Genomic DNA, 56523 nt, shown 5'->3' with positions numbered 1-56523 from the left:
ACCGGGCTCCGGGTCTGCTGTCGGTTAGAGCGGGATGGCTTCAGGTTGAATCGCTGCGGCGCCATCGACCTCTCCCGCAAGCAAGCGGGAGAGGGAGCGCGCCCAACGCGCAAATCGACAAAGCAAAACGCCCCGGAGAGATAGCTCTCTCCGGGGCGGCTTATCGTTTCAGGCGACGATCGCCGGCGCTCAGTTCAATTTCCGCTTCGTCACCGGCGCCTCGAACTGGGTGATCTCGGCGGTTCGCGGCGCCTTGCCGTTGAAGGTCAGCACGTTGCCTTCGGACGAGATCGCAACCGTGTCGCCGTCCTTGACGTCGCCGGCGAGGATCATCTCGGCGAGCGGGTCCTGGAGGTGGCGCTGGATCACCCGCTTCAGCGGCCTTGCGCCGTAGGCGGGATCCCAGCCCTTGGCGGCGAGCCAGTCGCGGCCCGCAGCATCGAGCGTCAGCACGATCTTGCGATCGGTCAGCAGCTTCTGGAGCCGCGTGAACTGGATCTCGACGATCCGGCCCATCTCGCTCTTCTGCAAGCGGTGGAACAGGATGATCTCGTCGACGCGGTTGAGGAATTCGGGGCGGAAGTGCGCCCTCACCATTCCCATCACCTGCTCGCGCACGGCCGAGGTGTCCTCGCCCTCCGGCTGGTTCACCAAAAACTCCGAACCGAGATTCGAGGTCATGATGATCAGCGTGTTGCGGAAGTCGACGGTGCGGCCCTGACCGTCGGTCAGGCGGCCGTCGTCGAGCACCTGCAACAGGACGTTGAAGACGTCGGGATGCGCCTTCTCGATCTCGTCGAACAGCACCACCTGATAAGGCCGGCGCCGCACCGCTTCGGTGAGCGCACCGCCCTCGTCATAGCCGACATAACCCGGAGGCGCGCCGATCAGCCGCGAGACCGAGTGCTTCTCCATGTATTCGGACATGTCGAGGCGGACCATCGCGGTCTCGTCGTTGAACAGGTACTCCGCCAGCGCCTTGGTCAGCTCGGTCTTGCCGACGCCGGTGGGCCCTAGGAACATGAACGAGCCGGTCGGCCGGTTCGGGTCTTGCAGGCCCGCGCGCGAGCGGCGCACGGCGGTTGCGACCGCGCGCACGGCCTCGGCCTGCCCGACGACACGCTTGCCGAGCTGCTCCTCCATCTTGAGGAGCTTCTCCTTCTCGCCTTCCAGCATCTTGTCGACGGGCACGCCGGTCCAGCGCGAGACCACCTGCGCGATGTGGTTGGCGGTGACCGCCTCCTCCATCATCTCGCCGGAGTTCTCCTTGGCCTCGATGTCCGCGAGCTTCTTCTCAAGCTCCGGGATCCGGCCGTAGGCCAGCTCGCCGGCCTTCTGGAATTCGCCGCGCCGCTGCGCGTTGGCGAGCTCGACACGCAAGCCGTCGAGCTCGGCCTTCAGCTTCTGCGCATCGGAGAGCTTGTTCTTCTCCGCGCTCCAGCGCGCCGTCAGCCCAGCAGACTTCTCCTCGAGGTCGGCAAGATCCTTCTCCAGGGTCTGGAGCCGGGTCTTGGAGCCGGGATCGCTTTCCTTCTTCAGCGCCTCCTGCTCGATCTTGAGCCGGATGATCTCGCGGTCGAGCGAATCCAGCTCTTCCGGCTTGGAATCGACCTGCATCTTCAGCCGCGCCGCGGCCTCGTCCATGAGGTCGATCGCCTTGTCAGGCAGGAAGCGGTCGGTGATGTAGCGGTTGGACAGCGTCGTGGCGGCGACGAGCGCGGAATCGGTGATCCGCACGCCATGGTGCTGCTCATACTTGTCCTTCAGGCCGCGCAGGATCGAGATGGTGTCCTCGACCGAGGGCTCGCTGACGAAGATCGGCTGGAAGCGCCGCGCCAGCGCGGCGTCCTTCTCGACGTGCTTCTGGTACTCGTCGAGCGTGGTCGCGCCGATGCAGTGCAGCTCGCCGCGGGCGAGCGCCGGCTTGAGCAGGTTGGAGGCGTCCATCGCGCCGTCGCCCTTGCCGGCGCCGATCAGCGTGTGCATCTCGTCGATGAACAGGATGAAGCTGCCCTCGCTCCCGGTCACTTCCTGGAGCACGGCCTTCAGCCGCTCCTCGAACTCGCCGCGGTATTTTGCGCCGGCGATCAGTGCGCCGAGGTCGAGCGAGAGCAGCTTCTTGTCCTTGAGGCTCTCCGGCACGTCGCCGTTGACGATGCGCAGCGCCAACCCTTCCGCGATCGCGGTCTTGCCGACACCGGGCTCGCCGATCAGGACGGGGTTGTTCTTGGTCCGGCGCGAGAGCACCTGGATGGTGCGACGGATCTCCTCGTCGCGGCCGATGACCGGATCGAGCTTGCCGTCGCGCGCGGCCTGGGTCAGGTCGCGGGCATATTTCTTCAACGCGTCATACGCGTTCTCGGCGGTCGCGGAATCCGCCGTCCGCCCCTTGCGCAGCGCCTCGATCGCCGCATTGAGGTTTTGCGGGGTGACGCCGCCCTTGTTCAGGATCGTGCCGGCCTCGCTGGTCTTCTCCAGCGTGAGGCCGAGCAGCAGCCGCTCCACGGTGACGAAACTGTCGCCGGCCTTCTCGCCAGCCTTTTCGGCGGCATCGAAGGTGCGGGCGAGCTCGGGCGCCAAGTAGATCTGGCCGGCGCCACCGCCGGAAACCTTCGGCACCTTGCCGAGGGCGTCCTCGGTCGCCTTCAGAATTGCACGGGAATTGCCGCCAGCGCGGTCGATCAGGCCGGCAGCGAGCCCCTCATTGTCGTCCAAGAGGACTTTCAGGAGGTGCAGGGTGGAAAACTGCTGGTGCCCCTCGCGCATCGCGAGCGACTGCGCAGACTGGATGAAGCCCCTGGAGCGTTCGGTATACTTCTCGATGTTCATCTTTTCTGTCCCTCGGCCTGCCCTTGGGGCCCTCTCAGGCACCCCAATACGGCATCTTCATTGGGTTTCCGCTCACCGCATTGAGGTTTCTCAAGCGGGAACGGCCGTCTTTTTGCCGACGTTGCCGCCGGCCTGCGGCAGATGTGGGAAGCAGATTGCGGATGCGAAAGAGGCGAGTTCACAAATTCGTGCGCTCCTGGGCGGGCTTGGCGCTGGCGGGCCGAATCCCTTAAGTAGCGGCATGACAGCCAGCCACACTGCCGAGATCACCGGCCTCTATCGCTACCCGATCAAGGGCCTGACGCCGGAACACCTGTCGCGCGTCGCTTTGCGGGTCGGCCAGACCCTGCCAGCCGACCGCCGCTACGCCATCGAGAACGGCCCGAGCGGGTTCGCCCCCGATGCGCCCGAGTGGAAGCCGAAGATCCAGTTTCTGATGCTCGCGCGCAATGAGCGGTTGGCTGAGCTCGACAGTCGGTTCGACGATGCCACCAATCTGTTGACCATCCGCAAGGACGGCCAAATCGTCGCCAGCGGCGATCTCGAGACCGCCGCCGGGCGCGCCGCCATCGAGGCCTATTTCAGCGAGAACTTTCAGCCGGAGTTGAAGGGCCCGCCCAAGATTCTGTCCGGCCGCGACCACAGCTTCTCCGATGTCGCCCGCAAGGTGGTCTCCATCATCAATCTCGGCAGCGTCCGCGCGATCGAGACCATGCTCGGCGGCGTCCCCGTGCATCCCCTGCGCTTCCGCGCCAATCTCTACGTCAAGGGCTGGCCGGCCTGGTCGGAGCTCGAGCTGGTCGGCCAGACGCTTGCGGTCGGGCAGGCCCGGCTGAAGGTGATCAAGCGCATCGTCCGCTGCCCGGCCACCAATGTCGATCCTGAAACCGCCAAGCGCGATCTCGAAATCCCGCCCACGCTGTCGCGCCATCTCGGCCACATGGATTGCGGCATCTACGCCGAGGTGATCGCCGACGGTGACGTCGGCATCGGTGATGTGGTGGCGGTGGAAGAGCCGAAGCTGGTGTGACGGCACTTCGGCTCCGCGCACTCCGTCATTGCGAGGAGCCCGCGACAAAATTGCGAAGCAATTTTGCGCTGGCGACGAAGCAATCCAGGCTATTCCCGCGGAGGGATTCTGGATTGCTTCGCTTCGCCCGCAATGACCACAGCGACGGGCCTCAATTCGGCATCACATACGCATAGATCCGGCCGCGCGAGACCGGCGCTTCGCGGACGCGGTTGCCGCTGTTGCCGGAGATCATGATCGGATTGCCCTGCGCGTCGATGCCGGTGATGATTCCGACATGGCCGCCCCGGCGGCCGCGCGACATCACCGCGATGGCGCCGACCTGCGGACCGGAGACGCGCGTGCCATAATGCGCGAACGAGTTCGCCATGTCGGAGCCGGTGCCACGATGGCCGGTCTGCTCGAGCACCATGTTCATGAAGCGCGCGCACCACAGGCTGCCGCGTCCGGTCGGATTGCCGCCGAGATAGCGGCGCGCCTCGGACACGAGGCCTGAGCCGCCACTGAGGCCGCCGCTCATGCCAGCACCGCCGGCATTGGCATTCGGATCATAGCTGGCCTGGGTGTCGGCGAAGCCGCTCGCCTGCAATTGCGCCGCGCTGCGCTCGAAGCGCGAGCTGCGGGCATGATGGCGGTGGTGATGATGTCTGGCGTGGTGCACGTGAGCGTGCCGCTCTGCGCTATGACGATGATGCGGCCGTGCCGAGGCCGGAGAAACGAACGCGGCGACCGCCGCAAAAAAGAACGCCAGCGCAACAACACAACGCGACAGGCGGAACGCAAACAACTCAACCATTCTCATCCTTCGTTACACCCCTACTTTCCGATCGGCCGGTGAAGTGGCCGACATAGGTCAGGCCGTTAAGCCGCCCGATGTGGCGAGAAAAAGACACCGCGGCGGCGAATAGCTGCGATGATTTTGTGTCGGTGCTGGTTCGATGCTGCCGCATTGCGGACAACAGCGTTAACTGCGATCCTGCAAAGGCGGCTTGACAGAGGGAAACGGTTAATGCCCCACGCCACGACCAAGGACGACATCCGCATCTATTTCGAAGAGGCGGGTCAGGGAACGCCGATACTTTTTCTGCACGAGTTTGCGGCCGACTACACCAATTGGGAGCCGCAGATGCGCTACTTCTCGCGCGGCCATCGCTGCATCACCTATTCGGCGCGCGGCTATACGCCGTCGGACGTGCCTGACGGCGAGGTCTACACCTACACGCATTTCTACACCGATGCGCTCGCGGTGCTCGATCATCTCGGGATCGGTCGCGCCCATCTCGTGGGTCTGTCGATGGGCGCCTATTCCTCGCTTCAGATCGGATTGAACGCCCGGCAGCGCGCCTTGTCGATGACGCTCGCCGGCGTCGGCTCCGGCTCGGAGCTCGACAATCTCGACAATTGGCGCAAGCAGTGCCGCGCCAATGCCGAGCAGTTCGAGACATCAGGCTCTGTCGAAGTCGCAAAGATCACACGCGAGGCGCCGAGCCGGATTCCCTTCCTGGTGAAGGACCCGCGCGGCCACGCCGATTTCTATGCTGCGCTGGCACGGCACGACGCCAAGGGATCTGCCAATACGATGCGCGGCTTTCAGGGCGGCCGCCCCTCGATCTACACAATGACGGACGCGATCGCGAAGGTAGCAACGCCCGCGCTGATCATCTGCGGCGACGAGGACGATCCCTGCGTCGGGCCCAGCCTGTTCCTGAAGAAGCATCTGCCCGCGGCGGGCCTCGCGATGTTTCCGAAGTCGGGCCACGTGCTCAATCTCGAGGAACCCGCGCTGTTCAACGAGACGGTGGAGCGGTTCGTCACGTTGGTGGAAGCCGGACGCTGGCCGGTGCGCGATCCGCGGTCGCTGGTGGGGAACTGACACTTGCTGTCATTCCGAGGCGCTCGAAGAGCGAACCCGGAATCTCGAGATTCCGGGTTCGGCACTTCGTGCCGCCCCGGAATGACGCCTACGACGTCACTTCCCGCCGCCCCGGCTCAGCAAGAACACCGCCTGCTCGCCGAACATGTTCCACACCCACCAAGGCAGGTTCAGCGGCACTGGGCGGCCATAGAGATCGAGCGCGACCGAGCGCTCCATCTTGACGTTGATCTCGTCGCAGAGCTGCACGAAATCCTTGATGGTGCAGAAATGGATGTTGGCGGTGTCGTACCAGGTCGCCGGCAGGTTCTCCGTGCGCGGCATGTGGCCGCCGACCAGGAGCTGGAGCCGCATCTTCCAGAACCCGAAATTCGGGAACGACACGATGGCCCGGCGACCGATGCGCAGCAGGTTCTCCAGCACGACCTTCGGCTGCCGCGTCGCCTGCAGCGTCTGCGACAGGATCACGTAATCGAAGGCGTCATCGGGATAGTTGACGAGATCGGTGTCGGCATCGCCCTGCACCACCGCAAGCCCCTTGGCGACGCAGCGGTTGACGCCCTCGCGCGACAGCTCGATGCCGCGCCCGTCGATGCCGCGGGTCTCCAGCAGTTGAAGCAGGTCGCCCTCGCCGCAGCCGACGTCGAGCACCTTCGAACCCGGCTTGACCATCTCGGCGACCAGCAGATGGTCGGCGCGAAGCTGACCGGACTGCGCGGACGCGAGCCCCCCCAGCGGCAGCACTTCCTGGACAGACATCGCTAGCGGTCCTTGAGGGTGAGCCCGCGGGCCTTGCCTGCCGATTGCAGGAAGGCGCGGGAGATGTCGAAGAATTCGGGCACGTCGAGCAGGAAGGCGTCGTGGCCGCGATCGGTCTCGATCTCGGCGAACGACACCCGCGCGCTCGAGGCGTTCAGCGCGTGCACCAGCGCGCGCGATTCCGAGGTCGGGAAAAGCCAGTCGCTGGTGAAGGAGACCACGCAGAAGCGGGTCTGGATACCCGCAAACGCCTTCGCCAGCGCGCCGCCATGGTCGGCGGCGATGTCGAAATAGTCCATCGCGCGCGTCAGATAGAGATAGGAGTTGGCGTCGAAGCGTTCGACGAAGGACGAGCCCTGGTAACGCAGATAGCTTTCGACCTGGAAATCCGCGTCGAACGAGAAGGTCGGCAGCTCGCGGTCCTGCATACGCCGGCCGAACTTGCGATGCAGCGCCGCGTCCGAGAGATAGGTGATGTGCGCCGCCATCCGCGCCACCGCGAGCCCGCGATGCGGATGGATGCCATGATCGGCGTAAGCGCCGCCGTGCCAATCGGGGTCGGCCATCACGGCCTGGCGCCCGAGTTCGTGGAAGGCGATGTTCTGCGCCGAGTGCCGCGTCGCGCAGGCAATCGCCAGCGCGGAGAACACTCGGTCAGGATACGCCGCGGTCCATTGCAGCACCTGCATGCCGCCCATCGAGCCGCCAACGACGGCAAAGAGCGTGTCGATGCCGAGCCGGTCGATCAGCATCGCCTGCGCGCGCACCATGTCGGGGATGGTGATAACAGGAAAATCCAGGCCCCAGACCTTGCCGGTGGCGGGATTGATCGACGCCGGGCCGGTCGAGCCCATGCAGCCGCCGATCACGTTGGAGCAGATGATGAAGTAATGCTTGGGATCGATGGGCCGGCCGGGGCCGACAAGCGTCTCCCACCAGCCGGGCTTGCCGGTGACGGGATGCACATTGGCAACATGCTGATCGCCGGTCAGCGCATGGCAGATCAGAACGGCGTTGGAGCGATCGGCGTTGAGCTCGCCATAGGTCTGGTAGGCGATCTGGAACGGGGTGAGGTCGACGCCGCAATCGAGCCGCAGCGGCTGCTCGGTGCCGAACTGCGCGACCTGCGAGCTCGGATGATCCACCTCGTGCGACCGTTCGTCGGCGCTGATCGCAGGACTGGGTACAGACTTGACGCCAACCATCATCGACCTCATTTGCGACTGCCGTCAGACCGCCGCTGGAATCAGGCCATGAAAAACCCGGCCTGAACGATAGGTTCGGCCGGGATCGGAAGCGTCCCCGGCCTGTTTAGCGAGTTTTTTAACGTGGCTGCAAGCCGGCCGGCTCAAATGACCACGGAACAGGCAAAAGCTACCGTCTTGGGCGGTTTTCGTCAAGTCGCGGCCCGGGTCGACCTAATTCGTCTCTGTCTCATCGGCCAAAAAGGCCGTCATTTCTCTTTGCTTTCGCCGCCCCGACTGCCTAATCAGGATTGATCGCAGCGGTGACGGCCTTCCGAATTGTCTTGCCGATCCGCACTGGAACGTCCCTCAACAGCCCAAGCTCTTCAACAGTCCAAGCTCTTAAACAGTCCAAGTCAGATATGACCCAACGTCCGCCCGCGCCACCATCGCTCCAGGAATTGCGCAAGGAGATCGACGCGATCGACGAGAGCATGCATCGCCTCCTGATGCAGCGCGGCGACATCATCGACCGCCTGATCCAGGTGAAGCAGACCCAGGAGGTCGGCTCGGCGTTCCGCCCGGCGCGCGAGGCCGACATGATGCGCCACCTCGTGCAGCGTCATCGCGGCATCCTGCCGCTCGACACGGTCGAGAGCATCTGGCGTGTCATCATCGCGACGTTCACTTACGTGCAGGCGCCGTTCTCCGTCCATGCCGACATCTCCGCGAGCGAGCCGGCGATGCGCGATTCCGCGCGCTTCCATTTCGGCTTCACGGTGCCCTACGTCGCGCATTTCAGCGCGCAGGCTGCTGTCGAAGCGGTCGCAAAGTCCAAGGGTGATCTGGCGCTGGTCTCGGCAACGTCGAGCCGCACGCCCTGGTGGCTGGAGCTGGAAGCCGATGGCGCGCCGAAAATCATCGCGCGGCTGCCGTTCGTCGAACGCGCTGACCATCCGGCCGCATTGCCGGTGTTTACGATCTCGCGGGTCGCCGACAGCGCTTTGGTGACGGAGGTCGAGACCTTCAGCGTGCGCGTCTCCGGGTGGAACGCCGAGGTCGCGCGCGCCCTGTCGCCGCTCGCCGAGATCGTGGCGGTGCCCGATACCACCTTCGATGGCGCGGCGCTGCTGGTCTCGGTCACCAGCGCGACCAGCATCGACAAAGTCAGGGCTGCCCTGATCGAGGCGGGGGCCTCGGTGCGCTCCACGGCCCTCGTCGGCAGCCACGCAACGCGCTATACGGTGCCCCCGACCGGGGCGAAATCGTAAATCGCGCGCCCCGCCATTTCGGAGTTGAAGATGTCCCGCCCCGTGCCGAATCCCGGCATTCTCGATATTGCGCCCTACACCCCCGGCAAGAGCCCGGTGCCGGAGCCGGGCCGCAAGGTGTTCAAGCTCTCGGCCAACGAGACGCCGTTCGGGCCCTCGCCCAAGGCGATCGAGGCGTTCAAGCGCGTGGCGGATCATCTGGAGGACTATCCGGAAGGCACTTCGCGCGTGCTGCGCGAGGCGATCGGCCGCTCTTTCGGGCTCGATCCCAACCGCATCATCTGCGGTGCCGGTTCGGACGAGATCCTCAATCTGCTCGCCCACACCTATCTCAGCCACGGCGACGAGGCGATCTCCACCACGCACGGCTTCCTGGTCTACCCGATCGCGACGATGGCGGTCGGTGCCAAGAACGTCGTCGCGCAGGAGACCAACCTCACTGCTGATGTCGACGCCATCCTGAAGGCCGTGACGCCACGGACCAAACTGGTCTGGCTTGCCAACCCCAACAACCCGACCGGCACCTATCTGCCGTTCGACGAGGTCAAGCGGCTGCGCGCCGGCCTGCCCTCGCATGTGCTGCTGGTGCTCGATGCCGCCTATTCCGACTATGTCTCGCGCAACGACTACGAGATGGGAATCGAGCTCGTCGCCACCACCGAGAACACCGTGGTGACGCACACCTTCTCCAAGATCCACGGCCTGGCCGCGCTGCGCATCGGCTGGATGTTCGGCCCCGAGCACGTCATTGACGCCGTCAACCGCATCCGTGGCCCCTTCAACGTGTCGACGCCGGCGATGTACGCCGCGGTCGCCGCGATCGAGGATACCGCGCACCAGGCGATGTCGAAGCAGTTCACCGAGACCTGGCGTAACCGGCTTACCGAGGAGGTCGGCAAGCTCGGCCTGAAGGTGACGCCGAGCGTCGCCAATTTCGTGCTGATCCACTTCCCGACCGAGAAGGGCAAGACCGCTGACGACGCCGACGCCTTCCTGACCAAGCGGGGCCTCGTGCTGCGCGCGCTGAAGAATTACGGCCTTCCGCATGCGCTGCGCATGACCATCGGCACCGAGGAGGCCAACCGTCTCGTGATCGAGGCCTTGCGCGACTTCATGGGCGGCAAATGAATGCCGATCCGCACTTCCAGCGCGTCGCGCTGATCGGCTTCGGCCTGATCGGCGGCTCGATCGCGCGCGCTGCGAAGCTCCAGGGCCTGGCTGGCGAGATCGTCACCACCGCGCGCTCGGAGAAGACGCGCGCGCGGGTTGCCGAGCTCGGCATCGTCGATCAGGTCGTGGCGAGCAATGCGGAGGCGGTGAAGGATGCCGATCTCGTCATCCTCTGCATTCCCGTCGGCGCCTGCGGAGCCGTGGCGCAGGAGATCGCCGCACATCTGAAGCCGGGTGCGATCATCTCCGACGTCGGCTCCGTCAAAGGCGCCGTGGTCAGGGACATGGCCCCGCATCTGCCGAAGGGCATTCATTTCGTGCCGGCGCATCCGGTCGCAGGCACCGAGCATTCGGGCCCGGATTCGGGATTTGCCGAGCTCTTCATCAACCGCTGGTGCATCCTGACGCCGCCGGAAGGCACCGACACGGCCGCCACGGAGCATCTGCGCGCGTTCTGGGCGGCGATAGGCGCCAAGGTCGAGATCATGACGCCGGATCATCATGATCTCGTGCTCGCGATCACCAGCCACCTGCCGCATCTGATCGCCTACACCATCGTCGGCACCGCCGACGAGCTGGCCCAGGTGACGGAATCCGAGGTGATCAAGTTCTCAGCCGGCGGTTTTCGCGATTTCACCCGTATCGCCGCGTCCGACCCGACGATGTGGCGCGACGTCTTTCTCGCCAACAAGGAAGCCGTGCTGGAGATGCTCGGCACCTTCACCGAGGATCTCGCCAAGCTCACCCGCGCGATCCGGCGCGGCGACGGCGAGGCGCTGTTCGATCACTTCACCCGCACCCGCGCCATCCGCCGCGGCATCGTCGAAATCGGCCAGGATTCCGCCGCGCCGGATTTCGGCCGGCCGCACGCGGCGCTGAAGAAGCCGTAGCTTAGCCCGTCATTTCCGGGGCGCCCGAAGGGCGAGCCCGGAATCCATCGGGCCGCAGCGCAGGCTGTAAAATGGATTCCGGGCTCGATGCTGCGCATCGCCCCGGAATGACGAGAGGATCAATACAGCGGCGGGATTTCGCCGACCTTGACCGGGCCTAGCAGCACGGCGCCGTCGACGAACTTCAGCGGGAAGCTTCTCGCCTTCCTGCCTTCCAGCGTGCTCTCGGTGCCGATCGAATTGATGCCCGCGGCCACGCCGGCATTGGCGTTCTGCTTGATGACCTTGCCGAGCCCGGGTACGGCGCGGTCGAGCGCGCCGAACAAATTGTTGAGGTCCTGCGACTTCACGCCGGGCGCGACGCGGTCGAGCGTTGCCTGCGGCACGCCCTCCTCCAGCATCTTCTCGATGCCGAGCGCCGGGATCACGCGCTCGAGGCCGGTCACCGTCATCTGCAATTCGCCGTCGAGCCGACCGTTGGCCGAAAGGCCGAGCGTGCCGGCCGCGACCGCGATCATCTCGCCCTGCTGGATCCGCGACTGCACGATCTCGATATGGCCGCCGGCAGCCTGGATCTCGCGGAAGCGCTGCGGCCAGGGCTTCGGCGTGAGGTCGGAGAGGCCGGTGACCTTCGCGCGCGTGTCCGCCTCGAACGGCTCGGCGAGCAGGGGATGAACGCCCTGGATGCTGCCCTGCGCGACGTGGACCACGGTCTCGATCACGGGATGATCGGCTGGCGATCCATCGGCGAGGCGGCCGTGCAGCTCGACCTGCTTGGCGCGCGCAAGCGGCACCTGCACGCTGCCGTCGACACGGTTGAGGCCGGGGTCGTCGAACACGATGGAGGCGCGGTCCGGCACGGCCGGCAGGCCGGCCACGCTGGCGCGGCCCTTGCTCCAGTTCACCACGAAGGTGTTCTGCGTGAGGCCGTCGATCAGCGTCGCGGGCGCGGAGAATTCCGCGATGACGCGCTTGGGATCGTAGACCTGGGCGACGACCAGGATGTTGTCGAGCTTCGCCGTGAACGGCGTCCTGCTCGCGTTCTGCGAGACCAGGGCGACGCTGGCGCCGGAACACTGGACCTCGAAGCGGAACGGGAAGCCCGCGATCGAGCGCTTGGCGCAATCATAGATGCGGCCGGACTTGGCCTCCTGCGCCCGCCAGGCGTCTGCGGCGATTTCGGCCTGCGACGCCGCGTAGAACCAGAAACCGCTCCACGCGACCGCGAGGATCAGGACGAGAACGGGTGCGATGAAAAGGCCCCAACGGGAGCGACGGCCTGCGGCAACGGTCATATTGGACATGCGGCGACCCTTTGATCCCGGATTTTGGCAAATGTAAGCGGGGACGGCCTGCGACGAAAGGCGGAGAATTCGCTTCGCTTCGGGGCATGGTTCTGGTAGCCGTGCCCGAAATGTCGGAAATCACCGTCCCTTCCGTCACCACCGCCAAGGGCGACCTCTGGGTGTTCGGCTACGGCTCGCTGATGTGGCGGCCGGGCTTCGAGTTCGAGGAACGCGTCCCGGCCCGGCTGGTCGGCGAGCATCGTGCGCTCTGCGTCTACTCGTTCGTGCATCGCGGCACGCCGGAAAAGCCTGGCCTGGTGCTCGGGCTCGACCGCGGCGGCGCCTGCCGCGGCATCGCCTTCCGCGTCGCCGAGAAGAACCGTGCCGATGTCGTCGCCTATTTGCGCGCACGCGAGCAGGTCACGTCGGTCTATCGCGAGGTGATGCGCTCGGTGTGGCTGGAGAACGATGCGCGCCAGCGCGTCTCCGCACTCGCTTACGTCGTCGACCGCGGCCATGCGCAATATGCCGGCCGGCTGTCGCTCGCCGAGCAGCACCGCCATGTCGTCCAGGGCCACGGCCAGTCCGGCGCCAACCGCGACTACGTGACCGCGACGGTGAAGGCGATCGAGGCCGAAGGCTTTCGCGACGCGCAGCTGCATCAGCTTGCGGCGATGTTGCACGATCACCACACAGGCGATCCTCGTGCACCGACGAGGCCCGATCGCTGCAAGCGCAACACTTTGTTTTAGTTGGAGAACGTCGCCGATTAGACTTTCGGATTGCGTCTTTCGATCCGGAACGACCAGGGTACGAAGCTGCTGACGCGAATTGCAAAGGACCCCGCCCGAGGGTAGGCTTTGTCATATTTGTGTAAGAATGGGGGGACTGGGGATGCTCGGCAACCTCGACAAAATCGGCGGCACGCTCGCGCTGGGGCTCGTGTTCTATTTCACCTCGACAAATGAAAGCTCCGCCTATCTCGACCCCGGCACAGGCAGTATGATCCTGACGTCGATCCTCGGCATTCTCGCGGCAACGATCTACACGCTCAAAGGCTATCTACACCGGATCAAGGCCTTGTTCCGGAGAGGGCCTCGCGGCGCCGCCGCCCATTCCCAGCTGAACCAGGACTGAGCCTCAGCACGGCACCAGGCAATGCTTCGGGCCTCCTGTCCACCCAACGCAGCCGCGCAGCAATGACGCCAGAGCCCGGCTCATACCGGGATTCCGGGAATCGGATCCTTTACCGGGACGGGCAGGTGTTTCGAACGCTCGACGCCCAGGCTGCCGCTCATTGGCATCAACTCCGCCAGACGGCGTTCTTTCAGGCGCTGATGGAGCGTGGGTCCATCGTCGCCACCGAGACCGAGAGCCGTCCGGCGCTCAGGGCGGAAGCGCTTTCCGGCCAATGGATCGAGCTACTGCGGCACGAGCCAATTCCCTTCATCTCCTATCCGTACGAGTGGACGTTCGCCATGCTGAAGGATGCAGCGCTGCTGCATCTCGGCATTCTCGAACAGGCGCTCGAGAACGGCTGGACGCTGAAGGACGGCTCCGCGTACAACATTCAATGGCGCGGGAACCGGCCCGTCTTCATCGACGTCTCGTCCTTCGAGCCGTACCGCCCCGGCGATTCCTGGATCGGGTATCGCCAATTCTGCATGATGTTCCTGATCCCCCTGCTGCTGAAGGCGCATCGCGACATCGACACCGCGCCTCTGTGCCGAAGCGATCTGGAGGGCATCGACCCGGAAGCGGCGCTGAAATTCATCTCGGTGCGCGACCTGTTCCGGCGCGGCGTCTTCTCCCACATCTATCTCCATGCCCGGTTGCAGGCCCGCGCCCGCAGCGCCGAGTCCGGGACGACGCCGGCCGCGCCCAGATGGGCGATCAAGCAAACGGCGGAGATGACGCTTCGCATGGTCCAGTCCATTGCGCGGCTGATCGAGAAGCTCGAACGGCGGGGCGATCCCACGACATGGTCCTCGTACGAGGTCACGCACTCCTACGACGATGCATCATTCACCGAGAAGACGGAATTCGTCGATCGGCACGTTCGCGCCAGACGCTGGCCGCTCGTCTATGATCTCGGCTGCAACACAGGCACGTTCTCGCGCCTGTGCAGCGAGTATGCCGACAGGATCGTCGCGATCGACCAGGACGAACTTGCCGTCGACACGCTCTATCGCCGCACCAAGCCGCTGCAACCGGGCAACATCACGCCCCTCGTCATGCGCTTGAGCAACACCTCGCCTGACCAGGGCTGGCGCGGCCGCGAGAGAAAGTCGTTCGAACGCCGCGCCGGGCCCGATCTGATCCTGTGCCTGGCGCTCATTCATCACATGGTCATCTCCGCGAACATTCCAATGCGGGACTTCCTGGAGTGGATATTCGAGTTCGGCGCCACCGTCATCCTGGAGTTCGTGGGACCTGAAGACGAGATGACGCTGCAGCTGCTCAGGAACAGGCGCAGCGTCCATCCAGGCTACACCCAGCACGATTTCGAATCGATCGCAGGATCGATGTTCGACATCCTGGATTCGGCGCCCCTCAAGAGTGGCCGCAGACGGATCTACCTGCTTCAGCCGAAACCATCGGCAAGAGCGGAGGCCGCCGCATGATCGCGCTGCCCGAGCGGGACCGCGGCGCGGCGGTCCAGCCGACGTCCTTTCTGCTGCATCTGGCGCTTGCGGCGGTCGCGATCGCGCAACCGTTCTACTCCGTCACCGGCACGACCCTGAATTTCTTCGTGGCTTGGCGAACGAGCGGACCGGAGTTCGCAGCATGGATCTTGCTCATCTATGTGGTGCCGCCGCTCCTGACCTATCTGGTGGTCTGGCTTGGCTTCCGGCTGCACCGGCGCCTGGGTCTTGCTTTGGCGTTCATCGTCTTCTCGAGCTATATTTGGCTCGCCGTCACCGGCTTGTTCCGACAATTGGCACGGCAGGCGCCCTATATTCCGATCTCGGACGGTATCGTCGGCGTAGCGCTCCCGACGCTCGCGTTCGGTCTGGCCTGGCTTCTTCTGTCGAAGCCCGGCCTGCGCGGCGCGGTTCGACTACTCGGGATGATGACGATCGCCTTTCCGGCCTTGATGCTGTTCCGCGGCTACGAACTCGGCGTGATCCAGCTATCGAAAGTGCCGCCGCCACCGACGATCGACATGGCGGGGCGGCCCAATATCGTGTTCATCGTCTTTGACGAACTTCCGCTCACCACGATCCTCGATGGCGAGGGAACGATCGACAAGGAGAAATTCCCGAACTTCCATCACTTCGCGCAGAACAGCACGTGGTTTGCCGATGCGCGCTCGGTGTCGGGCGAAACCGAGACCGCGGTGCCTGCGATCCTGGCCGGACGGCTGCGGAAAAACGTGCCGCCGACATACGCAATTCATCCGCAGAACATCTTCTACACTCTGGGCGCCAGCTACAACGTGCTGGATCTCCAGATCATCACCGATCTCAACCCCTTCGCCCAAAGCGGCGACAACCCCGACTCCTCGTTCACGGAGCGGACGCGCCGGATCGCGCGCGACATCGCGATCATCTACGGCCATACCGCCGCTCTGCCATCGTTCGTAGCCGAACTCCCGCCGATCGACCGGCAGCACAATCGCTTTGGCGAAGACGTCGCCACTTCGCCGCACGGCATCCCTCATCACCAGCGTTTCATGGCCGCGTTGAGCGGCGCGCAACAACCGTTCCTCGCCGTCTATCACAACATCTACCCGCACAACGCCTGGCACCGCTATCCATCGGGCAAGCCCTATCAGCTGTCGCTATGGGGCGACTACATCTCGCTCGATCGCAAGATCACGCGGCTCGGCGTCGACGACGCGCGGGTCATGCACGACTACCAGGCGCACCTACTGCAATCCATGCATGCGGATAAGCTGCTCGGCGAGGCCATTGCCCGCCTGAAGGCGACCGGCGCGTACGACAATTCGATGATTGCGGTGGTGGCGGATCACGGCGTTTCACTATGGCCGGGCGAGTGGCCGCGCCGTCCCAACGTCTCGCACAGGCCCGACATCTCGGCGATCCCGCTTCTGGTGAAGTTGCCGGGACAGACCGATGCGCGCGTCGCGCTCGACGAAGTCAAGACGATCGATGTCTATCCGACCATCCTCGACCACCTTGGCCTCCCCCAGCCGGCCGACCTTCAGGGCACGTCGCTTCTCAACGCGATCCGGACGGCGGTTCCGGCCGCTACCGTCACGGCTACCACGCATCGCGCCGATCCGACGCTGAAGCGGCGCATCCAGTGGTTCGGGACAGGAACGTCGAGCGCGGACCTCTACGGCTTCGGGGAATTCCGGAACTACATCGGCCACCCCGTCAGCGCTTTCAAATCGACCCTGATGCCCGACGCCGCCGCTCAGATCCTCGGACCCAACGGCGTGCGGCGTACGGCCGTCCCGGACTCCGCGCGCATCGACGTGCGCCTCTCCGGAGGAAAACAGGACGGCGAGACGCGTAACATTCTGGTTGCCCTGGACGACCGCTTCTGCGGCGCGGCGCGGACGACCGATCTCGAAGTGAACGACGAAGCCAACACATTCACGCTGCTCCTTGCCGAGGAATGTCTCGGCTCGGTTCGAAAGCACGAGCTCAGAGTGTTCGTGGTCGACGCATTCGGGCAGCTCGCCGAAATCCCGGTCGACAAGATTTCCGCCGATCGCGTGGTTACCGAAATCTCCACCATGATCGGCGGATTGAAGGCCCCCGAAGTCAGCCGGCAGCAGCGCATGACGCTGTCTGAATTGCGCGAAAGCGGCATCGACGTTCCCGAGATGTTGACCAACGGTGGCGAATTGGCTGGCCCCTGGGGCGAATTCGCCGTCACGCAGAACAGATTGGAATGGGTCCTCGACTTCTATTCCGTTTCCGAGAACGCCTGTACGACGCTTCTGCTCGGTGTCAACCGGGTGCCCGGCGTCGCCCGGATCGCGATCTCGTCCGATTCCAAGGACGAAATGGCTGCTCCGGCACCGCCGGACAAGATCAAGCAATCCTGTTCGGACGCAAGCCAGGGGTTCGTTCGGATCATCATCTCCGACCGCTCCGGAGCGAACAAGCCGCCTGCGCGGCAGGTGTCTTCCGGCGAAGTGATCGAGGCCGTCGCACAGGTCGTCAGCGCGCTGAAGCAGTCAGGCATCAGGGCCAACGGGCGAACTGAACTGAAGACGTTGCGCGATGCAGGTGTCGCCGTACCCGGCGTGCTGGTGGAGAAGAACCGGCTGTCGTTGCCCTGGGGCGAGGTCGGAATTCAGAAGGAAGGCAGACGGTGGGTCATCGACCTGTATTCCGTGCCGAACGCGGTCTGCACCGCCGTGCTCCTGGGCATCAACGACGTGCCGGCCGTCGCGAAGGCCGCGACGACGGAGGCCAGCAAGGACGAGACGAATATTCCGATCAGCGCGGATTTTGCCGCCCAGAACTGCCGGCACCCGCGGGCGGACGTCGTCAGAATCATCACGACCGAATAGAAGGACGTTGCCAGGCTGAATCGGGGCACCAGCGGCAGGCGAGGCGCGACCTCAGCTGGCGGCGCCCGCATGGCTCGGCGCGGAGCCGATCAACTGCTCCTGCTCTTTCCGGCCGGCTTCGACGAGGCGGCCGGTCGCGTCCTCGATCGCGGCTTGCACGCGGGAGAGAAACTCGTCCTTCGGCAGGCCCGGCGGCAACGGTTCGAGAAACTCCACCACCAGGGTGCCGGGATAGCGCATGAAGGTGCGGCGGGGCCAGAACAGGCCGGAGTTGAGCGCGATCGGCAGGCACGGCACGCCGCACGACGAATAGATCTGCGCGAAGCCGGTCTTGTAGTCGGGCGGCGCGCCCGGCGCGCGGCGCGTGCCTTCCGGAAAGATCACGAGCTGGCGGCCGCTGCGCACCGCATCGCGCGCCCGCCGCGTCATGTCCAGCAGCGCCTTCACGCCGGCATTGCGGTCGATCGCGATCATCCCGGTCTTGACCAGGAACTGACCGAACACCGGGATCTGCATGAGCTGGCGCTTGAGGATGAAGATCGGCCGGTTGAAGAAACCCGGCAGCACGAACGTCTCCCAGAACGACTGATGCTTTGCCACGATCAGCAGCGGTCCTCTCGGGATCTTCTCCACACCGCGGAATTCCACCTTGATGTTGCAGACCACGCGCATCAGGAACAGCGTTGCCTTGGCCCACCATTCTGCCACCGTCAGCATGGCGCGGGGCGGCAACGCGAAGGTCGGCAGCGCCACGATCGCAAGGCCCACCAGCACGGCGTAGAACAGCACGTTGAACACGAGCGAGCGCAGAAAAATCAGAGACATCGATAGTCCGATCAATTAGCCTGTGCGGTGGCGGGCCGCTTCGGCCGCTGACCTGCAGGCTGCTCCGACATCTCGGGCCAAAGGTCAATCCCGAAATCCTCCAGCCGCACCCTGACCTCGGCGGCGATGTACTTGACATATTCCGACAGGAGCAGCCGCAGCGTCGATCCCGAGGTCCACCACGGTTCCTCGCGCCATTTATCGCCGACCACCGCGAACGGGATCAGCGTCGTCTGTGGCATCGCATGCGAAAATTCCACCAGCGCACGCGGCATGTGATAGTTGGAGGTCACCACGATCAGGGATTTGAACCGGCGCCCCTCGGCCCAACGTCGCGCCTCCGCCGCGTTGCCGCGGGTCGAGAGCGCGGTGCGGTCGAGGTCGACGCAACAAGTCATGAAGGACTGGTTCTCCGGCAAAGTCCGGGAGATGTCGCTCGCCGTCGAGGTCGGATGCACGCCAGAGATCAGGAGCCGCCTGCCGTAGCCGGCAGCGAGCAGCTCCATCGCGTCCGATACCCGCGAGGAGCCGCCGGTAAGCACCACGATGCCGTCGGCCTTGCGGTCGGGCACCGTCTCGGCGCCTCGCAAATGCGACAGGAACGCAACGAAGCCTGCGGCCGCGCCGACAAAGGCAAGTGCGATCGCCGACACGATTGCCGCGCGCAGCCAGCCGCGCGGCAGTTTCGGCGATCGATCGTCGGTCGGCGAGGTCATGCGATGTCGGTAATCCCTTCCCTGAAGCGATTTTAAGACGTTTTAAGGCGAAGTGGAGTCCTGCGAATGGCTGCGAGCTCGGTCACCCTCTCCCTTGTATGGGGAGAAAGAAAGAAAAGAACTCAATCAACATCATTCAAGGTCGCAAACAGCGTCTGGCGCGAGGCAACCGCGGTGATGCCACCGATCAGCACGGCCTGGACAGCGAGCACGATGTAGGCGGATGGCCGCAGCGAGAAGGTGCCGAGCAGCGCGGCAAACTGGTCGCCGACGGGGGTACCGGAAAACCAGCCTGCGATGGACTCGGAGAAGCCGAACACCAGCATGGCGGCGCCCCCGCCGATCACGCCGCCTTCCAGGCCGAGCCTGAGGAAATGACGCAGGAAGTGATTGGCGATGTAGCGGTCGCCGGCGCCGACGAAATGCAGGACCTCAACGATCGGACGGTTCGCCGCCATGGCGCCGCGGGTCGCGAACGAAACCGAGATGATCGTGGCGATGATGACGAGTGCGAGAATGCCGAGGCCGGCCAGCACGATGGCGTTGGTCATCGAGCGCATGCGCTCGATCCAGGCGCGGTGATCGTCGACGCTGGCGCCCGGCGCGACCTGCGTCACGCGCGCGCGCAAGGCGCCGAGATCGAGCGGCGTGCCCGGCTGCACGCGCGCGATGATCATGCGCGGCACCGGCAGATCGTCCATCGACAGGCCGGTGCCGAGCCAGGGCTCGAGCAGCTTGCCGCTCTCCTCCCTGGTGAACGGCCTGACCTCGACGATGCCGGCTTGCGCACGCATCGCCTCCGTCACGGCCACGGTGTCGCGCTCGAGATCACGGCCGGCCTGAGGACGAACCTGGATGGTGATTTCGCTCGCGACGTCCGACTGCCATTCGGCGGCGGAGGCACTCACCAGCAGCACCGTGCCGGTGGCCATCGAGGCGAGGAAGCTCATGATGGCGACGACGGCGACCAGCGCTCTGCCATGGATCGAGGCGCGCGGCACGATCGGCGACATGTTGCGTGCCTTGGCCGGAAGCTGCGGACGCTCCTGTCCGAGGTCGACCAGCACGCCGCGCTCGTCGGTCCTATTCATAGACGTGCAGCCGTCCCTGGTGCAGCACCAGCCGCCGTGCTTCGTACTGGTCCATCAGGCCGATGTCGTGGGTGGCGATGATGACGGCGGTGCCTGATTTGTTGAGCTCGATGAAGAGCCGCAGCAGGCGGCGGCCGAGCGTCGGGTCGACACTGCCGGTCGGTTCGTCCGCGAGCAGCAGCTGCGGACGCGAGATCACGGCGCGCGCGATCGCCGCGCGCTGCTTCTCGCCGCCCGACAGGATCGGCGGCAGCGCGTCCATGCGGTCGCCGAGTCCGACCCAGCGCAGCAGATCGATCACCTCCTTGCGGTAGCTCGACTCGCTGCGGCCCATGACGCGGAACGGCAGCGCGACATTCTCATAGGTCGTCATGTGGTCGAGCAACCGGAAATCCTGGAGCACGATGCCGATGCGCTTGCGCAGGTCCGCGATCTCGTCCTTGCCGAGCTGCGAGATGTCGTGGCCGAACAGAGTGACGAGGCCCCGTGTCGGCCGATGCGACAGAAACAACAGGCGCAGCAGGGAAGTCTTGCCGGCGCCGGACGGTCCGGTGAGAAACTGGAAGGAATGCGCCGGGATCTGGAAACTGAGATCGCGCAGGATCTCCGGCCCCAAACCGTAACGCAATCCGACATTTTCGAACCGAACCAAGCTCAGCTCCGTTCGAGAGGGGAAGCGGGTCGCACTGCGGCGCTCCGCCATGTGCGATCAACGGGTTTTGCCGCCGTTATGGTTTCCGGTTCGTTAACGGTCGGCCTGTAGCATGTTTCGCAAAATCCCTGCCGCCCGCTTCGCCGCGACCGGCTGATCGTCAAGATTCGTCCTCGTTCGTGCATCAAGGCTCGTCCATGCATATCGTCTGCCCCCATTGTATGACATCCTACGCCATCAAGCTCGCGAGCCTTGGCGCCAACGGACGGGCGGTCCGCTGCTCCCGCTGCAAGGAGACCTGGATCGCCCATGCGGAGGATGCCGTCGAGGAGGCGTCCGTTCCGGCCATGGCCGCTGCCAGCCGCGGCGACAACCAGTCCGACCTCGCCGAGCAATGGAACTCCTATGCCAATGACGACGGCGCCGCGGATGCGCCTGTCGTCGAGAGCCCCTCAATCGCCAGCGACTGGCCGGATGAGCAGGCCCGCGAAACCGAGGACGAATGGTCAGCGGCGGCCCGGCAGGCCGAAGAGGAGGTCGCCGGCGCACAGCACCAGTCCTGGTTCCGCGGCCTGTTCCCCCGCCGCGGCGCGCGGGTGAGCCGCCCGGTCCCCACCACGGCTCCGCGCAGATCCTATTTTGGCCTGCCGATCGCCTGCGCCGCGATGGGCGCGCTGGTGCTGGCACTTACGATCTGGCGCAGCGACGTGGTGCGGCTTCTGCCCCAGACGGCGGCGTTCTACAAGATGGTCGGGCTCGACGTGAACCTGCGGGGCCTCGCCTTCAAGGACGTCAAGCTCTCCAGCGAGACCGTGGATGGTAAGCAGGTGCTGGTGATCGAGGGCGTGATCGTCGGCGAGGGCAAGAAGCCGCTCGACATCCCGCGGCTGCGCTTTGCCGTGCGCGACGCCCAGGGAGCTGAAATCTACGCCTGGAATACGGTTCTGGAACAGGCCGTGCTGCGGCCCGGCGAGCGCGCCTTCTTCCGCTCGCGTCTTGCCTCGCCGCCGCCGGAGGGCCGCAATATCGACGTTCGCTTCTTCAACCGGCGCGACATTGCCGGCGGCAGCGTATAACCGATCAGGCTATCACTGGAGCATGATCTTTTCGGAAAACCGCTTCGCACTTTGCCGGATCATGCTCAAGGTCCCGCAGGGAAGGTTGATCCCAAGGTTGGTCCCAAGGTTGGTCTCATGCCGAAAATCCTGATCGCCGATGACGAGGATTCGATGCGCCAGCTGGTGGCGCGCGCCATCGCCATGGACGGCCACGAGACCGTCACCGCCCAGGACGGCGCCGAGGCGCTGGAGATCCTGACCCGCGAGGACGGCGCTTTCGACCTGTTGCTCACCGACATCCAGATGCCGATCATGGACGGCATCGCGCTGGCGCTCTCCGCCGCGCGCGATTTCCCCGATCTGACCATTCTGCTGATGACCGGCTTTGCCGACCAGCGCGAGCGCGCCTCGAACCTGAATGCGCTGGTGCATGACGTCGTGACCAAGCCTTTCTCGGTCGCCGACATCCGCACGGCCGTGGCGGATGCGCTGGCGGCAAAGAGGGGGTAGGCCAGCAATAGCCACACATGCGCTGTCATGCTCCGCGAAAGCGGGGCGTCGAGTACGCCGCGGCTTCTCGATTCAATCGCTACCGTCTTGGAGTACTGGATCGCCCGGTCCCGTCTCCGTAAGGCTACGCCGGGCCCCCAGCGGAGCTCGGCCGGCGAAGCTTTAGCGAAGACGGCAAGCCGGGCGATGACACTGAGTGTGTCGTCAAAATGAGTGTGACGTCAAAATTCCTTCAGCAGCCGCTCGATATAGTCGAGCTCGATCTGCGGGCGCGAGGGATCGCCGAGACGACGGCGGAGCTCTTCGAGAATGCGGCGGACACGCTGGGTGTCGATCTCGCCGGGAATCTTGACCGTATAATCGTCGCCATATTCGCGCCCATGCAGCGGACGGCCCAGCGGGTCGGTCTGGTTGCCACCGCTCTGCTGACGGCCGGCGCGCTGGCCGGGGCCGTCGCCCTGGCCGTCACCATCGCCCTGCTGCATCGCCTCGGCCATCTTCTGCGCACCCTTGCGCATCGCGTCGAGCGCCTTGCCTTGCGAGTCCACGGCGCCGTCGGCATTGCCCTCGCCGAGCTTTGATCCCGCATCGCCCATGGCACCGTCGGCAGCATCCAGACTGCCGTCGTCATCGCCTTGGTCGCCGTCCTGATCGCCGTTCTGGCCGGGCTGGCCCTGGTCCCCTTGCTGGCCCTTCTGTCCCTGTTGGCCTTTCTGGCCCTTTTCTCCCTTCTGCGTGAGGCCGCGCTTGGCAAGCTCGTCCTGCAGCTTCTTCAGGCGGTCGCGCAGCCCCTCCTGGTCCTGCTGCAGCTCCGACATGGACTGATCGCCCTGCTGCTTGCCGCGCGAGCGATCACGCCGGGAATCCTGGCCCTGCTTGAAAGTCTTGTCGCGCAATTGCTGCTGCTTGCGGATCATGTCGCCAAGCTCGTTGAGCGCCTGCTCCATGTCGCTCTCGCCGGACTGCCCCGGCTGCGCCATCTGGAGACCTTCCAGCATCTGCTGGAGCTGATCGAGCAATTGTTTGGCGGCATCCTTGTCGCCGGAGCGCGACAGGCGCTCCATCCGGTCGATCATGTTCTGCAGGTCCTGCTGGCGCAGGACTTTGGTATTCGGGTCGAGCGGCCGCGCCAGCTGCTGCGGGTCATTGTTGTTGCGGAACTGCTCGGCGAGCTGGCGCATGAAATCGTTCAGCGCCTGACGCAGATCCTGCGTGAGCTTCTTGATCTCTTCGTCGCTCGCGCCGCGCTCCAGCGCCTGCTTCAGCGCGTCCTGAGCCGCTCGCAACGCCTTCTCGACGTCGGAGATCTTGCCGTCCTCGATCGTCACCGCAAGCGCCCACAGGCTTGCCACGACCTCGCGCAGGGCATCATCGGTACGTGCGGCCTCGAGCTGTCGGGCAACGCTGTGGAGGCCGAGATATTGTCCGGGCTCCGGCGTAAACATCTCGGGCGCGATCATCAGCGCGTCGAGCGCGGCATACACGTCGGAATTCTTGTTGGCGTCGAGCGCGAGAATGCGGCGCTGCTCGATCAGTGCACGTGCCAGCGGCTTGGTGAAGAGCCGTTCGGGAAGGCGCATGTTGAACGGTTCGCTTGTGGCCTCATTGCCGGCCTCGTCCTTGGCCGTGAGGGTCAGCGTGACCTCGGCGCCGGCATAGGGATCCTCGCTGAGATCCTTCACCGACTGTCCGACGCCGTTGCGGGTCCGCGCATTCGGCAGCGCAAGCGGGAATTGCGGCGGCTGGAACAGCGGACGCGGGGCCGTCCTGGTGTCGCCATCGCCGGCAGCAGCCTTATCGCCGGGAGCAGCCTTCGCCGCATCCTTGGCGTCGTCCTTGGCATCATCCCGGGCACCGATCGATCGCGGGGCAAACTTCGCTGCGGCACCGGTGACGCCGTAATCGTCCTCGATCTTGTAGGAGAGCTGCAGCGCGCCGCGCGCCTGGCGCTCCGGGTCCTTGGCGAGTGCGATCGTCGGCGCACGGTCCGGCGTTGCCGCAAAGGCCCATTGCGGCTGGCCGGAAGGCGCGCGGACATGCGCCGTGCCGTCGCCGGAGATGGCAAAATGCCTCTCGTTGGTCCCCTTGGGGCTGGCTTCGGTGGGCGCAACCTCCTTGAGGCCGCCGGAGACGGCGACATCCAGGTTGCCGCCTGAGGAGCGCACGATCAGGGTCGAGCCGGCGGGGACGGCGAGCGGGCCGCTGGCGGGCAGGGCCGCAGCTTCCTTGTTGGCGGCCGACAGAATGACCGGAGGCCTGCCGGTGTACAGCGGCGGCGTGACCCAGGCATCGACGCGAACATTGCTCGGCGCCAAGACCCCGTTCCAGTCGAAGGCGGCGCCAAGCCGCATCGCACGCTCGTCACCGGCGGCGAAGAAGGTCGCAACCAGCATCACCATGACCAGCGCGCGCAACGCCCAGGGGTCGTGAAGCGCGAGCCGCGGGTGCGGCAGACCGGCGCGGATGCGCTTGATGGACGCCAGCGTACGCTCGCGCTGCGCCTGCCAAAGCGCCTGCGCGACCGGATCTTGGGAGGTCAGCGTGTCCGTGAGCGTGGTGGCCGGGCGGTGACGGATGCCGGAGCCACGGTCGAGCCGGACGAGTGCTTCCGCGCGGCTCGGCCAGCGGAAGCCAATCAACGGGAACAGGGCGGCGAGCGCGATCGCGGCGAAGAGGGCGAGACCGATGGCCCGGGCCATGAACGGCAGTGCCAGCCAGAGACCGGCCCAGGACACCACCAGGAACAGGCCGGCGACGGTCAGAAGGCGCGCCACATTGGGCCAGGCACGCTCCCACGCGATGGCATAAGTGGCCCGATCGAGGGCCTGCGCCAACTTCAGCCGCGACAGCGCATCACTGCTGCGGATCGGGTCTGACGGGTCGGGGGTGACGCCGTTCAATCAACTCTCCAGGTTGCCCGGTAGAGAAGAGCCTATCACAACGGCAGCACTGAGGCATCCGTTCCTGTACGGGAGAACCCCCTTTTCCCGCATAACACGAGGACGTGACTGGCCCGGTGCAACCCCGTAATTTCCGCGCGCCATCCCTGAGGGAAACGAAGGAAACGCCATGGACAAGAAGATGCACGACAAAGGCCTGGAAGTCCGCAAAGCGGTGCTGGGCGAAGCCTATGTCAACAACGCCCTGAAGAACGTCGATGATTTCAACCGCCCGTTCCAGGAGATGCTCAACGAATATTGCTGGGGCACTGTGTGGGGACGCGAGGAGCTGCCGCGCAAGACCCGCAGCATGCTCAACATCGCCATGATCGCGATCCTCAACCGCCAGCACGAGTTTCGCGCGCATCTCAAGGGCGCGCTGACCAATGGCGTGACGCGCGAGGAGATCCGCGAGATCCTGATGCAGGTCGCGATCTACGGCGGCATGCCGGCCGCGGTCGACAGTTTCCGCATCGCGCGCGAGGTGTTCGCGGAGATCGACGGGAAGGCGTAGCCAATTCCCGCTGTCGTCCCGGACAAGCGGAGCGCCGATCCGGGACGACAGCGGGGATGGAACGCGTATCGTCCACAACGACAAAGAAGCAAAAAAGGAAACACCATGGACATCGGATTCATCGGGCTCGGAAACATGGGCTTCCCGATGGCGCGACGGTTGATCGAGGTTGGACACAAGCTCGTCGTGTTCGATACGCGCAAGGAGGTCACAGGCGAGTTGGTGGCGCGCGGCGCGACTGCGGCGGCATCGCCGAAGGACGTCGCCGATCAGGTCGAGACCGTGATGGCGAGTCTGCCCTCGCTGCAGGCTTCACTCGACGTCGCCACGGGAGCGAACGGCGTGATCGAGGGCAGGCGCGCAAAACGCTTCATCGATCTCTCCACGGTCGGCTCGACGATGGCAGCGAAGATTCACGGCCTACTCGCCAAGCGCAACATCGTGCAGATCGACTGCCCCGTCTCCGGCGGCGTCGGCGGCGCCGAGAAGGGCACGCTGGCAGTGATGGTGTCAGGACCGAAAGCCGAGTTCGAGCTGCTGAAGCCCGCACTCGACGTCATCGGAAAAGTGTTCTTCATCGGCGAGAAGCCCGGTGCAGCGCAGACCATGAAGCTCGCCAACAATTTCCTGTCGGCTACAGCGATCGTGGCGACCTCGGAAGCGGTGGTGATGGGCGTGAAAGCCGGGCTCGATCCCGCCGTCATGATCGACGTCATCAATGCCGGCTCGGGCATGAACACGGCGAGCCGCGACAAGTTTCCGCGCTCGGTGCTGCCGCGCACGTTCGACTTCGGCTTCGCCACGGGGCTGATGGTAAAGGACGTGCGGCTGGCGCTGGAGGAGATGAAGCAGCTCGGCCTGTCGATGGAGGTTGCCGATGCGGTCGGGCGGCTATGGGAGACCGTGATCAGCGCGGAAGGTGCCGAGTCCGATTTCACCGCGGCGATCAAGCCGATCGAGAGAAAGGCGGGAGTTGTGGTTGGCGGGACCAAGGGCGGGGAGTGACAGGGAAGTAGTCGCCCCACACTCTCGTCGTCGTGAGGCGCGCTTGTGCCGCCCCTCACAGCCACGGTGCGGGCTTATCCATCGCGATGAGCTGCTCGACCTCTACGCGCGGGCGCACCACAGCGTATTGGTCGTCCTTCACCAGCACCTCGGGCACCAGCGGCCGGGTGTTGTAGGTGCCGGCCTGCACCGCGCCATAGGCGCCTGCGGTCATGATGGCGAGGAGATCTCCGGGCTTTGGCGCCGGCAGCGAGCGGTCGAGGGCGAGATAGTCGCCGGTCTCGCAGACCGGGCCGACGACGTCGGCCATGATCGTGGCGGCGCCCTTGGCCGGCTGCCTCACCGGCAGGATGTCGTGATAGGCCTCATACAGCGTCGGGCGGATCAGGTCGTTCATGGCGGCGTCGATGATGACGAAGTTCTTGCCGTCGCCGTGCTTCACATAGATGACCTTGGCAACCAGGATGCCGGCATTGCCGACGATCATGCGGCCCGGCTCGAACATCAGCGTGCAGCCGAGATTGTGGCTGACGCGCTTGACCATGGCGGCATAGGCGTCGGGTGCCGGCGGCGCCTCGCGGTCCATGTCATAGGGGATGCCGAGACCGCCGCCGAAATCGACGTGATTAATGTTGTGGCCGTCTGCCCGCAGCGTCTGCACGAATTCGGCGAGGATGCGGAACGCGGTCTCCATGTTGGAGAGGTCGGTGATCTGGCTGCCGATATGCACGTCGGTGCCGGTCACCTCGATGCCGGGGAGCCTGGCGGCGCGCGCATAGACCTCGCGCGCATGCGCGATCGGGATGCCGAACTTGTTCTCGGACTTGCCGGTCGAAATCTTGGCATGCGTGCCGGCATCGACGTCCGGATTGACGCGGAGCGAGATCCGCGCGGTCTTGCCCATCTCGGTCGCAAGGCGCGACAACGAGTCGAGCTCGGGCTCGGATTCCACGTTGAGGCAGAGGATGTCGGCGGCAAGCGCGGCGCGCAGCTCCTCTTCCGTCTTGCCGACGCCGGAGAACACGATCTTGCTGGCCGGGAAACCGGCAGCCAGCGCGCGCTTCAATTCACCGCCGGAGACGACGTCGGCGCCGGCGCCGAGCTTGGCCAGCGTGCGAAGCACCGACTGGTTGGAGTTCGCCTTCATGGCGTAGCAGACCAGCGCCTTCTCGCCGGCGAAAGCATCGGCGAAGACGCGGTAGTGCCGCTCCAGCGTCGCGGTCGAATAGCAATAGAACGGCGTGCCGACGGTGGCGGCCAGCTCGGACAGGTTCACCGCCTCGGCGTGCAGAACGCCGTTGCGATAGTCGAAATGGTTCATGGCGCAGGCTCGGTTGTCCCGGCTTATTTCCTGCCGGGAGGTTCGTCCAGGAGCGGGTCGAGAATAAACGGTTTCTTCCTGCCCTTGGCCGCCGCGGGCGCGGCATCCGCACCGTAGGTGGGATTGAACACGCTCGGCGTCCTCTGAGCTTCGGCCTCGGAATCAAGAGGTGCGGCACCGCCGGCCGTGGAGGCGGTCGGCGGCAAGTCGAGCGGGCCCTTTCGGCCGCAGCCGGCAAGCGCGAGCGCCGTCAGGCTCAAGACAATGATGGCCCACCCCGAGCCGGCCGGGCGAAACTTTGACGTCACGACGAAATCCCCACTACGCGGCGCGCACCATACAGAGATTGGCGCGCTCTGGCGAGAGCCGGATGACCATGAAACATAAGCGAAATTTTGCCCTCAGCCCGATTTTCGCTCTTTTTCCAGCCGCTTCGCCCAGGCCTTGGCCTGGGACGCGACGTTCTTCGGCGCGGTGCCGCCGAAGCTGGTGCGGCTCTTCACCGACGATTCGACCGAGAGCACGCCGAACACGTCCTTGGTGATTTTGGGCTCGATCGCCTGCATCTCCTTGAGCGGCAGCTCGTGCAGCGCGACGCCCCCCTCGGCGGCCTTGGCGACGATGCGGCCGGTGACGTGATGGGCCTCGCGGAACGGCATCTTCAGCGTCCGCACCAGCCAGTCGGCGAGGTCGGTCGCGGTGGCGTAGCCCTCGCCCGCCGCCGCTTTCATCTTGGCTTCATCCGGAACGAGGTCGCGGACCATGCCGGTCATGGCGCGGATCGCCAGCGACAGCGCGGCGAAGCCCTCCATGGCACCCTGCTTGTCCTCCTGCATGTCCTTTTGATAGGCGAGCGGCAGGCCCTTCATGACGATCAGGAGGCCGTTGAGCGCGCCGATGACGCGGCCGGTCTTGGCGCGCACGAGCTCGGCGGCATCGGGGTTGCGCTTCTGCGGCATGATCGAAGAGCCGGTGGTGAACTTGTCGCTGAGGCGGATCAGGCCGACCAGCGGCGAGGTCCAGATCACGATCTCCTCGGCAAAGCGCGACATGTGCACGGCGCAGATCGAGGCCGCCGACAGTGTCTCCAGCACGAAGTCGCGATCGGAGACCGCGTCGAGCGAGTTCGCCATGGGGCGGTCGAAGAGGAGCGCCTTGGCGGTGGCGTGGCGGTCGATCGGGAACGAGGTCCCGGCGAGCGCGGCCGCGCCGAGCGGGGATTCGTTCAGCCGCTTGCGCGCATCTTGGAAACGGCCGCGGTCGCGCGCGGCCATCTCGACATAGGCGAGCAAATGGTGGCCGAAGGTGACGGGCTGCGCGGTCTGCAGATGCGTGAAGCCGGGCATCACGGTGCCGGCATGCTCCAGGGCACGCTCGACCAGCACCTGCTGGAACGCAGCGAGCGCGGCATCGGTCTCGTCGATGACGTCGCGGACGAACAGGCGGAAATCAGTCGCGACCTGGTCGTTGCGCGAGCGCGCCGTATGCAGGCGGCCGGCGGCGGGGCCGATCAGCTCCGACAGGCGGCTCTCAACATTCATATGGATGTCCTCGAGCGCGCGCTTGAATTCGAAGCCACCCTTGCCGATCTCTGACAAAATCGTGTCTAGACCCTTGCCGATATTTTTCGCATCAGAGGCCGTGATGATGCCCTGCGTGGCCAGCATCGCAGCGTGGGCCTTGGACGCGGCAATGTCCTGGGCGAAGAGGTGACGATCGACGTCGATGGAGACGTTGATCTCTTCCATGATCTCGTCGGGACGTTCCGAGAACCGGCCGCCCCACATCTTGTTGCTCATGATCCCCTGCTCACGCTTGCCTGTCGCTAGCCACGTTTGCTGGCCACGACCAGCCGTATTAAGAGGCCCCTGATAGCCATATCTGCGACCGGATGACAAACGATATGCTCGACAAGAAGCCCTCCGCCACGCGCCGCATCCCCCTCGTCATCGCCACCGTGGCGATCGGAGGACTGGCCGGCTTCGCCGCGCTGTATGGGCTCGGTCTGGGCCGGTCGCCTAGCGGCGATCCCGCCTGCCGCTCGGCGGTCGCGACCGCGCAGAAGATCGCGCCACTCGCCCATGGCGAGGTGGCGGCGCTGACCATGGCGAGTGCCCCGCTGAAGCTGCCCGACCTCGCCTTCGAGGACGCCGACGGCAGGCCGAAAAAGCTGTCCGACTTCCGCGGCAAGATATTGCTGGTGAACCTCTGGGCGACCTGGTGCGTGCCCTGCCGCAAGGAGATGCCGGCGCTGGACGAGCTCCAGGGCAAGCTGTCGGGCCCGAATTTCGAGGTGGTGGCGATCAATATCGACACACGCGACCCGGACAAGCCCAAGACCTTCCTGAAAGAGGCCAACCTGACCCGGCTCGGCTATTTCAGCGACCAGAAAGCCAAGGTTTTCCAGGACCTTAAGGCTATAGGCCGGGCACTTGGGATGCCGACCTCGGTGCTGGTCGATCCGCAGGGCTGTGAGATCGCGACGATTGCGGGGCCGGCGGAATGGGCGAGCGAGGACGCGCTCAAGCTGATCCGGGCCGCGACGGGCAAGGCCGCCGCATCGCTTTAGGAATTCAGGCGGTGACGTTGAGATTGCCGCCGACGCCGGGGCCGACATTGGCCAGCGAGGGTTGGCCCGCGCCCATCAGCGTGAGGACGGTCGACTTTTCCATGTCCATGTTCTGCTTGGTCAGCGTCGCCGCGATATTCGATTGCAGCGCGCCTTGCTGAGCGGCCAGCATGGTGCTGACCATCGCCATCATGTCCATTACGCGAACCCTCTTACCGGCCGTAACCTAGGCGCGAGAGGTTAACGCGACATGAATTGACACGAAGCGGATCAGCGCGTCGGAACCGGCTTGGCGCCGCGGTAGTCGTAGAAGCCGCGCTGGGTCTTGCGGCCGAGCCAGCCGGCCTCGACGTATTTCACCAGCAGCGGGCACGGGCGGTATTTGGAATCCGCCAGCCCCTCGTGCAGCACCTGCATGATGGAGAGGCAGGTATCGAGGCCGATGAAATCGGCGAGCTCGAGCGGGCCCATGGGATGGTGGGCCCCGAGCTTCATCGCGGCGTCGATCGCCTCGACATTGCCGACGCCTTCGTACAGCGTGTAGATCGCCTCGTTGATCATCGGCAGCAGGATGCGGTTGACGATGAAGGCCGGGAAATCCTCGGAGACCGCGACCTGCTTGCCGAGCTTGCCGACGAATTCCTTGGCAGTCTCGAAGGTGGAGTCGTCGGTGGCGATGCCGCGGATCAGCTCGACCAGCTCCATCAGCGGCACCGGATTCATGAAGTGAATGCCGATGAAACGCTCCGGGCGGTCGGTGGCGGCGGCAAGCCGCGTGATCGAGATCGAGGACGTATCGGAGGCGACGATCGCCTCCGGCTTCAACACCGCGCAGAGCTCGTGGAAGATCTTGCGCTTGACCTCTTCCTTCTCGACCGCGGTCTCGATGACGAGGTCGCAATCGGCGAGGTCGTCGAGTTTTTCGGCGGGCGTGATGCGCGCCATCGCCTTGACCTTGTCGTCCTCGGTGACGGCCTTCTTGGAGACCTGGCGCGCCAGATTGCCGTTGATGGTGGCCATGCCCGACTTGAGGCGGTCGGGCGAGACGTCGTTGAGCACCACGTCGAAGCCGGCGAGCGCCGCGACATGCGCGATGCCATTGCCCATCTGACCCGCGCCGATCACGCCGACCTTCTTGATCACTGCCGCCATCATGTCATCCACCGGAACGGCGCGCGACGAGCGCACCCTGCCTATCCCCTTGAGCCGGGAGGTCCGATTTAATCAGAACCTTGGCTCGAAACCTAGATTGGATCGCCTCGAAGGCGCGCCCACGCCAAAGAAAACGCCTCAGAAATGCAACACCGGCCGGAGTGTATACCTCCGGCCGGTGTTTTCGATGCCTTTTACTTGCCGAGCTTGCCGAGTTCGGCCGTCAGCTCCGGAACCGCCTGGTAGAGATCGGCGACCAGGCCGTAATCGGCAACCTGGAAGATCGGTGCGTCCTCGTCCTTGTTGATCGCAACGATCACCTTGGAGTCTTTCATGCCGGCCAGATGCTGGATGGCGCCGGAAATGCCGACCGCGACATAGAGCTCGGGCGCCACGACCTTGCCGGTCTGCCCGACCTGCCAGTCGTTCGGCGCATAGCCCGCATCGACCGCCGCGCGCGAGGCACCGACGCCGGCGCCGAGCTTGTCGGCGAGCGGCTCGATGTATTTGGCGAAGTTCTCGCGGCTCTGCATGGCACGGCCGCCGGAGACGATGATCTTGGCCGAGGTCAGCTCGGGACGATCGCTCTTGGCAACCTCCTCGCCGACGAACGACGACAAGCCTGGATCGGCGGCCGCCGCCACGTTCTCGACCGCGGCGCTGCCACCCTCGCCCGCTGCGGCGAAGGTCGAGGTCCGCACCGTGATGACCTTCTTGGCGTCCTTCGACTTCACCGTCTGGATGGCGTTGCCGGCATAGATCGGGCGCTCGAAGGTATCGGGCGCGACCACCTTGATGATCTCCGAGACCTGCATGACGTCGAGCAGAGCGGCGATGCGGGGCATCACGTTCTTGAAGCGCGAGGTCGCCGGCGCGACGATCGCGTCATAGCCGGACGCCAGCGACACGACCAGTGCAGCCAGCGGCTCGGCAAGATCGTGCGCGTAGAGGTCGCCGTCGGCGAGCAGCACCTTCTTGACGCCGGCGAGCTTGGCAGCGGCATCCGCCGCGCCCTTGGCGTTCTGGCCGGCGACCAGCACCTCGACATCCGCACCGAGCGCGGCAGCCGCGGTCAGGGCCTTGTTGGTCGCATCCTTGAGCGACGCATTGTCGTGTTCGGCAATCAGAAGCGTCGTCATCAGAGCACCCCGGCTTCGTTCTTGAGTTTGGACACGAGCTCGGCGACGTCCTTGACCTTGACGCCGGCCTTGCGGCCCGCCGGCTCCGTCGTCTTGAGAACCTCGAGACGCGCGGTGACGTCGACGCCGTAGTCGGCGACGGTCTTCTCTGCGATCGGCTTCTTCTTGGCCTTCATGATGTTGGGCAGCGAGGCGTAGCGCGGCTCGTTGAGGCGGAGATCGGTGGTGACGATCGCCGGTCCTTTCAGCTTCACGGTCTGCAGGCCGCCATCGACTTCGCGGGTGACCTTGAAATCGGAGCCTTCGACCTCGAGCTTCGAGGCGAACGTCGCCTGCGACCAGCCGAGCAGCGCGGCCAGCATCTGGCCGGTCTGGTTCGAGTCGTCGTCGATCGCCTGCTTGCCGAGAATGATGAGGCCCGGCTGCTCTTCGTCGGCGACCTTCTTCAGGATCTTGGCGACCGCGAGCGGCTCGACTGCGCCTTCCGCTTTCACCAGGATGCCGCGGTCGGCGCCCATCGCAAGTCCGGTGCGGATCGTCTCCGATGCCTGCGCAGGTCCAATGGAGACCACCACGACCTCGGTGGCCTTGCCGCCTTCCTTCAGGCGCAGCGCTTCCTCGACCGCGATTTCGTCGAACGGGTTCATGGACATCTTGACGTTGGCGAGTTCAACGCCCGATCCATCGCTCTTGACGCGGACCTTGACGTTGTAATCGACCACCCGCTTTACCGGCACTAAGACCTTCATCGATCCTCTTTCACTCAATTTGGGAGGGGGGTTATCAACTGGCGCGGAACCTAAAGGCCTGATCTGCCCCGGTCAACGCGCGAACAGGTCTAATTTTGGCCTTCTGAAATGCGGGAGCTCGATGGGTCAGCGGTTCTGGCCGGGAACCCAAAGCACGTCGCCGGCGCCATTGCCGTTAGCGGCCCGGCTGGCCACGAACAGAAAGTCGGACAGGCGATTCATATATTGGATGCCAGCCGTGCTGACCGGCTCGCCGGGCCGGGCCGCCAGTTCCACGATCACGCGTTCCGCCCTGCGGCATATCGTGCGTGCCACATGCAGGCAGGCAGCGGACGGCGTGCCGCCGGGAAGCACGAAGGAGGTCAGCGGCGCGAGCTTGTCGTTGAGCGTGTCGATGTCGCGCTCGAGCCGCTCGACCTGGCTCGTCACCACCCGCAGCCGCTCGGCTTTCCCCTCCCGTTCGGGCACGGCGAGATCGGCGCCGAGATCGAACAGATCATTCTGGATGCGACCGAGCATTGCATCGAGTTCGGGCATGCCGGAGGTGTGGAGCCTGACCACGCCGATCGCGGCATTGGTCTCGTCAACGGTGCCATAGGCCTCGATGCGCAGATCGTATTTCGGACGTCGTTCGCCGGTTCCGAGCGCCGTCGTACCGTCGTCACCGGTCTTCGTGTAGATGCGATTGAGTACGACCATGGAGAGGCCTCTTAATTTTGGAGCATGATCCTGTCGGAAAACCGCTTCGCACTTTGCGCTAACGCGGCCCTTCGGGTCCGGATCATGTCCTAGCGCCCCATCGCCCAGACCGCGAGCATCGCGATGATGATCGCCACGAACTGCAGCAGCACGCGCCAGCGCATCAGCTTCTGCGAGGTGTTGGGCGAGCCGCCGCGCATCATGTTGATGAGCCCGAGCAGCAGCACCAGCGCCACGGCGCCGGCGGCCGCCGGCAGGATGAAAGTACTCAGGAGAGATGCCATGGGACGTAGATAACACCGCGTGCGGCGGTCCGCCATCTCCCCAGTTCGTCATTCCGGGGCGATGCGGCGGGACCGAGCGAAGCGAAGCCGGCGCGTCGAGCCCGGAATCCATCGCGCCACTTGCGCTGCGGCTAGATGGATTCCGGGCTCGCGCTTCGCGCGCCCCGGAATGACGGCGAGGCGCTTCGCGATCTGGCTTTTGAGCCAATAATGTCAGAAGCTGCCCAAATGATTTCCGATTTGTGTCCCTCGCCGACCGTCTTCCCCTCCGCCCGCAAGCGGGAGGAGGGAGCAGTACAGGGCAAGCCGTGAAAGCGATCCGCTACATCTACGACGTCGTGATGGATGCGTTCTACACGTTCCTTGCCGATGACGGCTGGGCGATCGCAAGCCACATCGCGCTGTCGACGCTGATGGCGCTGTTCCCGTTCCTGATCGTGCTGACCTCGCTCGCCGGCGTCTTCGGCTCCAAAGAACTCGCCGACCAGGCGGCCGGCCTGATGCTCCAGGTCTGGCCCAAGCAGGTCGCCGATTCGATCTCGGGCGAGGTGCATGACGTGCTGACCACGACCCGCACCGGCATTCTGACCATCGGCGCGGCGCTGTCGGTCTATTTCGCCTCCAACGGCGTCGAGGCGCTGCGGGTCGCGCTCAACCGCGCCTACGCCGTGGTGGAGATGCGGCGCTGGTACTGGCTACGGTTGGAATCGATTGCCTATACGCTGATTGCCGCCTTCACTGCCCTCGCGATGGCGTTCCTGATCGTGCTCGGTCCGCTGATCATCGAGGCCGCGCGGCGCCACATTCCCCTGTTCGTCGAATCGAACGAAAGCATTCTCACCTGGCTGCGCTACGGTATCACCATCAGCGCGCTGGTGGTGGCGCTGTTCATCCTGCACGCCTGGCTGCCTGCGGGACGGCGAAGCTTCCTCCAGATCATGCCGGGCATCATCTTCACGGTGGTGGCGTCGCTGGTCTCCGGCGTCGTCTTCGGACAGTATCTGGCGCGCTTCGCCAACAACTACGTGACCATGTATGCGGGGCTCGCTTCGGTGATCATCGCGCTGGTGTTCCTGTATTTCATCGCCGCGATCTTCGTTTACGGCGGTGAGCTCAACGCCGCGATCATCAAGTCGCGGCTTCCTCATGGCGTGTCGCTTCAAGCAGCGCAGTCGCTAAAGCCCGCGGAGACACAGGCTTGACCAGGAAGGCGTCGGCGCCGGCCGCGCGCGAAGCTGCCTCGTCCTCCCCGCGGCCGGACACGCCGATGATCGGGATCCGAGCCAGCGGCGTCGACAGCGCGCGGATCCGCCTGATGGCCTCGATACCGTCGATGCCCGGCAGCACCATGTCCATCAGCACCGCGTCGAACGCGCCCTGCTCCAGCCGGCCGACCGCGTCCTCGCCGCGCCCGATGAACTCGGCTTGATGGCCGAGCTCGGTCAGGATCGTGTTGAGCACGACGCGGCCGAACGGATTGTCCTCGACGCTGAGCACGTGAAGGCCCGCGACCGCCTCGGGCCCGCCGCCGCCCTGCGCCTTGCGGCTTTTGCCGGATCCCGTGGCATCCAGCGACACCGTCAACGTGAAGGTGGCGCCGCCGCCTCGGCGCGGAGCGACGGCGATATCGCCGCCCATCGCACGCGCCAATTGCTTGACCGAGGAGAGCCCCAAGCCGGCGCCGCCGAAGCGTGAGGCGATGGTGACATTGGCCTGGGTGAACGGGCGGAACAGCCGCTTGATCTCGGCCATGGTGAGGCCGATGCCGCTGTCGGACACCGCAAAGGCGACGCCGACCCTGCCCCTACCCTTGCCCTTTGCCTTGACCTTGGCGGGACGCCACGGCTCGACTGCGAGCGCCACGCCGCCCTGATCGGTGAATTTCACGGCATTGTCGATCAGGTTCTCGAGCGCAGCGCGCAGGCGGACGGGATCACCGACCACGAGTCCAGGGAGTTTTTCGGATATCCCGACCTCGGCCTGGAGACCTTTGGCGGCGGCGCGGCCGGCCAGCGAATCGCCGGCGCTGCGGGCGAGCGTCCGTAGATCGAACAGGTCCTGCCGCAGCGCGCTTCCGCCCTTCGCCGTTCCCTTGCCGGTTCTGGCGGCATCCACAAACAGCGTGGCAAGACTCGCAAGATGCTCGGCGCCGGCCTTGATGGTATCGGCCCACCGCCGCTCCCGTTCGCCGAGATCGGACGTGGCGAGCAGATCGCTGATCGCCAGAATGCCGGTCAGGGGGGTGCGGACCTCATGGGCAAAGGCGGCCAGCGCCGCCTGGACCACGTCCGGCGCGACCGCCCTGGTGCTGCGCTTGCGCACCTTTCCGGCCGCCCCGGACCGCTTCCGAGGCAGCCGCCTGGACGTCCGTGTGGTGCGCACTGGACGCGTTTTCGCCGCCATGAATCCCCTTCGAAGTACTCTCTTCGAACCCCGCGCGGGCCGAGCATGGCACGGAGGAACACCCGGAGTCACGGCGACGTTTTGCTAACCCCCAGAGAAACTTAACCTAATCCCACCAGCTGGCGGATGCGGACAGGCGTGACGCCGGCCGCACGCAAGGCGCGCAGACCGGTCGACCGGCTCGATTTCGACAGCTTCCGACCCGCCTCATCGCGAATCAGCCGGTGATGGCGGTAGGCGGGCTCGGGCAGGCCGAGCAGGACCTGGAGCAAGCGGTGCACCGAGGTGGCGTAAAACAGGTCCTGGCCCCGCACGATCTCGCTGACGCCTTGGAGCGCGTCGTCGACCACCACCGACAGATGGTAGCTGGTCGGCGTCTCCTTGCGGGCCAGGATCACGTCGCCCCACGCCTCCGGCCGCGCCGGGACGATGCCGCGCTCGCCGTCCGGCCCCTCGCCGAGCTCATTCCAGCTCAGACGGGCGGCACGGCGGCAGGCGGCCTGCATGTCGAGCCGCAGCGCATAAGGCGCGCCTGATGCAATCAAATGCGACCGTTCGTCAGCCGACAATGATTTGGCGTCGCCGGGATAAAGCGGCGCACCGTCGGGATCGCGCGGCCACAGCCCGTCCACCTCGCGCGCGGCGACGAGCCTTGCGATCTCGGCGCGGCTTTCGAAGGCGGGATAGACGAGACCGAGCGCAGAGAGCTTTTCCAGCGCGGCGCGATAGTCGGCGAGATGTTCGGACTGCCGGCGCACCGGCGTTTCCCAGGCAATTCCGAGCCAGGCGAGATCCTCGTAGATCGCCGTCTCATATTCCGGCCGGCAGCGCGCCACGTCGATGTCCTCGATCCGCAGCAACAGCCGGCCGCCGGCCTCACGCGCGCGCTCGAAGTTGAGCAGCGCAGAATAGGCGTGGCCGAGATGCAGGAGGCCGTTGGGGCTGGGGGCAAATCGGAAAACGGGTGGCATCAGGCGACATATCTCGTCATGGCCGGGCTTGTCCCGGCCACCCACGTTCTTCGGTGCCTCCTGCCGATCATGTCAAGGTGCCGGACAAACACCACGACCACCGCTCATGCTAGACAATACATCACGGTTAGAAGGACGTGGATGACCGGGACAAGCCCGGCCATGACGTCGGAGAGCTTGTCGGACCATCATGACCATCCACCTCGAAACGCAGTCCGATCTCGAAGAGGCCGTCTATGCGCTGATCAAGCGCGATCCGCGCCTCAAGCCCGTGCTCGAGATCGCGGGCATGCCGGCCTTGCGACGTCGCGAGCCGGGCTTTACGGGCCTTGCGCACATCGTCTGCGGGCAGCAGCTCTCGACCGCGAGTGCCGCGGCGATCTGGGGTCGGCTGTCGGCCGCGTTCGATCCGTTCGACCATGACACTGTGCGCCGCGCCCGCACCGACCGGCTGGGGCGGCTCGGCCTCTCCGCCGCGAAGATCAAGACGCTGAAGCATCTGGCACGCGAAATCGCCGCCGAGCGGCTGAACCTCGATGTGCTCGCGGAGGAAGATGCCGATGCCGCCCATCACACGCTGATCGCGCTGCCCGGCATCGGCCCCTGGACCGCCGACGTCTACCTGCTGTTCTGCCTCGGCCACGGCGACGCCTGGCCGGCCGGCGACCTCGCCGTGCAGGAGGGCATCCGTATCGGACTCGGTCTGAAGGAGCGGCCGACCGAGAAGCAGATGGCCCCGCTCGCCGAACCCTGGCGTCCGCTGCGCGGCGCGGCCGCGCATCTGTGGTGGAGCTACTATCGCGCCGTGAAGAAGCGCGAGGGCGTGCTCTCGGCCTGACGCGTGTATTCCGCCTGAGCAGGGCCACATGCTTTCGCTGCTCGGGTAAAGCGCTTTTGGCTGCCGGCGAACCGGTATAGCGTTCAATCTCAAGGGAAACGCCGCGCAGATGGCCACGAGGTCGTGCATGCTGGACAGGACGAAGGATATTTCCGTCGCCGCGCAAGACTGGCTCGACGCGTTCGAGCGCATACTGGGCAAGTCCGATCCCGCCGCGCTGGACCGCCTCTTCCTCGCCGACAGCTTTTGGCGCGATGTGCTGGCGTTGAGCTGGAACCTGCAAACAATTGCAGGCGGCGACGCAATCGCGCGTGAGCTGACGGCGCTCGCACCCAGGGCGACACCGACGAACTTCAAGATCGCGCCCAACCGCGCGCCGCCGCGCTGGGTGACGCGCGCCGGCACCAACACCATCGAGGCGATCTTCAATTTCGAGACCGCGCACGGCCGCGGCAGCGGTATCCTGCGGCTCGTACCTGACAGCGCCGACGGCGACCGGTTGAAGGCATGGACGCTGCTGACCGCCCTCGATGAGCTCAAGGGCTTCGAGGAGCAGCTCGGCACCTCGCGGCCCCGCGGCCAGGCCTATTCGCGCGATTTCCGCGGGCCGAACTGGCTCGACCTGCGCAACGCCTCGCGCGACTATGCCGACCGCGATCCAGCCGTGCTGGTGGTCGGCGGCGGCCAGGCCGGGCTCGCGATCGCGGCGCGGCTGAAGCAGTTGAAGGTCGACACGCTAGTCGTCGATCGCGAGGCCCGGATCGGCGACAATTGGCGCAAGCGTTACCATGCGCTGACGCTGCACAATCAGGTGCAGGTCAATCACCTGCCCTACATGCCGTTCCCGCCGAGCTGGCCGACCTATATCCCCAAGGACAAACTCGCCAACTGGTTCGAAGCCTATGTCGATGCCATGGAGCTGAACTTCTGGACCGGCACCGAGTTCGAAGGCGGCGCCTATGACGAGGCCAGCGGCCACTGGACCGTGACGCTGCGCCGCCCCGACGGCAGCAAGCGCACCATGCATCCGCGTCACGTGGTGATGGCGACCGGCGTCAGCGGCATCGCCAATGTGCCTGACATTCCGACTCTCGACAATTTCAACGGCGCGCTGCTGCATTCCAGCCGCTACGAGGACGGCGAGAACTGGACAGGCAAGCGCGCCATCGTCATCGGCACCGGCAACAGCGGCCACGACATCGCGCAGGATCTCTATTCCAGCGGCGCCGAGGTGACGCTGGTGCAGCGGTCGCCGACGCTGGTCACCAATATCGAGCCGTCGGCGCAACTCGCCTATGCGACCTATAATGAAGGCACGCTCGAGGACAATGATCTGATCGCGGCCTCGATGCCGACGCCGCTGGCGAAGAAGACGCATGTCATGCTGACCGAGCAATCCAGGGAGCTCGACAAGGAGCTGCTCGACGGCCTCCGCCGTGTCGGCTTCAAGCTCGACTTCGGCGAGGCCGGCACCGGCTGGCAGTTCAAATACCTCACCCGCGGCGGCGGCTACTATTTCAACGTCGGCTGCTCCAACCTGATCGTCGAGGGCAAGATCAGGCTCAGGCAGTTCTCCGAGATCGAGAGCTTCGTCACCGAAGGCGCGCGGATGAAAGACGGCTCGACCATTGCAGCCGACCTCATCGTGCTCTCGACCGGCTACAAGCCGCAGGAATATCTGGTGCGTCAGCTGTTCGGCGATGCCATCGCCGACCGGGTCGGTCCGATCTGGGGCTTTGGCGAGGGCTTCGAGCTCCGCAACATGTATGCGCGCACGAAGCAGCCCGGCCTCTGGTTCATCGCCGGCAGCCTCGCACAATGCCGGATCAACTCGAAATATCTCGCGCTCCAGATCAAGGCGGTCGAGGAAGGGATTTTGGGGCGAACCTAGCCACAGCCGTCATTCCGGGACGCGAGTCTGTGCGAGCCCGGAATCCATTCATCCGCGAAAATGCCGTACGATGGATTCCGGGTTCACGCTTCGCGCGCCCAGGAATGACAAGAGGAGAAATCAATGCCAGCCATTCTCGGCACCGGCGAACACCGCTACCGCGTCGTCGAAAACTTCGCGAAACTTCCCGACGGCTGGCAGCTCACCGACGTCGCCTCGGTCGCGGTCGACAGCAAGGATCGCGTCTACGTCTTCAACCGCGGCGCCCATCCGATGGTGGTGCTGGACCGCGACGGCAATTTCCTGCGCAGCTGGGGCGAGGGACTGTTCTCCCGTGCGCATGGCCTGCACATCGATGCCGACGACAATCTCTATTGCACCGACGACGGCGACCACACCGTGCGCAAATGCACCACCGACGGCAAGGTGCTGCTCACGATCGGCATCCCGGCAAAGCCGGCGCCGTTCATGAGCGGCGAGCCGTTCCACCGCTGCACCCATACCGCGCTGTCGCCGAAGGGGGAGATCTACGTCTCGGACGGCTATGGCAATGCGCGCGTGCACAAATTCACCCCCGACGGCAAGCTGATCAAAAGCTGGGGCGAGCCCGGCACCGACCCCGGCCAGTTCAACATCGTGCACAATATCGCCACCGATGCCGACGGCTGGGTCTATGTCGCCGACCGCGAGAACCATCGCGTGCAGGTGTTCAACGGCGAGGGCAAGTATGAGACGCAGTGGAACAATCTGCATCGGCCCTGCGCACTGTGCTGCTGCGGCGGGGCCAGGAGCCCGACCTTCGTCATCGGCGAGCTCGGCCCCGGCCTCGCCATCAACCGCAATGTGCCCAATCTCGGCCCGCGACTGTCGATCGTGGACGCCAAGGGAAATCGCATCGCACGGCTTGGCGGCGAGGAGGGCCCGGGCGTTGCCAGCGGCAAATTCCTCGCGCCGCATGGCATCGCGCTGGACTCGAAGGGCGACATCTATGTCGGCGAGGTCGGCGTCACCAACTGGGAGACCAGTTTTCCGGACGAGGAGATGCCGGCCGCGGTGCGCACGACGCGGTGCCTGCAGAAGCTGGAGCGGGTACGGGAGTAGCTGCCGCGGAAGGGCGATCACGACGCTGGGGCGAGCGGTTCCGTACGCCCCCGGGATCGCGGCTTTTTGAGCATTTTTGCCACCCCGCCGCCGCATTGCTTGCGCTTGAATAAGTCGCTCAACGGGCTTCACAATCCCGTCACGCTGCATGTAGTATGTGAGTACATGCTGCTTCGCAGCGTATATTGGAGGCCGGGAGCGTTACTTGAACGCACATGTCTCGCAAGGCAGTTGGCCGGTGTTGGTGCTGAATGCGGACTTCCGGCCGCTGAGTTACTACCCACTGTCGTTGTGGTCGTGGCAGGACGCGATCAAGGCGGTGTTCCTCGACCGCGTCAACATCGTCGCTCATTACGATCAGGCGGTCCACAGTCCCACCCTGCAGATGCAGCTGCCGAGCGTCGTCTCGCTCAAATCCTTCGTCAAGCCGACCACCCACCCCGCCTTCACCCGGTTCAACGTCTTCCTGCGCGATCGATTCGCCTGCCAATATTGCGGCTCGCCCGAAGACCTCACTTTCGATCACATCATCCCGCGCAGCAAGGGCGGCCAGACCACCTGGGAGAACGTGGTCGCGGCGTGCTCGCCGTGTAACCTGCGCAAGGGCAATCTCACCCCGGCGCAAGCAAGGATGTTTCCGCGCCAGAACGCGTTCGCGCCCACCGTGCACCAGCTCCACCGCAACGGCCGCCTCTTCCCGCCGAACTACCTGCACGATAGCTGGCTCGACTATCTGTACTGGGATACGGAGCTGGATCCGTAGGACGAGCTGCGGGGACAAGGCGTAAGAGCCGATGGCGTCGCGCACTTTGGTCGCGACGTTTGGGACGGTTTAGCTTGCGCGGACGCACGCTCGAATCTAGTTGCCTTATTCCAATCGATGTATAGAACGGCGTTCGGGTGTTCGCTGTATGCAACAGCGACAGGTCAAGCGATGGTCGGGCCGCCACGCGGAAAGCGCGCCTCCCGTGAGCCATCAACCACCAGCCGAAGACCTGCCTCGAGCCCAACTCATTGCCGAACAGGCATTCGCGACGTTGCAGCGCTTCTTGCATGTCGAGGCCGTCAGCGGCGTCATGCTCCTGATTGCGGCAGCCGCCGCGCTGGTGTGGGCCAATTCCCCCTTCGCACACGGATATCATGCTCTCTGGGATCAGTCGCTCTCGATAGGGCTGGGGAACTTCGTCATCTCCCGGTCGCTGCACCACTGGATCAACGATGCACTGATGGCGATCTTCTTCCTTGTCGTAGGCATGGAGATCAAGCGTGAAATTCACGAAGGTACGCTGAGCAGGTTTGATCAGGCGATCTTGCCGGTCGTCGCAGCTTTCGGCGGAGTCATTGTCCCCGCAATCATTTTCATCAGCTTCAATATAGATCCGGCGCGCAGACTCGGCTGGGCTGTACCGACCGCGACAGACATCGCCTTTGCCGTGGGCGTGCTCGCGCTGCTTGGGCGATCAATCCCTGTCAATGTGCGAGTTTTCCTGCTGGCTCTGGCCATCATCGACGACGTCATCGCGGTGCTGATCATTGCCTTCTTCTACTCCGAGGGTCTCCAATACGCCGGGTTCATCGTTGTGTTGCTGGGCATCCTGATGGTTCTGGGGTTGCAGCGGATCGGGGTTGGCTCTGCCCCCGCCTATCTCTTGCCGGGTGCGATCGTCTGGAGCGGGCTTCTCATAACGGGCGCCCATCCGACTCTCGCAGGTGTGATACTCGGCCTGATGACGCCCGTACGGTCCATCCCGATGCGGGAGCATCCGCTGAAAGTGGTGTCTCGCGTGGCTGAGGAACTGCGTAGCAGCGATGCCGTCAGAACCAAGGATGCACATCGCCTGGAGTCGCCTCTGCGGCAGCTTCGAATCGCTCATCGTGAGATTTTGCCGCCCGTCGTGCGCGTTCAAACGGCACTGCATCCTTGGGTGGCTTACGGCGTCATGCCTCTGTTCGCATTGGCGAATGCCGGCATCACGCTCACTGACGCCAAGCTTCCCGTCGGAGCCTGGTTCGCAACGCTGGGCGTGGTACTCGCCTTGTGCATTGGCAAACCGCTCGGCGTGATCGGTGCGAGCTGGATTGCAGTACGTCTGGGCTGGTGTCGGCTGGCACCCGGCGTTTCCTGGGCTGGCGTCTGTCTGGTTGGTCTGTTGGCCGGCATCGGCTTCACCATGTCCATCTTCATCGCCACGCTCGCTTTTTCCGATGCAGATCTCCTAAACGCGACGAAACTCGGTGTTCTCATGGGCTCAGTCGTTTCCGCCGTGCTCGGTCTCGCTTGGGGGCTTGGATATGCTCGCCGGTTGCGCAGAGAGAACGGCGGCGGTCGCCTCAGATAGGCCGACATCCCGCCGATGGAGAGAGCAAACACGCGAATCTCCCGACAAGCATGCGCTTGCAGGCTTCTCGCTAACAGGTCAACGCAACACCAGCCGATCACTCCATGCTCAACACCTCGTCAATGCAGCGTAGAGAGACCGAGCCGCCTGCGATCTGCAGTCCGCCGCGACCATTTGTAGAGCTCCATCACGGCCAGGATGCCGAGACCGCCAACAGCCAGTTGGAGTGCGTCGAGCCACGTCATCGCCTGAAGCGAAAGCATTTCACGCAGGGGCGGGATCGCCAGCACGGCCAGTTGCAGAACTTGTGTTCCAATCACCGCAGCGACAAGAAACGGGTTGCTGGCGATCGGAATTTGAAAAGCCGAGCGCAATTCCGAGCGGCAATTGAAAGCGTGTGCGTTCTCACACCAAACCAAGAGCCACAAGATGGCGCCTTGGGCGGCCACATGTGATACGCCATTGCGCAGCATCAGCACGTATGCCGTGAAAGCAGTGAGCCCGATGGCGGCCCCGCTAAGCACAACTTGTTCTATCATCCGGGCGTCGAAAATCGCTGCGTTCGCGTCGCGTGGCCTGCGCTGCAAGACGTCTGGCTCCGCCTTCTCGAAAGCGAGCGCAACATCCTGCAATCCGTTCGTGATCAAGTTGAGCCAAAGGAGCTGTACTGCGGTGAGCGGGGGTGGCAAACCAAAACTTGTCGAGAGCAGCATCAGCAGAATCTCCGCGGCGCCGGTCGAAATGAGGAGCGCAATGACCTTGCGAACGTTGTCGTAGGCGATCCGTCCTTCCTCGATGCCCGCAACAATGGAGGCGAAGTTGTCGTCTGTGAGAATGAGATCGGCTGCGTCTCGCGCCACGTCAGTGCCGCCCTTTCCCATCGCGATGCCGATATCTGCCGCGTGAAGGGCTGGCGCATCGTTGATGCCATCGCCGGTAACGGCTACGACATGGTTCTGCCGGCGCAAACTTTCGACGATCGTCAGCTTTTGAAGCGGCTCCGTTCTTGCGAATACACGCGCGGCCGCAATCGTATCATCGAGCGCCTTATCCCGAAGCCGAGCAAGATCGGCCCCGGTCACGACCTCTTCCGGCTCATGCGCCAAGCCGAGTTGCCGCGCGATGGCGAGCGCCGTTAAGGGGTGATCACCTGTAACCATGACAATTCGGATGCCGGCGCACTGCGCGGCGCCGATGGCCTCTCTGGCCTCCGGGCGCAGCGGGTCGATGAGGCCCGCAAAGCCGAGCAGCCGCAATCCGGTCAGGCCGTGTTCCGCTCGCAGTACAACGCGCCCTGCTGCGACAGCGATCACGCGATACCCGTCGGCTGACATGCGTTCTGCCGCGGCCAATGCCTCGTTGTCGGCATTCCCACAAAACGAGGCGACGGTCTCAGGGGCTCCCTTTACATATACCACCAGGGCGCTCCCGTCCTCGTGGAAGGAGGCGGCAAACCGTTTCTCCGGTTCGTAAGGGAGGCGATCGACGGGCCGGGAGTGCGCGAAGCCGTCCGATCCGAGACTCGTCACCGCCGCAAAAAATGCAAGGTCGACGGCATCGCCGATGAGCACTTCGCCGCTTCCTGCCGGCATTTCGCTGGCATGTGCGCCGGCACTCAGCATCGCTCGAGCCGCTTCGTCGGCCAGCGAGACGTCGCCCCGGCCCGCGACCCAGACCCGCTCGATGGTGAGCCGATTGAGCGTCAGTGTGCCGGTCTTGTCCGTGGCAATGAGGGTGCAGGCGCCTAACCCCTCTACCGCGGGCAAATGGCGAACCACCACGTTGCGCAATCCCATGCGATGCATGGCGATTGACAGAGCGACTGTCATCGCGACCGGAAGGCCTTCGGGGATTGCCGAGACGATCAACGCGATCGACAGCAATAATATGTCAGTCGCGGGCACGCCCCGAAGTGCTTCCATTGTGGCAATGAGGGCCACCACCGCGACCATCACAAATCCAAGCTGGCGGGTGAACCGCGCCATCCTCCGGATCAGCGGGGGCTGCGGTTCAGGCCTGTCGAGCGATGCCGCCAATTGGCCAACGACCGTACCACTCCCGGTGCTTACAACGACGCCGAGCCCGCGTCCGGTCTGCACCGTGGTCCCCGCATGCAGCATCGTCACGCGATCTGAAATGACTGCATCAGAGGCAACGCGGGCCATCGGCTGCTTGACCACGGCAAGCGATTCCCCGGTAAGCAGGCTTTCATCGATACTCAAATTCCGGCTTTCGATGAGGCGAAGGTCGGCCGCGATCCTTTCACCACTTTCGACTTGCACGATGTCGCCTGGAACCAGAGCCTCGCTAGGCAATCGCTGTAACGCCCCGCCCCGCCACACGCTGACGCTTGCCTTAATGAGAGCCTTGAGCGCCCGGGCTCGCGTCTCGGCCCTCCATTCCTGGAATGTGCCAATCCCGGCGTTGAGCACCAGGACCGCGGCGATGAATGCTGCATCCGTGACGTGACCGATGCTTAGCGCTACCGCACCCGCAGCGAACAGAAGGTAGATGAACGGACTTCGGAACTGCGCAATGAAAACCGCCAATAGTGTATTGTATGCCGGTTCCGGCAAACGATTTGGCCCATGGCGGCGGAGCCGGTCGGCGGCTTCAGCTTCGCTCAGCCCCTCCCGCTCAACGCTTAGTTCTCTCAGAACCTCGTCCGCCGGCAGATGATGAAAGGAACCCACTTCTGGCCTCGTTCAGGCACGAATCGCGTTCGGAGCTGCACCTGCTACGGCATCTGGACCATGCGGCTTGGTTCGGGAAGAATGTGACTGTGTCGAGGAAGCCGGGATCGTTCTACCGAATCGCTAGTGGTAAAGAAACACCACGCATTGCGGGCTCTCCATCAAGAAGCCCGTGGTCGAGCCGAACAGAGCCTCCCGAAACCCACGATGCCCATAGGCGCCCATGACCAGCGATTCTATTCTCCTGTCCGCGATTTCAATATTGATGACCTCTGCAGGATGCGTCCGGGAACTGATCGGATTCGCATCTACCTCGTATCCATGACTTCGAAGATACCCCGCCGCTGCAGCCACCCGACGGGCAGCCAGCTCCTGACTTGCATCGATCGAAGTTACGCAGATGCGCTTCCCGTACCCGATTCCAAGAAGTACAAACATCTGGACTGCCCGCATGGCCGGGAAGCTGCCGTCATAAGCGATCAGAATATCGCTGCCCCCTGGAAGCTCGTCCGGACAGACAATTACCGGTCGCGGAGTTATCAGCAACAATCTGGCAATCACTTCAGACAGCCGCGTGTTGGCGGTGCCGCAGAACGCCGTGTCATGGCCGGTGATCACCAGGTCTCTCGTCTCCGTCGCGAGGAGGAGCGTAGCCGCCGGATCGCCTTCGAACGAGAGCCATTCAAAGGGCAGCTGGTGATCTCGGCACTCCAATTCGAACGCGTCATGCAACCGTTGGCGGGCGTCAACGGCCTGCCTGGTGAACCGCTCCTCCAGTCGGGCCTTATAGGCCGACGTGCCAATGCCTCCGAGCGTCGGCGCTTCGATCGAAGTCAGGTCGACGCCGGCGAGTCCAGCCAACTCGGCACCAGTTTGCTTCGCCAAGCTGAAAGCGTGACGACGCGCGGCTTCGGAGGATGGGGTTTCACCCAACAGGAGCAGGGCTCGTTTGAGCATTGAAGCTTGCGACATGAATATAGTGTGTCGGCTATATGATCTGACGCGTTGACGGAGATCAAAGAGAGAGCTTCTGGTTCTCTCGTTGCATGGGCTGCTGCAGTGTCGTGACGGAGCACAGAGAGGCCCCTCTCAGCGAGCTGAGGTGAAACGTGTCGCGTTTTCGGCGCAAGCCCGCTATTGGTCGCAGTCGGGCGTTCCCGCCGACAACGCCATGCTTCGGCGTGATGAAACACGCGCTGCTCCGACGCCGACTCGTGTGCGTTTCCCGCTATCGGCGATCGTGGGGCGCAGCCTGCGCAGGCCCACAACAGCGTCTCTATCCCCGCTGCAAGGCGAGCGTCACGCCGCCGAGCGTGAGCGCCATCGCCGTCCATTCGCGATAGCCCAGCGGCTCGCCCAGAATGATGGCGGCGGAGACCACGCCGATCACGGGAACGATCAGCATGCCGGTCGAGGCCGAGGTCGGTGGCAGACGGCGCAGCGTCTCGAACCAGGTGACGTAGCAGATGCCCATCGGCACCAGCGTCATATAGACAAAGCAGCCGAGCCCCAGCGGGGTAATCGCGGTGATATCAGGACGCTCGAACAAGACGCCGAGAATCAGCATCGCGGCGCAGCCGAGCCCGACCTGCCAGGCGACGACGACCAGCGGCGGCATCGGCAGCGGCTTGCGGTTGAGCACGTTGCCGAGCGCGAACAGGATGGCGCAGAGCAGCGCCAGCACAATGCCCAGCAGCTTGTCGGCGCTGAATGCAAAGCCGTTGCCGCTCAGGAGCAGCGTGACGCCGGCAACGCCAAGGACCAGCCCGAAAATATCCCTTGCGGCCGGCCGCGTGTGCAACACCGGCCAGGCAAACAGCATCGCCCAGATTGGCATTGTATAGGCGAGCAGAGCGCCCTCGCTCACGGTCACATACTTCATCGCGACCGTGCCGAGACCCATCCAGGCAAAGACATTGGTGAAGGTCGCAAACAGCAGCCGCGGGACCGCCTCGCGCGGCACGGCGAATGATTCCTTCCGGCTCAGCACCAGCGCACCGAGAATGAGCGAGGCGCAGATCCCGGCAAGGCCACGTGCGAACAGGGGCGGCCATTGCTGGAGCAGCAGCTTCATCAGCGGCCAGTTCAACGCCCAGCCGAACGCCGTCACACCGAGGCAGAGAGAGCCGATCGTCCTGTCGCGCCGCGCCGAATCCATGGATAGCGCTTAGCAGGCGGACGCCGGCCGCTCCACCTCGGCTGGTGCATGCGGGCCATCGCGCAGGACGGAACCGGACCGCCTGGCGCTCGTTCAAATGGGAGCACACGCGTCGACGCGTGCCGCAGCGCAACCAGGGAGGCCATCATGCCTGCAGCCGAGAAAGATCATGTCTACAAGATCCTGGACCTGGTCGGATCGTCCGAGACCTCGATCGAGGACGCGATCAAGAACGCGATCAGCCGCGCGTCGAAGACCATTCGCGAGATGAAATGGTTCGAGGTGGTGCAGACGCGCGGCCACATCGAGAATGGCGCGGTTCGGCACTATCAGGTGACCCTGCGTGTCGGATTCACGCTGGAAGAATGATTTCGTCTTCGCCGTTCCGGCCGAAACTTCGCCATGCTGACCCAGATCTACGAGATTTCCAGCCCGGACGAAGCGCGCGCCGTCTCGGAGATCGGAATTGATCACGTCGGTATCCTTGTCGGCGACGGCGAATTTCCGCGCGAGTTGCCGCTCGCTCTGGCGGCGGACATCGCCGCTACGATCGTGACGCCGGCAAGGTTTTCGGCGCTGTTTCTCACGGCGCGAGCGGCGTTGATCATCGAATGGGCAGGGATGTTGAAGCCTGCGATCGTTCATCTCGGAGCCGCACCCGAACTGCTCGGGCCCGCAGAGGTCGCCATGATCAAGGCCGCGCTGCCCAATAGTCTGATCATGCGGAGCGTGCCGGTTTGTGGCGAGGAGAGCGTCGAGATCGCCCGGACCTATGAGCACATAGCGGACTATCTTCTGCTCGACAGTCATCGCCCCTCCGACAGGCAGATCGGTGCGATCGGCGTGCCTCACGACTGGAGCATCAGCCGCCGGATCGTCGAACTGGTCGGCATCCCCATCATCCTGGCCGGAGGCTTGGGTCCTGACAACGTCGCACAGGCCATCCGCGCGGTCAGGCCGGCCGGCGTGGATTCGAAGACGAGGACAGACAAGGAAGGCACGCACGCCAAGGATCTGATGCGCGTGCGGCTATTCCATGAAGCTGCACGCGCCGCCGGGGAAAATTAGCCAGCCAACCCTTCCGTCTCGCCTGCCGCGCTGACAGCCTCTCTTCGGCGGTGCCTGCAGCTTTCCGAAGTCTGAGAGGGCGTCTGCATATTTGCTGCGCTGCGACACGCGGCTACTTTATGCGGCTGCTGCAAGCCGAAAGCGCGCCAACATCCAAGATGCGACATCGCGAGGCTTGTCGGATGCCGGCAATGCGTCCAAACTGTGATCAAAGTCGCTGGATTGCGGCATACCCCCAGCGGTTAAAAACGAAGCGCACCGAAACGCGTTCGAACAACCAGGCCGCCAGGGAGGACGTCCATGACTGCTAAGTCTGAAAAGACCAGAACAACTCGTCGCAAATTCCTGCTGGCCGCCGGGGCCACCGGCGCTGCTGTCATTGCCATGCCGCAAGTCAGCCGGGCGCAGACGGTGACCATGAAGATGCAGGGCTCGTGGGGCAAAGCCGATGTCTTCAACGAGATGGCCGAAGACTATGTGAAGCGCGTCAACGACATGGCCGGCGGCCGGCTCCGCATAGACTATCTGGTCGGCGGCTCAGTCGTGCATCCGTTCCAGGTGTTCGACGGCGTTCATGGCGGCCAGATCGACGCGGCACACACGGTGACGGTCTACTGGTACGGCAAACACAAGGCAGCATCGCTGTTCGGGACGGGTCCCGTGTTCGGCTTCAACGCCAACGAAGGCCTCGGCTGGATCCACAACGGCGGCGGCAAGGAGCTGTTCGAGGAGCTCCAGACCCAGATCATGAATGTCAACATCAAGAGCTTCTTCGCCATGCCGATGCCGACCCAGCCGCTCGGCTGGTTCAAGAAGCCCATCACCAGCGACGCTGATCTCAAGGGCTTGAAGTATCGCACGGTGGGCCTTGCCGCCGATCTCTTCCAGGCGATGGGTGCATCCGTCGCGCAGCTACCCGGCGGCGAGATCGTGCCAGCGATGGAGCGCGGCGTGATCGACGGGTTCGAGTTCAACAATCCGACCTCGGACCGGCGCTTCGGCGCGCAGGATGTCGCCAAGAACTACATGATGGGCAGCCACCATCAGGCGACGGAATATTTCGAGATCATGTTCAACCGGACCAAATTCAACGCGCTGCCAAAGGAACACCAGGCGATCCTGCAATACGCCGCCGAAGCTGCTTCCTCCGCCAACGAATGGAAAGGCATGGACTATTATTCCAAGGACCTGCAGGAGCTCATCAACAAGGACAAGGTCAACGTCCAGCGGACGCCGAAGTCGGTGTTCGACGCGCAGATCAAGGCGTGGGACGGTCTGATCGCCCAGCTCGGCTCGGATCCGTTCATGAAGAAGGTGATGGACTCGCAGAAAGCCTGGGTACGCCGCGTGGTTTACTACAACATGAACAACGCGACCGACTACCGCGGCGCCTTCGAACATCACTTCCCGGGCGTGCTCAAGGTCTGACGGCTGTCGCGGCGCGTCGCGTGAGGCCGTATCGTGAGGGGTGGCGCAATTGAAGCGCCACCCACGAGTTGGGAGGGGGACATCCGGATGGTCTGCTCGCAGCGAGCTCGGCTCGCATGACGAAATTCCTGTTCTTCATCGATGAGCTCAGCACGTGGGTAGGTAAGGCGTTCGCCTGGCTGATTCTCGTCCTCACACTGGGTGTCAGCTACGAGGTGTTCGTGCGCTACGTGCTGCGTGCGCCGACCACCTGGGCTTTCGACATCAGCTACATCACCTATGGCGCGATGTTCCTGATGGCCGGCGCGTATACGCTCTCGCGAAACGGCCATGTGCGCGCCGACGTGGTCTACCGCCTCTGGTCGCCGCGCACCCAGGCAACGATGGACCTCGTCCTGTATATCCTGTTCTTCCTGCCGGCGATCGCCGCGCTGATGTATTCGGGCTGGAACTACGCCCAGATGTCGGTGCGCTTCCGCGAAGTCAGCATCTTCAGTCCGGCCGGCGTGCCGGTGTTTCCGCTGAAGGCACTGATCCCGCTCACCGGTTTCCTTCTGTTTCTGCAAGGGTTCGCTGAAATCATTCGCTGTGTGCTGTGCATCCGCACCGGCCGATGGCCGCAACGCCTGCACGACGTGGAAGAGACCGAGAGCCTCGTCATCCGCGAACATCAGCAGCACGCGGCTGAGCCGCAGAGCGAGAAGGGACCAGGCGCATGACCGATCCTCAACTCGGCATGCTGATGTTGGGCCTCTTCATCTTCATCATCATGCTCGGCTTCCCCATCGCCTTCACGCTGATGGCGATGGGCGTCTCGTTCGGCTACTATGCCTACTACACCCCCGGTCAGGACTTCTTCCAGAACCGCATCTTCACACTTCTGGTGCAGAAGACGTTCGAGGTCACATCCAGCGATGTGCTGGTTGCGGTTCCGCTGTTCCTGTTCATGGGCTATTTGATCGAACGCGCAAACATTCTCGACCGGCTGTTCTACGCGCTGCAGTTGTCGATGAAGAACGTGCCGGGCGCGCTGGCGGTGGCCACGCTGATCACCTGCGCGATGTTCGCGACCGCCACCGGCATCGTCGGCGCCGTCGTCACGCTGATGGGCCTGCTGGCTTTGCCGGCGATGCTGCGCGCCGGCTACGACACCAAGCTGTCGGCAGGCGTGGTCTGCGCCGGCGGTTGCCTCGGTATCCTGATTCCGCCGAGCATTCTCCTGATCGTCTATGCGGCGACCGCCGGCGTTTCGGCGGTCAAGCTTTATGCGGCCGCGTTCTTTCCGGGGTTCCTGCTGGCCGGATTCTACGTCGTCTATGTGATCGTGCGCGCGATGATCAATCCCGCGCTCGCGCCGAAGCTGCCGCCCGAGAAGACCAACGTGCCGCTCAGCACGGTGATCTGGGCGCTCGCCACGTCATTCCTGCCGCTGGCGCTGCTCATCATTGCCGTGCTCGGCGCGATCCTGTTCGGCCTGGCGACGCCGTCCGAGGCGGCCGCGGTAGGCGCCCTCATGAGCATCGTTCTGGCCGCCGCCTATCGGTCGCTCAACTTCACGATGATGCGCGAATCGGTCTATCTGACCGTGCGCGCCACTGCGATGGTCTGTTACCTGTTCATCGGGTCGTGGACGTTCTCCGCGGTGTTTGCGGTCCTTGGCGGGCAGACGGTGGTCGAGCAGTTCTTCGCCTCGATGAACCTGTCGCCGGTCATGTTCCTGCTGCTGACCCAGGTGATCATCTTTCTGCTTGGCTGGCCGCTGGAATGGACCGAGATCATCATCATCTTCGTTCCGATCTTCCTGCCGCTGCTTCCCAACTACGGCATCGATCCGATCTTTTTCGGCATCCTGGTTGCGCTGAACACGCAGACGGCATTCAACACGCCGCCGGTTGCGATGGCCGCGTTCTATCTGAAGGGCGTGGCGCCGCCCGAGGTGAAGCTCACCGATATCTTCTCCGGCGCGCTTCCCTTTGTCGGCCTGGTCTTCCTCACCATGGCACTGGTCTACATCTTCCCGGAGATCGCATTGTGGTTGCCCACCTATCTCTATGGATCGCGATGAGCGCGCCCGGCAAACCGCCGAAAGGCTACGCATGAGTCTCAACGCGCTCGGCCTCATGGAAGCCGCGGCCGGCATCCGCGACGGCCGGCTCAGTTCGACGGAGCTCGTCGGCGACTGCCTCACGCGCATCGACGAGGTCGATCGCGATGTCCATGCGTGGGCGTTTCTTGATCGCGATCACGCCATGCGGCAGGCCGAGGCTGCTGACGATCGCCGTAAGCAGGGCAAGGCTGTAGGCCCGCTGCATGGCGTGCCCGTGGGCATCAAGGACATATTCGACACCGGCGACATGCCGACGGAATTCGGATCAGACCTGTGGGCCGGACGCACGCCGCGGCGCGATGCGGCGGCCGTGGCGCGTCTGCGGGCGGCAGGCGCTGTGATCCTCGGCAAGACGGTGACCACCGAGTACGCGTACTACAATCCGGGCAAGACCCGAAATCCGCACAACCCAAATCACACACCCGGCGGATCGTCCTCGGGCTCCGCCGCGGCCGTCGCGGCGCTGATGGTGCCTGGTGCTATCGGCTCGCAGACCAACGGCTCGGTGATCCGTCCTGCCGCCTTCTGCGGCGTGGTCGGCTTCAAGCCCTCGCATGGTCTCATTCCGCGCAGTGGCGCGCTCGAATTGTCGCGCACACTCGATCATGTCGGCGTGTTCGGGCGCAGCGTGGAGGACGTGGCCCTGCTGGCCGAGGTCATGGTCGACTTCGACCGGGAGGATCTGGACACGCGGCCTGTTGCGCGCCCGCCATTCTCTGCGGTAGCGGCGAGCGAGCCGCCGTTGCCGCCGCGATTTGCCTTCGTGCGCTCACCGGTCTGGGATCAGGCCGAGCCAGCGACGCGCGAGGCCTTTGCTGAGCTTGTCGAGGCTTTGGGTGAGGCGTGCAGCGAAGTCGAGCTTGGGCCGAGCTTCGACAGGGCCGTCGACATGCACCGTATCATCATGGAAGTTGACATGGCACACAATCTGCGGCGCGACTACCAGCGAGGCGGCGACAAGCTGAGCACGCGTCTACGCCAGGCGATCGAGCGCGGTCGCGCGCATCTTGCGGTGGACTACTGCGGCGCTCTGGCCGGGATCCCGCCGCTCAACCAGGCTCTGGACCATATTTTCGACGAATACGACGCCGTCCTGACGCCTGCGGCGCCGGGTGCGGCGCCCGGTATTGAAACGACCGGCAACCCGGTTTTCTGCACGCTCTGGACCTATCTCGGCGTGCCCGCCATCAGCCTGCCGTTGATGCGGTCCGAAGCCGGCCTTCCGCTGGGCGTCCAACTCGTCGGCCGCCGCGGCAACGATGCCCGCCTCTTGCGCACGGCGCACTGGCTCCTCAAGAACGTCGGGCGCACTCGTGGCAGCGGTCGGCGCAACGTCCCGAGCGCTGGATCGAACTCGGCTCCCGGCGCGGAGAAAAGGAAAGTGCGATGACCAATCTGATCACCGGACTCATCGGCCTCGCGCTTATGATGACATTTCTTGGATTCCTGGTGGTTTGGATCAAGGCCATCCCGCTCATCGTCATTGTTGTTGGCGTGGTGATCCTGGCGGTGATCGATTTCGTGCATTCACTGCGGACGACGAACGGCATGCCTCGCTGACCGCCAGAGCAAAATCGTTCTCGCACCGCATGTCGCGCTGCACCATCACACCAGGTGACACGCCGCAAAATGCCCCGCCGCTCCCTCCTTCAGCGCCGGCGCACTCTCCGCGCAGCGCGGCTGGGCGATCGGGCATCGGGTGTGGAAGTGACAGCCCGACGGCGGCTTCATCGGGCTCGGCACGTCGCCCTTGAGACGGATGCGCTCGCGCTTGAGCTTGGGATCGGGGACCGGCACCGCCGACAACAGCGCCCTGGTGTAGGGATGCTGCGGGTTGCGGTAGAGGTCGCTCGCCTTCGCCAGCTCGACGATGCGGCCGAGATACATCACTGCGACGCGATCTGAGATGTGCTCGACCACCGAGAGGTCGTGCGCGACGAACAGATAAGTGAGGTTCAACTCGGCCTGGAGGTCTTCCAGGAGGTTGATGACCTGGGCCTGGATCGACACGTCGAGCGCAGACACCGGCTCGTCACAGACGATCAGCTTCGGCTCGACGGCGAGCGCACGCGCGATCACGATGCGCTGGCGCTGGCCGCCCGAGAATTCATGCGGATAGCGGCGCATGTGCTCGGCCTTGAGCCCGACCTTCACGAGCAGGCTGGCGACGCGCTCCTCGCGCTCCTTGGCCGACGATCCGAGGTTATGGATGATCAAGGCCTCGCCGAGGATGGCGCCGACCGTCATGCGCGGATTGAGCGAGGCGAACGGGTCCTGGAACACCAGCTGCATGTTCCGCCGCATCGCGCGCAGATCGTTGCCGCCGAGCTTGCGCACGTCCTGGCCGTCGAAGGTGACCTCGCCGTCGGTCGGCTCGATCAGGCGCAGCACGCAGCGCCCCGTCGTCGACTTGCCGCAACCGGATTCGCCGACGAGACCGAGCGTCTCGCCGCGATTGACCGAGAACGACACGCCGTCGACCGCATAGACGGTGCCGACCTGGCGCGACAGCAGGCC

The 56523-nt window shown here is 64.6% G+C and carries 53 protein-coding genes and 1 riboswitch (2 of these 54 running past the window's edge); of the genes, 28 read left to right on the top strand and 25 right to left on the bottom strand.

Annotation, left to right across the window (positions count from 1 at the left end; genetic code table 11):
- Positions 1 to 28, top strand: the 3' end of a protein-coding gene (locus ACSHT2_RS23995) for a hypothetical protein (protein WP_028178879.1). 239 nt of this gene lie to the left of the window's left edge; only the last 28 of its 267 coding nucleotides appear in the window; the start codon falls outside the window, past its left edge; its stop codon occupies positions 26 to 28.
- A 161-nt stretch (positions 29 to 189) separates the two neighbouring features.
- Here ACSHT2_RS23995 and clpB read toward each other — a convergent pair whose 3' ends face one another.
- A complete protein-coding gene (gene clpB / locus ACSHT2_RS23990) occupies positions 190 to 2829 on the bottom strand; it encodes an ATP-dependent chaperone ClpB (RefSeq protein ID WP_271531601.1) in 2640 nt (879 codons plus the stop codon).
- Between the two features lie 241 nt (positions 2830 to 3070).
- On the opposite strand from clpB, the gene ACSHT2_RS23985 reads away from it, so the two are divergent.
- Positions 3071 to 3859, top strand: coding sequence for an MOSC domain-containing protein (locus tag ACSHT2_RS23985; RefSeq protein ID WP_440636939.1), 789 nt, complete (start codon positions 3071 to 3073; stop codon positions 3857 to 3859).
- Positions 3860 to 4010: 151 nt separating this feature from the next.
- Here the strand turns inward: ACSHT2_RS23985 and ACSHT2_RS23980 are convergent, their stop codons facing one another.
- Positions 4011 to 4655 carry an NlpC/P60 family protein gene (locus tag ACSHT2_RS23980; RefSeq protein WP_440636938.1) on the bottom strand — a complete coding sequence of 215 codons (645 nt, stop codon included), beginning with the start codon at positions 4653 to 4655 and terminating at the stop codon, positions 4011 to 4013.
- Between the two features lie 213 nt (positions 4656 to 4868).
- On the opposite strand from ACSHT2_RS23980, the gene ACSHT2_RS23975 reads away from it, so the two are divergent.
- Positions 4869 to 5732 (top strand): alpha/beta fold hydrolase, encoded by an 864-nt coding sequence (locus ACSHT2_RS23975; protein WP_440636937.1) that lies wholly within the window; start codon positions 4869 to 4871, stop codon positions 5730 to 5732.
- Positions 5733 to 5828: 96 nt separating this feature from the next.
- Here ACSHT2_RS23975 and metW read toward each other — a convergent pair whose 3' ends face one another.
- Both metW and metX read right to left on the bottom strand, forming a co-directional pair.
- Complete coding sequence (gene metW / locus ACSHT2_RS23970) at positions 5829 to 6491, bottom strand: methionine biosynthesis protein MetW (protein WP_319332020.1); 663 nt, start codon at positions 6489 to 6491, stop codon at positions 5829 to 5831.
- Positions 6492 to 6493: 2 nt separating this feature from the next.
- Entirely contained in the window at positions 6494 to 7696 is a 1203-nt protein-coding gene (metX, locus tag ACSHT2_RS23965) for a homoserine O-acetyltransferase MetX (RefSeq protein WP_440642915.1), read from the bottom strand.
- A gap of 85 nt (positions 7697 to 7781) precedes the next feature.
- A riboswitch (SAM riboswitch) is annotated at positions 7782 to 7861 on the bottom strand.
- A gap of 236 nt (positions 7862 to 8097) precedes the next feature.
- Between metX and ACSHT2_RS23960 the strand changes: the two genes are divergently transcribed.
- Genes ACSHT2_RS23960 through ACSHT2_RS23950 form a run of 3 tightly spaced genes read left to right on the top strand, consistent with a single transcriptional unit; the run spans position 8098 to position 11006 of the window.
- On the top strand, positions 8098 to 8946 hold the full coding sequence (locus tag ACSHT2_RS23960; protein WP_440636936.1) for a chorismate mutase: 849 nt from the start codon (positions 8098 to 8100) through the stop codon (positions 8944 to 8946).
- Between the two features lie 30 nt (positions 8947 to 8976).
- Positions 8977 to 10074, top strand: coding sequence for a histidinol-phosphate transaminase (hisC, locus tag ACSHT2_RS23955; RefSeq protein ID WP_440636935.1), 1098 nt, complete (start codon positions 8977 to 8979; stop codon positions 10072 to 10074).
- Positions 10071 to 11006, top strand: coding sequence for a prephenate/arogenate dehydrogenase family protein (locus ACSHT2_RS23950; RefSeq protein WP_440636934.1), 936 nt, complete (start codon positions 10071 to 10073; stop codon positions 11004 to 11006). The genes hisC and ACSHT2_RS23950 overlap by 4 nt, the downstream gene beginning before the upstream one ends.
- A gap of 119 nt (positions 11007 to 11125) precedes the next feature.
- Here ACSHT2_RS23950 and ACSHT2_RS23945 read toward each other — a convergent pair whose 3' ends face one another.
- Positions 11126 to 12310 carry a DUF2125 domain-containing protein gene (locus tag ACSHT2_RS23945; protein WP_440636933.1) on the bottom strand — a complete coding sequence of 395 codons (1185 nt, stop codon included), beginning with the start codon at positions 12308 to 12310 and terminating at the stop codon, positions 11126 to 11128.
- A 110-nt stretch (positions 12311 to 12420) separates the two neighbouring features.
- On the opposite strand from ACSHT2_RS23945, the gene ACSHT2_RS23940 reads away from it, so the two are divergent.
- The 4 genes from ACSHT2_RS23940 to ACSHT2_RS23925 all read left to right on the top strand — a co-directional run bounded on the left by ACSHT2_RS23940 (position 12421) and on the right by ACSHT2_RS23925 (position 17786).
- A complete protein-coding gene (locus tag ACSHT2_RS23940; protein ID WP_440642914.1) occupies positions 12421 to 13044 on the top strand; it encodes a gamma-glutamylcyclotransferase in 624 nt (207 codons plus the stop codon).
- 142 nt (positions 13045 to 13186) lie between these two features.
- Positions 13187 to 13429: a hypothetical protein gene (locus ACSHT2_RS23935; RefSeq protein ID WP_440636932.1), complete on the top strand. Its 243-nt coding sequence runs from the start codon at positions 13187 to 13189 to the stop codon at positions 13427 to 13429.
- A gap of 125 nt (positions 13430 to 13554) precedes the next feature.
- Positions 13555 to 14916 carry a class I SAM-dependent methyltransferase gene (locus ACSHT2_RS23930; RefSeq protein ID WP_440636931.1) on the top strand — a complete coding sequence of 454 codons (1362 nt, stop codon included), beginning with the start codon at positions 13555 to 13557 and terminating at the stop codon, positions 14914 to 14916.
- Complete coding sequence (locus tag ACSHT2_RS23925) at positions 14913 to 17786, top strand: sulfatase-like hydrolase/transferase (protein WP_440636930.1); 2874 nt, start codon at positions 14913 to 14915, stop codon at positions 17784 to 17786. The genes ACSHT2_RS23930 and ACSHT2_RS23925 overlap by 4 nt, the downstream gene beginning before the upstream one ends.
- A gap of 51 nt (positions 17787 to 17837) precedes the next feature.
- On the opposite strand, the gene ACSHT2_RS23920 is transcribed toward ACSHT2_RS23925, so the two are convergent.
- From ACSHT2_RS23920 to ftsE, 4 genes are all read right to left on the bottom strand, one after another.
- Complete coding sequence (locus ACSHT2_RS23920) at positions 17838 to 18611, bottom strand: lysophospholipid acyltransferase family protein (protein WP_440636929.1); 774 nt, start codon at positions 18609 to 18611, stop codon at positions 17838 to 17840.
- Positions 18612 to 18622: 11 nt separating this feature from the next.
- Entirely contained in the window at positions 18623 to 19327 is a 705-nt protein-coding gene (locus ACSHT2_RS23915; protein ID WP_440636927.1) for a YdcF family protein, read from the bottom strand.
- Positions 19328 to 19449: 122 nt separating this feature from the next.
- Positions 19450 to 20418, bottom strand: a complete 969-nt coding sequence (locus ACSHT2_RS23910; protein ID WP_440636926.1) for a cell division protein FtsX — start codon at positions 20416 to 20418, stop codon at positions 19450 to 19452.
- The gene (gene ftsE, locus ACSHT2_RS23905; protein WP_028178893.1) at positions 20411 to 21070 is read right to left on the bottom strand and encodes a cell division ATP-binding protein FtsE; all 660 of its coding nucleotides are present in this window, start codon (positions 21068 to 21070) and stop codon (positions 20411 to 20413) included. The genes ACSHT2_RS23910 and ftsE overlap by 8 nt, the downstream gene beginning before the upstream one ends.
- Before the next feature lie 197 nt (positions 21071 to 21267).
- Here ftsE and ACSHT2_RS23900 point away from each other — a divergent pair, with 197 nt between their 5' ends.
- Positions 21268 to 22146: an MJ0042-type zinc finger domain-containing protein gene (locus ACSHT2_RS23900; RefSeq protein ID WP_440636925.1), complete on the top strand. Its 879-nt coding sequence runs from the start codon at positions 21268 to 21270 to the stop codon at positions 22144 to 22146.
- Positions 22147 to 22263: 117 nt separating this feature from the next.
- A complete protein-coding gene (locus tag ACSHT2_RS23895) occupies positions 22264 to 22638 on the top strand; it encodes a response regulator (RefSeq protein WP_440636924.1) in 375 nt (124 codons plus the stop codon).
- Between the two features lie 221 nt (positions 22639 to 22859).
- Here ACSHT2_RS23895 and ACSHT2_RS23890 read toward each other — a convergent pair whose 3' ends face one another.
- Positions 22860 to 25538 carry a TIGR02302 family protein gene (locus tag ACSHT2_RS23890; protein ID WP_440636923.1) on the bottom strand — a complete coding sequence of 893 codons (2679 nt, stop codon included), beginning with the start codon at positions 25536 to 25538 and terminating at the stop codon, positions 22860 to 22862.
- 169 nt (positions 25539 to 25707) lie between these two features.
- On the opposite strand from ACSHT2_RS23890, the gene ACSHT2_RS23885 reads away from it, so the two are divergent.
- Both ACSHT2_RS23885 and ACSHT2_RS23880 read left to right on the top strand, forming a co-directional pair.
- Positions 25708 to 26091, top strand: coding sequence for a carboxymuconolactone decarboxylase family protein (locus ACSHT2_RS23885; RefSeq protein WP_028134137.1), 384 nt, complete (start codon positions 25708 to 25710; stop codon positions 26089 to 26091).
- Between the two features lie 105 nt (positions 26092 to 26196).
- Entirely contained in the window at positions 26197 to 27096 is a 900-nt protein-coding gene (locus ACSHT2_RS23880) for an NAD(P)-dependent oxidoreductase (RefSeq protein ID WP_440636922.1), read from the top strand.
- A 55-nt stretch (positions 27097 to 27151) separates the two neighbouring features.
- On the opposite strand, the gene lysA is transcribed toward ACSHT2_RS23880, so the two are convergent.
- The 3 genes from lysA to argH all read right to left on the bottom strand — a co-directional run bounded on the left by lysA (position 27152) and on the right by argH (position 30216).
- Positions 27152 to 28417, bottom strand: a complete 1266-nt coding sequence (lysA, locus tag ACSHT2_RS23875; protein WP_440636921.1) for a diaminopimelate decarboxylase — start codon at positions 28415 to 28417, stop codon at positions 27152 to 27154.
- 23 nt (positions 28418 to 28440) lie between these two features.
- Positions 28441 to 28725 (bottom strand): LPS translocon maturation chaperone LptM, encoded by a 285-nt coding sequence (gene lptM / locus ACSHT2_RS23870; RefSeq protein ID WP_440636920.1) that lies wholly within the window; start codon positions 28723 to 28725, stop codon positions 28441 to 28443.
- A 93-nt stretch (positions 28726 to 28818) separates the two neighbouring features.
- Positions 28819 to 30216, bottom strand: a complete 1398-nt coding sequence (gene argH / locus ACSHT2_RS23865; protein WP_440636919.1) for an argininosuccinate lyase — start codon at positions 30214 to 30216, stop codon at positions 28819 to 28821.
- Positions 30217 to 30320: 104 nt separating this feature from the next.
- Here argH and tlpA point away from each other — a divergent pair, with 104 nt between their 5' ends.
- Entirely contained in the window at positions 30321 to 30986 is a 666-nt protein-coding gene (gene tlpA / locus ACSHT2_RS23860) for a thiol:disulfide interchange protein TlpA (protein WP_440642913.1), read from the top strand.
- A 4-nt stretch (positions 30987 to 30990) separates the two neighbouring features.
- On the opposite strand, the gene ACSHT2_RS23855 is transcribed toward tlpA, so the two are convergent.
- From ACSHT2_RS23855 to ACSHT2_RS23830, 6 genes are all read right to left on the bottom strand, one after another.
- Entirely contained in the window at positions 30991 to 31185 is a 195-nt protein-coding gene (locus tag ACSHT2_RS23855; RefSeq protein ID WP_028182113.1) for a hypothetical protein, read from the bottom strand.
- A gap of 71 nt (positions 31186 to 31256) precedes the next feature.
- The gene (locus ACSHT2_RS23850) at positions 31257 to 32138 is read right to left on the bottom strand and encodes a 3-hydroxybutyryl-CoA dehydrogenase (RefSeq protein WP_131869409.1); all 882 of its coding nucleotides are present in this window, start codon (positions 32136 to 32138) and stop codon (positions 31257 to 31259) included.
- A 194-nt stretch (positions 32139 to 32332) separates the two neighbouring features.
- Entirely contained in the window at positions 32333 to 33277 is a 945-nt protein-coding gene (locus tag ACSHT2_RS23845; protein WP_440636918.1) for an electron transfer flavoprotein subunit alpha/FixB family protein, read from the bottom strand.
- Positions 33277 to 34026 carry an electron transfer flavoprotein subunit beta/FixA family protein gene (locus ACSHT2_RS23840; RefSeq protein ID WP_440636916.1) on the bottom strand — a complete coding sequence of 250 codons (750 nt, stop codon included), beginning with the start codon at positions 34024 to 34026 and terminating at the stop codon, positions 33277 to 33279. The genes ACSHT2_RS23845 and ACSHT2_RS23840 overlap by 1 nt, the downstream gene beginning before the upstream one ends.
- 126 nt (positions 34027 to 34152) lie before the next feature.
- Complete coding sequence (locus tag ACSHT2_RS23835; RefSeq protein ID WP_440636915.1) at positions 34153 to 34725, bottom strand: cob(I)yrinic acid a,c-diamide adenosyltransferase; 573 nt, start codon at positions 34723 to 34725, stop codon at positions 34153 to 34155.
- Positions 34726 to 34814: 89 nt separating this feature from the next.
- A complete protein-coding gene (locus ACSHT2_RS23830) occupies positions 34815 to 35009 on the bottom strand; it encodes a twin transmembrane helix small protein (protein ID WP_028178512.1) in 195 nt (64 codons plus the stop codon).
- Positions 35010 to 35317: 308 nt separating this feature from the next.
- Between ACSHT2_RS23830 and ACSHT2_RS23825 the strand changes: the two genes are divergently transcribed.
- Entirely contained in the window at positions 35318 to 36211 is an 894-nt protein-coding gene (locus ACSHT2_RS23825) for a YihY/virulence factor BrkB family protein (protein WP_440636914.1), read from the top strand.
- Here the strand turns inward: ACSHT2_RS23825 and ACSHT2_RS23820 are convergent.
- Complete coding sequence (locus ACSHT2_RS23820) at positions 36138 to 37412, bottom strand: ATP-binding protein (RefSeq protein WP_440636913.1); 1275 nt, start codon at positions 37410 to 37412, stop codon at positions 36138 to 36140. The genes ACSHT2_RS23825 and ACSHT2_RS23820 overlap by 74 nt on opposite strands.
- 101 nt (positions 37413 to 37513) lie before the next feature.
- Positions 37514 to 38383, bottom strand: coding sequence for a tRNA glutamyl-Q(34) synthetase GluQRS (gluQRS, locus tag ACSHT2_RS23815; RefSeq protein WP_440636912.1), 870 nt, complete (start codon positions 38381 to 38383; stop codon positions 37514 to 37516).
- A 190-nt stretch (positions 38384 to 38573) separates the two neighbouring features.
- Here gluQRS and ACSHT2_RS23810 point away from each other — a divergent pair, with 190 nt between their 5' ends.
- The 5 genes from ACSHT2_RS23810 (at position 38574) to nhaA (ending at position 44552) form a co-directional block, all read left to right on the top strand.
- Positions 38574 to 39221, top strand: a complete 648-nt coding sequence (locus ACSHT2_RS23810; protein ID WP_440636911.1) for a DNA-3-methyladenine glycosylase family protein — start codon at positions 38574 to 38576, stop codon at positions 39219 to 39221.
- 127 nt (positions 39222 to 39348) lie between these two features.
- Positions 39349 to 41112, top strand: a complete 1764-nt coding sequence (locus tag ACSHT2_RS23805; RefSeq protein WP_440636910.1) for a flavin-containing monooxygenase — start codon at positions 39349 to 39351, stop codon at positions 41110 to 41112.
- Positions 41113 to 41235: 123 nt separating this feature from the next.
- Positions 41236 to 42213, top strand: a complete 978-nt coding sequence (locus ACSHT2_RS23800; protein ID WP_440636909.1) for a peptidyl-alpha-hydroxyglycine alpha-amidating lyase family protein — start codon at positions 41236 to 41238, stop codon at positions 42211 to 42213.
- Between the two features lie 205 nt (positions 42214 to 42418).
- Positions 42419 to 42976: an HNH endonuclease gene (locus ACSHT2_RS23795; protein WP_061880676.1), complete on the top strand. Its 558-nt coding sequence runs from the start codon at positions 42419 to 42421 to the stop codon at positions 42974 to 42976.
- Positions 42977 to 43181: 205 nt separating this feature from the next.
- On the top strand, positions 43182 to 44552 hold the full coding sequence (gene nhaA / locus ACSHT2_RS23790) for a Na+/H+ antiporter NhaA (protein WP_440636907.1): 1371 nt from the start codon (positions 43182 to 43184) through the stop codon (positions 44550 to 44552).
- 119 nt (positions 44553 to 44671) lie between these two features.
- Here the strand turns inward: nhaA and ACSHT2_RS23785 are convergent, their stop codons facing one another.
- The 3 genes from ACSHT2_RS23785 to ACSHT2_RS23775 form a co-directional block, all read right to left on the bottom strand.
- The gene (locus ACSHT2_RS23785) at positions 44672 to 47245 is read right to left on the bottom strand and encodes a cation-translocating P-type ATPase (protein ID WP_440636906.1); all 2574 of its coding nucleotides are present in this window, start codon (positions 47243 to 47245) and stop codon (positions 44672 to 44674) included.
- A gap of 123 nt (positions 47246 to 47368) precedes the next feature.
- Complete coding sequence (locus tag ACSHT2_RS23780; RefSeq protein ID WP_440636905.1) at positions 47369 to 48202, bottom strand: universal stress protein; 834 nt, start codon at positions 48200 to 48202, stop codon at positions 47369 to 47371.
- Positions 48203 to 48521: 319 nt separating this feature from the next.
- The gene (locus ACSHT2_RS23775) at positions 48522 to 49403 is read right to left on the bottom strand and encodes a DMT family transporter (protein WP_440636903.1); all 882 of its coding nucleotides are present in this window, start codon (positions 49401 to 49403) and stop codon (positions 48522 to 48524) included.
- A gap of 147 nt (positions 49404 to 49550) precedes the next feature.
- Here ACSHT2_RS23775 and ACSHT2_RS23770 point away from each other — a divergent pair, with 147 nt between their 5' ends.
- The 7 genes from ACSHT2_RS23770 to ACSHT2_RS23740 all read left to right on the top strand — a co-directional run bounded on the left by ACSHT2_RS23770 (position 49551) and on the right by ACSHT2_RS23740 (position 55566).
- Entirely contained in the window at positions 49551 to 49772 is a 222-nt protein-coding gene (locus ACSHT2_RS23770; protein WP_124161345.1) for a dodecin, read from the top strand.
- Positions 49773 to 49805: 33 nt separating this feature from the next.
- Positions 49806 to 50471 carry a phosphoribosylanthranilate isomerase gene (locus ACSHT2_RS23765; protein ID WP_440636901.1) on the top strand — a complete coding sequence of 222 codons (666 nt, stop codon included), beginning with the start codon at positions 49806 to 49808 and terminating at the stop codon, positions 50469 to 50471.
- Positions 50472 to 50771: 300 nt separating this feature from the next.
- Positions 50772 to 51899 (top strand): TRAP transporter substrate-binding protein, encoded by a 1128-nt coding sequence (locus tag ACSHT2_RS23760; protein WP_440636899.1) that lies wholly within the window; start codon positions 50772 to 50774, stop codon positions 51897 to 51899.
- Positions 51900 to 52015: 116 nt separating this feature from the next.
- Positions 52016 to 52618, top strand: coding sequence for a TRAP transporter small permease subunit (locus ACSHT2_RS23755; protein WP_194391297.1), 603 nt, complete (start codon positions 52016 to 52018; stop codon positions 52616 to 52618).
- The gene (locus ACSHT2_RS23750) at positions 52615 to 53964 is read left to right on the top strand and encodes a TRAP transporter large permease (protein WP_440636898.1); all 1350 of its coding nucleotides are present in this window, start codon (positions 52615 to 52617) and stop codon (positions 53962 to 53964) included. Before ACSHT2_RS23755 ends, ACSHT2_RS23750 begins: the two co-directional genes overlap by 4 nt.
- Positions 53965 to 53995: 31 nt before the next feature.
- Complete coding sequence (locus tag ACSHT2_RS23745) at positions 53996 to 55396, top strand: amidase (protein WP_440636897.1); 1401 nt, start codon at positions 53996 to 53998, stop codon at positions 55394 to 55396.
- Entirely contained in the window at positions 55393 to 55566 is a 174-nt protein-coding gene (locus ACSHT2_RS23740) for a hypothetical protein (RefSeq protein WP_440636895.1), read from the top strand. The genes ACSHT2_RS23745 and ACSHT2_RS23740 overlap by 4 nt, the downstream gene beginning before the upstream one ends.
- Positions 55567 to 55611: 45 nt before the next feature.
- On the opposite strand, the gene ACSHT2_RS23735 is transcribed toward ACSHT2_RS23740, so the two are convergent.
- Positions 55612 to 56523, bottom strand: partial view of an ABC transporter ATP-binding protein gene (locus ACSHT2_RS23735; RefSeq protein ID WP_124161344.1) — the 3' portion only. Its footprint extends 57 nt past the window's final position; only the last 912 of its 969 coding nucleotides appear in the window; its start codon lies off the right edge, out of view — the gene reads right to left on this strand; it ends in the stop codon at positions 55612 to 55614.

The sequence above is a fragment of the Bradyrhizobium sp. PUT101 genome (genome assembly GCF_052043945.1).
Taxonomy (GTDB): Bacteria; Pseudomonadota; Alphaproteobacteria; order Rhizobiales; family Xanthobacteraceae; genus Bradyrhizobium.
This window is presented reverse-complemented; position numbering and strand designations above follow the sequence as displayed.

Coding starts and splice junctions, on each gene's coding strand:
- ACSHT2_RS23920 (WP_440636929.1), bottom strand. CDS start 18,611: ATGTCTCTGATTTTTCTGCGCTCGCTCGTGTTCAACGTGCTGTTCTAC.
- ACSHT2_RS23740 (WP_440636895.1), top strand. CDS start 55,393: ATGACCAATCTGATCACCGGACTCATCGGCCTCGCGCTTATGATGACA.
- ACSHT2_RS23985 (WP_440636939.1), top strand. CDS start 3,071: ATGACAGCCAGCCACACTGCCGAGATCACCGGCCTCTATCGCTACCCG.
- ACSHT2_RS23895 (WP_440636924.1), top strand. CDS start 22,264: ATGCCGAAAATCCTGATCGCCGATGACGAGGATTCGATGCGCCAGCTG.
- ACSHT2_RS23765 (WP_440636901.1), top strand. CDS start 49,806: ATGCTGACCCAGATCTACGAGATTTCCAGCCCGGACGAAGCGCGCGCC.
- ACSHT2_RS23855 (WP_028182113.1), bottom strand. CDS start 31,185: ATGGACATGATGGCGATGGTCAGCACCATGCTGGCCGCTCAGCAAGGC.
- ACSHT2_RS23760 (WP_440636899.1), top strand. CDS start 50,772: ATGACTGCTAAGTCTGAAAAGACCAGAACAACTCGTCGCAAATTCCTG.
- ACSHT2_RS23805 (WP_440636910.1), top strand. CDS start 39,349: ATGCTGGACAGGACGAAGGATATTTCCGTCGCCGCGCAAGACTGGCTC.
- ACSHT2_RS23915 (WP_440636927.1), bottom strand. CDS start 19,327: ATGACCTCGCCGACCGACGATCGATCGCCGAAACTGCCGCGCGGCTGG.
- ACSHT2_RS23810 (WP_440636911.1), top strand. CDS start 38,574: ATGACCATCCACCTCGAAACGCAGTCCGATCTCGAAGAGGCCGTCTAT.
- argH (WP_440636919.1), bottom strand. CDS start 30,216: ATGAGCAACAAGATGTGGGGCGGCCGGTTCTCGGAACGTCCCGACGAG.
- ACSHT2_RS23975 (WP_440636937.1), top strand. CDS start 4,869: ATGCCCCACGCCACGACCAAGGACGACATCCGCATCTATTTCGAAGAG.
- ACSHT2_RS23935 (WP_440636932.1), top strand. CDS start 13,187: ATGCTCGGCAACCTCGACAAAATCGGCGGCACGCTCGCGCTGGGGCTC.
- ACSHT2_RS23850 (WP_131869409.1), bottom strand. CDS start 32,138: ATGGCGGCAGTGATCAAGAAGGTCGGCGTGATCGGCGCGGGTCAGATG.
- ACSHT2_RS23800 (WP_440636909.1), top strand. CDS start 41,236: ATGCCAGCCATTCTCGGCACCGGCGAACACCGCTACCGCGTCGTCGAA.
- ACSHT2_RS23940 (WP_440642914.1), top strand. CDS start 12,421: ATGTCGGAAATCACCGTCCCTTCCGTCACCACCGCCAAGGGCGACCTC.
- ACSHT2_RS23770 (WP_124161345.1), top strand. CDS start 49,551: ATGCCTGCAGCCGAGAAAGATCATGTCTACAAGATCCTGGACCTGGTC.
- ACSHT2_RS23945 (WP_440636933.1), bottom strand. CDS start 12,310: ATGTCCAATATGACCGTTGCCGCAGGCCGTCGCTCCCGTTGGGGCCTT.
- ACSHT2_RS23745 (WP_440636897.1), top strand. CDS start 53,996: ATGAGTCTCAACGCGCTCGGCCTCATGGAAGCCGCGGCCGGCATCCGC.
- metW (WP_319332020.1), bottom strand. CDS start 6,491: ATGTCTGTCCAGGAAGTGCTGCCGCTGGGGGGGCTCGCGTCCGCGCAG.
- ACSHT2_RS23750 (WP_440636898.1), top strand. CDS start 52,615: ATGACCGATCCTCAACTCGGCATGCTGATGTTGGGCCTCTTCATCTTC.
- ACSHT2_RS23835 (WP_440636915.1), bottom strand. CDS start 34,725: ATGGTCGTACTCAATCGCATCTACACGAAGACCGGTGACGACGGTACG.
- metX (WP_440642915.1), bottom strand. CDS start 7,696: ATGGTTGGCGTCAAGTCTGTACCCAGTCCTGCGATCAGCGCCGACGAA.
- ACSHT2_RS23885 (WP_028134137.1), top strand. CDS start 25,708: ATGGACAAGAAGATGCACGACAAAGGCCTGGAAGTCCGCAAAGCGGTG.
- ACSHT2_RS23780 (WP_440636905.1), bottom strand. CDS start 48,202: ATGCTCAAACGAGCCCTGCTCCTGTTGGGTGAAACCCCATCCTCCGAA.
- ACSHT2_RS23900 (WP_440636925.1), top strand. CDS start 21,268: ATGCATATCGTCTGCCCCCATTGTATGACATCCTACGCCATCAAGCTC.
- ACSHT2_RS23845 (WP_440636918.1), bottom strand. CDS start 33,277: ATGACGACGCTTCTGATTGCCGAACACGACAATGCGTCGCTCAAGGAT.
- ACSHT2_RS23880 (WP_440636922.1), top strand. CDS start 26,197: ATGGACATCGGATTCATCGGGCTCGGAAACATGGGCTTCCCGATGGCG.
- hisC (WP_440636935.1), top strand. CDS start 8,977: ATGTCCCGCCCCGTGCCGAATCCCGGCATTCTCGATATTGCGCCCTAC.
- ACSHT2_RS23840 (WP_440636916.1), bottom strand. CDS start 34,026: ATGAAGGTCTTAGTGCCGGTAAAGCGGGTGGTCGATTACAACGTCAAG.
- ACSHT2_RS23820 (WP_440636913.1), bottom strand. CDS start 37,412: ATGGCGGCGAAAACGCGTCCAGTGCGCACCACACGGACGTCCAGGCGG.
- ACSHT2_RS23980 (WP_440636938.1), bottom strand. CDS start 4,655: ATGGTTGAGTTGTTTGCGTTCCGCCTGTCGCGTTGTGTTGTTGCGCTG.
- tlpA (WP_440642913.1), top strand. CDS start 30,321: ATGCTCGACAAGAAGCCCTCCGCCACGCGCCGCATCCCCCTCGTCATC.
- lysA (WP_440636921.1), bottom strand. CDS start 28,417: ATGAACCATTTCGACTATCGCAACGGCGTTCTGCACGCCGAGGCGGTG.
- ACSHT2_RS23755 (WP_194391297.1), top strand. CDS start 52,016: ATGACGAAATTCCTGTTCTTCATCGATGAGCTCAGCACGTGGGTAGGT.
- ACSHT2_RS23910 (WP_440636926.1), bottom strand. CDS start 20,418: ATGAATAGGACCGACGAGCGCGGCGTGCTGGTCGACCTCGGACAGGAG.
- ACSHT2_RS23925 (WP_440636930.1), top strand. CDS start 14,913: ATGATCGCGCTGCCCGAGCGGGACCGCGGCGCGGCGGTCCAGCCGACG.
- ACSHT2_RS23960 (WP_440636936.1), top strand. CDS start 8,098: ATGACCCAACGTCCGCCCGCGCCACCATCGCTCCAGGAATTGCGCAAG.
- ACSHT2_RS23950 (WP_440636934.1), top strand. CDS start 10,071: ATGAATGCCGATCCGCACTTCCAGCGCGTCGCGCTGATCGGCTTCGGC.
- ACSHT2_RS23775 (WP_440636903.1), bottom strand. CDS start 49,403: ATGGATTCGGCGCGGCGCGACAGGACGATCGGCTCTCTCTGCCTCGGT.
- ACSHT2_RS23830 (WP_028178512.1), bottom strand. CDS start 35,009: ATGGCATCTCTCCTGAGTACTTTCATCCTGCCGGCGGCCGCCGGCGCC.
- gluQRS (WP_440636912.1), bottom strand. CDS start 38,383: ATGCCACCCGTTTTCCGATTTGCCCCCAGCCCCAACGGCCTCCTGCAT.
- clpB (WP_271531601.1), bottom strand. CDS start 2,829: ATGAACATCGAGAAGTATACCGAACGCTCCAGGGGCTTCATCCAGTCT.